The 46,800-nt window shown below is 64.9% G+C and carries 43 protein-coding genes, 1 other RNA gene and 1 pseudogene (1 of these 45 running past the window's edge); 19 read left to right on the top strand and 26 right to left on the bottom strand.

Features of this window, described 5'->3' with window-relative positions:
* From ftsL to H2040_RS02070, 7 genes are all read right to left on the bottom strand, one after another.
* Positions 1-218 (bottom strand): cell division protein FtsL (gene ftsL / locus H2040_RS02100; RefSeq protein WP_287153983.1); only part of this gene is annotated, 218 nt, incomplete at its 3' end.
* The gene (gene rsmH / locus H2040_RS02095) at positions 215-1,216 is read right to left on the bottom strand and encodes a 16S rRNA (cytosine(1402)-N(4))-methyltransferase RsmH (protein WP_287153981.1); all 1,002 of its coding nucleotides are present in this window, start codon (positions 1,214-1,216) and stop codon (positions 215-217) included. The genes rsmH and ftsL, both read right to left, overlap by 4 nt.
* Positions 1,213-1,683 (bottom strand): division/cell wall cluster transcriptional repressor MraZ, encoded by a 471-nt coding sequence (locus tag H2040_RS02090; protein WP_287153979.1) that lies wholly within the window; start codon positions 1,681-1,683, stop codon positions 1,213-1,215. The genes rsmH and H2040_RS02090 overlap by 4 nt, the downstream gene beginning before the upstream one ends.
* Positions 1,684-1,870: 187 nt before the next feature.
* An RNA gene (gene rnpB / locus H2040_RS02085) (RNase P RNA component class A) lies at positions 1,871-2,233 on the bottom strand.
* 34 nt (positions 2,234-2,267) lie between these two features.
* Positions 2,268-3,002: an N-acetylmuramoyl-L-alanine amidase gene (locus H2040_RS02080; RefSeq protein ID WP_287153977.1), complete on the bottom strand. Its 735-nt coding sequence runs from the start codon at positions 3,000-3,002 to the stop codon at positions 2,268-2,270.
* A 13-nt stretch (positions 3,003-3,015) separates the two neighbouring features.
* The gene (locus tag H2040_RS02075; protein WP_287153975.1) at positions 3,016-3,312 is read right to left on the bottom strand and encodes a hypothetical protein; all 297 of its coding nucleotides are present in this window, start codon (positions 3,310-3,312) and stop codon (positions 3,016-3,018) included.
* A 62-nt stretch (positions 3,313-3,374) separates the two neighbouring features.
* Entirely contained in the window at positions 3,375-4,070 is a 696-nt protein-coding gene (locus H2040_RS02070) for a J domain-containing protein (protein ID WP_022696460.1), read from the bottom strand.
* Positions 4,071-4,118: 48 nt separating this feature from the next.
* On the opposite strand from H2040_RS02070, the gene H2040_RS02065 reads away from it, so the two are divergent.
* Positions 4,119-7,712 carry a hydantoinase B/oxoprolinase family protein gene (locus H2040_RS02065; RefSeq protein WP_287153972.1) on the top strand — a complete coding sequence of 1,198 codons (3,594 nt, stop codon included), beginning with the start codon at positions 4,119-4,121 and terminating at the stop codon, positions 7,710-7,712.
* On the opposite strand, the gene H2040_RS02060 is transcribed toward H2040_RS02065, so the two are convergent.
* Positions 7,704-8,984: an O-antigen ligase family protein gene (locus tag H2040_RS02060; protein ID WP_287153970.1), complete on the bottom strand. Its 1,281-nt coding sequence runs from the start codon at positions 8,982-8,984 to the stop codon at positions 7,704-7,706. The genes H2040_RS02065 and H2040_RS02060 overlap by 9 nt on opposite strands.
* Before the next feature lie 78 nt (positions 8,985-9,062).
* Here H2040_RS02060 and H2040_RS02055 point away from each other — a divergent pair, with 78 nt between their 5' ends.
* Complete coding sequence (locus tag H2040_RS02055; protein WP_287153968.1) at positions 9,063-9,758, top strand: hypothetical protein; 696 nt, start codon at positions 9,063-9,065, stop codon at positions 9,756-9,758.
* Positions 9,759-9,760: 2 nt separating this feature from the next.
* Here H2040_RS02055 and H2040_RS02050 read toward each other — a convergent pair whose 3' ends face one another.
* The 7 genes and pseudogenes from H2040_RS02050 to H2040_RS02015 all read right to left on the bottom strand — a co-directional run bounded on the left by H2040_RS02050 (position 9,761) and on the right by H2040_RS02015 (position 17,468).
* Positions 9,761-10,255, bottom strand: a complete 495-nt coding sequence (locus tag H2040_RS02050) for an ATP-dependent zinc protease family protein (protein ID WP_022696456.1) — start codon at positions 10,253-10,255, stop codon at positions 9,761-9,763.
* On the bottom strand, positions 10,252-10,812 hold the full coding sequence (locus H2040_RS02045) for a DUF4166 domain-containing protein (protein WP_287153966.1): 561 nt from the start codon (positions 10,810-10,812) through the stop codon (positions 10,252-10,254). The genes H2040_RS02050 and H2040_RS02045 overlap by 4 nt, the downstream gene beginning before the upstream one ends.
* Positions 10,805-11,266, bottom strand: a complete 462-nt coding sequence (locus H2040_RS02040) for a thiol-disulfide oxidoreductase DCC family protein (protein ID WP_287153964.1) — start codon at positions 11,264-11,266, stop codon at positions 10,805-10,807. The genes H2040_RS02045 and H2040_RS02040 overlap by 8 nt, the downstream gene beginning before the upstream one ends.
* 61 nt (positions 11,267-11,327) lie before the next feature.
* Entirely contained in the window at positions 11,328-11,756 is a 429-nt protein-coding gene (locus tag H2040_RS02035; protein ID WP_287153962.1) for a YybH family protein, read from the bottom strand.
* A gap of 3 nt (positions 11,757-11,759) precedes the next feature.
* Positions 11,760-15,580: pseudogene (metH, locus tag H2040_RS02030) on the bottom strand (methionine synthase).
* Positions 15,577-16,503 (bottom strand): methylenetetrahydrofolate reductase [NAD(P)H], encoded by a 927-nt coding sequence (gene metF / locus H2040_RS02020; protein WP_287153955.1) that lies wholly within the window; start codon positions 16,501-16,503, stop codon positions 15,577-15,579. The pseudogene metH and the gene metF overlap by 4 nt, the downstream one beginning before the upstream one ends.
* Positions 16,503-17,468 carry an ArsR/SmtB family transcription factor gene (locus H2040_RS02015; protein WP_287153953.1) on the bottom strand — a complete coding sequence of 322 codons (966 nt, stop codon included), beginning with the start codon at positions 17,466-17,468 and terminating at the stop codon, positions 16,503-16,505. The genes metF and H2040_RS02015 overlap by 1 nt, the downstream gene beginning before the upstream one ends.
* Positions 17,469-17,650: 182 nt before the next feature.
* Between H2040_RS02015 and H2040_RS02010 the strand changes: the two genes are divergently transcribed.
* On the top strand, positions 17,651-18,430 hold the full coding sequence (locus H2040_RS02010) for an MlaA family lipoprotein (RefSeq protein WP_287153951.1): 780 nt from the start codon (positions 17,651-17,653) through the stop codon (positions 18,428-18,430).
* Between the two features lie 84 nt (positions 18,431-18,514).
* Positions 18,515-19,099: a YdeI/OmpD-associated family protein gene (locus H2040_RS02005; RefSeq protein WP_287153949.1), complete on the top strand. Its 585-nt coding sequence runs from the start codon at positions 18,515-18,517 to the stop codon at positions 19,097-19,099.
* A gap of 22 nt (positions 19,100-19,121) precedes the next feature.
* Here H2040_RS02005 and H2040_RS02000 read toward each other — a convergent pair whose 3' ends face one another.
* The 5 genes from H2040_RS02000 to msrC all read right to left on the bottom strand — a co-directional run bounded on the left by H2040_RS02000 (position 19,122) and on the right by msrC (position 24,661).
* Positions 19,122-19,712, bottom strand: a complete 591-nt coding sequence (locus H2040_RS02000) for a glutathione S-transferase family protein (protein ID WP_287153947.1) — start codon at positions 19,710-19,712, stop codon at positions 19,122-19,124.
* Positions 19,713-19,725: 13 nt separating this feature from the next.
* Positions 19,726-21,387, bottom strand: coding sequence for an energy-dependent translational throttle protein EttA (gene ettA, locus H2040_RS01995; protein ID WP_287153945.1), 1,662 nt, complete (start codon positions 21,385-21,387; stop codon positions 19,726-19,728).
* A 100-nt stretch (positions 21,388-21,487) separates the two neighbouring features.
* Positions 21,488-23,281 (bottom strand): ATP-binding protein, encoded by a 1,794-nt coding sequence (locus H2040_RS01990; RefSeq protein ID WP_287153943.1) that lies wholly within the window; start codon positions 23,279-23,281, stop codon positions 21,488-21,490.
* A 150-nt stretch (positions 23,282-23,431) separates the two neighbouring features.
* A complete protein-coding gene (locus H2040_RS01985) occupies positions 23,432-24,166 on the bottom strand; it encodes a M48 family metallopeptidase (RefSeq protein WP_287153941.1) in 735 nt (244 codons plus the stop codon).
* A gap of 21 nt (positions 24,167-24,187) precedes the next feature.
* Positions 24,188-24,661 (bottom strand): free L-methionine (R)-S-oxide reductase MsrC, encoded by a 474-nt coding sequence (gene msrC, locus H2040_RS01980; protein WP_353844768.1) that lies wholly within the window; start codon positions 24,659-24,661, stop codon positions 24,188-24,190.
* Between the two features lie 111 nt (positions 24,662-24,772).
* On the opposite strand from msrC, the gene H2040_RS01975 reads away from it, so the two are divergent.
* Entirely contained in the window at positions 24,773-25,015 is a 243-nt protein-coding gene (locus H2040_RS01975) for a hypothetical protein (RefSeq protein WP_022696444.1), read from the top strand.
* A gap of 92 nt (positions 25,016-25,107) precedes the next feature.
* A complete protein-coding gene (locus H2040_RS01970) occupies positions 25,108-25,275 on the top strand; it encodes a hypothetical protein (RefSeq protein WP_022696443.1) in 168 nt (55 codons plus the stop codon).
* Here the strand turns inward: H2040_RS01970 and H2040_RS01965 are convergent.
* Positions 25,272-26,498: an NAD(P)/FAD-dependent oxidoreductase gene (locus H2040_RS01965; RefSeq protein ID WP_287153935.1), complete on the bottom strand. Its 1,227-nt coding sequence runs from the start codon at positions 26,496-26,498 to the stop codon at positions 25,272-25,274. The two genes, H2040_RS01970 and H2040_RS01965, sit on opposite strands and share 4 nt — an antisense overlap.
* A gap of 200 nt (positions 26,499-26,698) precedes the next feature.
* On the opposite strand from H2040_RS01965, the gene H2040_RS01960 reads away from it, so the two are divergent.
* The 6 genes from H2040_RS01960 (at position 26,699) to H2040_RS01935 (ending at position 34,898) form a co-directional block, all read left to right on the top strand.
* On the top strand, positions 26,699-27,928 hold the full coding sequence (locus H2040_RS01960) for an efflux RND transporter periplasmic adaptor subunit (RefSeq protein ID WP_287153933.1): 1,230 nt from the start codon (positions 26,699-26,701) through the stop codon (positions 27,926-27,928).
* Positions 27,925-29,859, top strand: a complete 1,935-nt coding sequence (locus H2040_RS01955) for a MacB family efflux pump subunit (protein ID WP_287153931.1) — start codon at positions 27,925-27,927, stop codon at positions 29,857-29,859. The genes H2040_RS01960 and H2040_RS01955 overlap by 4 nt, the downstream gene beginning before the upstream one ends.
* Positions 29,860-29,864: 5 nt before the next feature.
* Positions 29,865-31,226, top strand: a complete 1,362-nt coding sequence (locus H2040_RS01950; RefSeq protein WP_287153930.1) for an efflux transporter outer membrane subunit — start codon at positions 29,865-29,867, stop codon at positions 31,224-31,226.
* A gap of 186 nt (positions 31,227-31,412) precedes the next feature.
* On the top strand, positions 31,413-32,780 hold the full coding sequence (locus H2040_RS01945; RefSeq protein WP_287153928.1) for a peptidoglycan-binding protein: 1,368 nt from the start codon (positions 31,413-31,415) through the stop codon (positions 32,778-32,780).
* Positions 32,777-34,180 (top strand): hypothetical protein, encoded by a 1,404-nt coding sequence (locus tag H2040_RS01940; RefSeq protein ID WP_287153926.1) that lies wholly within the window; start codon positions 32,777-32,779, stop codon positions 34,178-34,180. Before H2040_RS01945 ends, H2040_RS01940 begins: the two co-directional genes overlap by 4 nt.
* Before the next feature lie 88 nt (positions 34,181-34,268).
* On the top strand, positions 34,269-34,898 hold the full coding sequence (locus H2040_RS01935; protein ID WP_287153924.1) for a nitroreductase family protein: 630 nt from the start codon (positions 34,269-34,271) through the stop codon (positions 34,896-34,898).
* On the opposite strand, the gene H2040_RS01930 is transcribed toward H2040_RS01935, so the two are convergent.
* Together H2040_RS01930 and H2040_RS01925 are read right to left on the bottom strand one after the other, a co-directional pair.
* Entirely contained in the window at positions 34,895-35,455 is a 561-nt protein-coding gene (locus H2040_RS01930; RefSeq protein ID WP_287153922.1) for a sugar transferase, read from the bottom strand. The genes H2040_RS01935 and H2040_RS01930 overlap by 4 nt on opposite strands.
* 11 nt (positions 35,456-35,466) lie before the next feature.
* On the bottom strand, positions 35,467-36,435 hold the full coding sequence (locus H2040_RS01925; RefSeq protein ID WP_287153920.1) for a UDP-glucuronic acid decarboxylase family protein: 969 nt from the start codon (positions 36,433-36,435) through the stop codon (positions 35,467-35,469).
* Between the two features lie 218 nt (positions 36,436-36,653).
* Here H2040_RS01925 and H2040_RS01920 point away from each other — a divergent pair, with 218 nt between their 5' ends.
* From H2040_RS01920 to H2040_RS01910, 3 genes are all read left to right on the top strand, one after another.
* On the top strand, positions 36,654-38,552 hold the full coding sequence (locus tag H2040_RS01920) for a nucleoside-diphosphate sugar epimerase/dehydratase (protein ID WP_022696432.1): 1,899 nt from the start codon (positions 36,654-36,656) through the stop codon (positions 38,550-38,552).
* Positions 38,553-38,653: 101 nt separating this feature from the next.
* Positions 38,654-39,622 (top strand): thioredoxin-disulfide reductase, encoded by a 969-nt coding sequence (gene trxB, locus H2040_RS01915; RefSeq protein ID WP_022696431.1) that lies wholly within the window; start codon positions 38,654-38,656, stop codon positions 39,620-39,622.
* 46 nt (positions 39,623-39,668) lie between these two features.
* Entirely contained in the window at positions 39,669-40,241 is a 573-nt protein-coding gene (locus tag H2040_RS01910) for a TetR/AcrR family transcriptional regulator (RefSeq protein WP_287153916.1), read from the top strand.
* A 63-nt stretch (positions 40,242-40,304) separates the two neighbouring features.
* Here the strand turns inward: H2040_RS01910 and H2040_RS01905 are convergent, their stop codons facing one another.
* A complete protein-coding gene (locus H2040_RS01905) occupies positions 40,305-41,321 on the bottom strand; it encodes a helix-turn-helix domain-containing protein (protein WP_287153914.1) in 1,017 nt (338 codons plus the stop codon).
* 189 nt (positions 41,322-41,510) lie between these two features.
* Between H2040_RS01905 and H2040_RS01900 the strand changes: the two genes are divergently transcribed.
* The 3 genes from H2040_RS01900 to H2040_RS01890 all read left to right on the top strand — a co-directional run bounded on the left by H2040_RS01900 (position 41,511) and on the right by H2040_RS01890 (position 44,416).
* Positions 41,511-42,329: a DUF2306 domain-containing protein gene (locus tag H2040_RS01900; protein WP_287153912.1), complete on the top strand. Its 819-nt coding sequence runs from the start codon at positions 41,511-41,513 to the stop codon at positions 42,327-42,329.
* 142 nt (positions 42,330-42,471) lie between these two features.
* Complete coding sequence (locus tag H2040_RS01895) at positions 42,472-43,467, top strand: aldo/keto reductase (protein ID WP_287153910.1); 996 nt, start codon at positions 42,472-42,474, stop codon at positions 43,465-43,467.
* Between the two features lie 43 nt (positions 43,468-43,510).
* On the top strand, positions 43,511-44,416 hold the full coding sequence (locus H2040_RS01890; RefSeq protein ID WP_287153908.1) for a LysR family transcriptional regulator: 906 nt from the start codon (positions 43,511-43,513) through the stop codon (positions 44,414-44,416).
* A 280-nt stretch (positions 44,417-44,696) separates the two neighbouring features.
* On the opposite strand, the gene H2040_RS01885 is transcribed toward H2040_RS01890, so the two are convergent.
* Complete coding sequence (locus tag H2040_RS01885) at positions 44,697-45,164, bottom strand: Dps family protein (RefSeq protein WP_022696427.1); 468 nt, start codon at positions 45,162-45,164, stop codon at positions 44,697-44,699.
* Positions 45,165-45,387: 223 nt separating this feature from the next.
* Between H2040_RS01885 and H2040_RS01880 the strand changes: the two genes are divergently transcribed.
* The gene (locus H2040_RS01880; RefSeq protein WP_287153904.1) at positions 45,388-45,828 is read left to right on the top strand and encodes a DUF2147 domain-containing protein; all 441 of its coding nucleotides are present in this window, start codon (positions 45,388-45,390) and stop codon (positions 45,826-45,828) included.
* On the opposite strand, the gene H2040_RS01875 is transcribed toward H2040_RS01880, so the two are convergent.
* Positions 45,825-46,800: the 3' end of an elongation factor G gene (locus H2040_RS01875; RefSeq protein WP_287153902.1), read on the bottom strand. Its footprint extends 1,040 nt past the window's final position; only the last 976 of its 2,016 coding nucleotides appear in the window; its start codon lies beyond the right edge, outside the window; the stop codon is at positions 45,825-45,827. The two genes, H2040_RS01880 and H2040_RS01875, sit on opposite strands and share 4 nt — an antisense overlap.

Genomic DNA, 46,800 nt, shown 5'->3' with positions numbered 1-46,800 from the left:
CCCAGATATTTGCGCGCCAGCGCGCGCAGCCGCTCCGGGCGCTCCAGATAGGCAATCTCCGCGCGAAGAACGGCGGTGGCCCGCCGCTCTTCCATGATTTCGACCTGCAGCATTTCCACGCGCTCTTTCGCATCCTGGGCTTCGGTCTTGGCGCGATAGAGCGCGACGGCCAGCACGCAGGCGAAAACCAGCGCAATCGTGTTGAGCGCGCGGATCATGACGCGCCTCCCAGTTCAAACACGCGCGGGGCGCGCGGCAGGAATGCGGAATCGTCGGCCTGCCAGGCGGGGGCGTCGGTGCGGATCGCGGCGCGCAGCTTGGCGGATCGGGCGCGCGGATTTTCATCCGTCTCGCGCTCGTCGGCTTCTTCCGCGCCACGATAGAGAAGGTTGAAGGACGGCGCCGGACCGTCCGCGTCCGGCATCGGGGCATGGCGGGAAACGCGGGCGTCGCCGCCGGAGCGATTGCGCAGGAATCGCTTCACGATGCGGTCTTCCAGCGAGTGAAAGCTGACCACGGCCAGACGTCCGGCGGGGTTGAGAATGCGCTCGGCCGCCTGCAAGCCGGCCAGCAGCTCGCCCAGCTCGTCATTCACATAGATGCGCAGCGCCTGGAAAACGCGCGTGGCCGGGTCGATCTTGGATTTCGGGTTCTTGCCGACCGCATCGCGCACGATGTCGGCCAGGCGCCCGGTCGTGGTGATCGGGGCCTGGGCCTGTTCGCGCTTGATCGCCTCGGCGGCGCGTCGGGCCTTCTTCTCCTCGCCATAGGCGCGGAAGATTGCGGTCAGGGCGCGGGCGTCCAGTTCGGCCACCACGTCCGCGGCGGTCGGCCCTTCATCGCTCATGCGCATGTCCAGCGGACCGTCGAAGCGGAAGGAGAAGCCGCGCTCGGCCTGATCGATCTGCATGGATGAGACGCCCAGATCCAGCGCCACGCCGTCCACGCCCTGCGACCCGGCGCGGGTCAGCAACTCGTCCATGGCGGAGAACGGCGCGATGAAAAGCTGGAACCTGCCGGGAAAAGCCTCGGCCAGCAGGTCGCCGTGTTTTGAAACGCTCGGGTCGCGGTCGAAGGCGATTACCTTGCAGTCCGCGCGGCCCAGAATGCCGCGCGAATAGCCGCCCGCGCCGAATGTGCCGTCCACATAGACGCCGCCGTCGCGCGGCTCCAGCGCCTCCAGAACCTCGGTCAGCATGACGGGGGCGTGACTCATTCCTCGTCCTCCTCGCCGCCGAACATTGCCGCCATTTCCGGATCGTCGATCAGGGAGGCCGCGCGGTCGCGCGCCTCGCCCATACGCTTCTCGTGCGCCTCGGCGCTCCAGATCTCGAACCGCGTGCCGCAGCCGACAAACATCACGCGCTTGTCGATCCCGGCATGCTCGATGAAGTCCCTGGGCAGGGTGACGCGGCCATTGGCGTCGAAGTCCAGACGCTTTGTGGCGCCCAGCACCGCCACTTCCATCGTGCGCCGCATGGGATCGAACCGCTTCAGCCGGCGAATATCCCTGGCGTAGCGGTCAATGAAGGCCTGCCCGCCGCCTTCCAGATACGGACCGTGGAAATGCGGGAATGTGTAAATCGCGGCCTGGGGATCGGTGGAAAGCTGGGCGCGGAAATCCGCCGGGACCGAAACCCGGTTCTTGGCGTCCAGCCCTGTCTCCGCCGTTGAAAGGAACATGCCCTTGAAAATCCCCCTGACCGGGCGCAGTTCGGCACCCTTCTGTCACCTAATGGGATAACATGGGAAATTATGGGAATACAAGTTTTTAAGTATTAACAGACTGAATCTAGGCACATGTTCACAGCAACCTGTTGATAATTTGTGCACAGGTCTGCAGAACATTAGATGAACATTTGAGAGAGAAGCGGTCAGACGGCCTGTAAGCCGGGTTCTGTCGAGGACGATCATTCATCTGGGACGCGCCTCGCGGCGCGCCTCGCGCGACCTACCCGGACAGCGGCGCGGATGCTCGCCCGGCCACTCAAGGCCCGCCGTCCCTACTTGGTCTTGCTCCAGGCGTGGCTTGCCATGCCGCCCCTGTTGCCAGGGGCGCGGTGCGCTCTTACCGCACCCTTTCACCCTTGCCGCGAACGAATCCGCGGCGGTCTGCTCTCTGCGGCGCTTTCCCTGGGATTGCTCCCGCCGGGCGTTACCCGGCGCCCCGCATCCGTGGAGCCCGGACTTTCCTCCCCGCAGCAAGCTGCGGAGCGACCGTCCGGCCGTCTGACCGGGAGCCTATGTCGGCGCGAAGGGCTTCCGCGTCAAGCGGTTAGCGACAGGGTGAGGAGCGCCTTCAGCCGCGCGCGCGTTTCCGCGTCCGCCGCGCCGGTTACGGCCTCGGGATAGAAATGGCGCTGGAAGGCGCGGGTCAGGTCTGCGGTCTCGCCTTCAAACTCGCCGTGGCCGGGCGGACAATATCCGTACGTGGCCAGGTCCATCTGGTATTCGGCCACCATCTCGCCCTCGTCGCCAAGGCCCAGCAGGCCGCCGGTGACGCCTTGCTCGCCCGGCCACAGTCCGATCCCCTCCTCCGCCAGCCGCGCCCATGGGAATTTCTCCCCCGGGTCCTGCTTGCGGGCGGGGGCCAGGTCCGAATGACCGATGACGTGGCTGGCCGGAATGGGATGGCGTTTCAGGATTTCCTTGCAGAGCGCGATCACGGCGACGATCTGCGGCTCGACAAAGTCCGGCAGGCCGAAATCATGCCCGCCATTCTGGATCTCGATGCCGATGGAGCGGGCGTTCACGTCCCGCTCGCCCTTCCAGCAGCCCGCGCCCGCGTGCCAGGCGCGTTTTTCCTCGGGCACCAGCTGGGAGATTGCGCCGTCTTCATCGACGAAATAATGCGCCGCGACCTTGGCCTCCGGGTCGCGCATCCGCGTCATGGAGGCCTCGCCGGTCTCCATGCCCGTATAATGCAGGACAAGAATATCTATCGGCGCGCCGTTCCGCTCGTCGAAATTCGGCGACGGCGCGTCCGCGATGGTCAGCGGCAATGTCTTGATCCCGCTAGTGGCCGAAGCGTCCGGCGGTGTCGACGGTCCAGCCCGAGGGGCCCTTGCGGGCGTCCAGAACGCCCGGCTCGTCATCGCCGCCATCCTTGCGGCCGCGTTTCAGCCACGCGAACAGATAGATCAGCGCGCCCAGCGTCATCAGCACGGCGGCCACCGCAAACGCGGCGACGGTCAGCAGCGCCGCGGCGCCCAGCGCCACGATCATCAGGCCGCCCATGATCACGGCCGCCGCCAGACGGCGCGCGCCGGACTTCAGGACGCCTTCACGGCTTGAAGAGATGAATCTTTGCATCAGTTTCTATCCGTCTTCGAGCCCCACCACGCCCAGTAATGTCGGGTGCGAAGGGCGCGGCGTCAATCTTTTGCGCTGGAATCGCCGCGCTCGGCCCGGATCTGGTCATAGGCCTCGTTGATGGCGGCCATCTTCTCGACCGCCAGGCGCTGCAGTTCCGCCGGGGCGCCGCGCGCGATCAGCGCGTCCGGATGGTTCTGCGCCGCCGCCCGGCGATAGGCGCGAACAAGGTCGCTGTCCGAGATATCCGGATCAACGCCCAGTATCAAATAGGGGTCGCCCGCCGCCAGCGGGTCGTGCCCGGCCCGGATGCGGCGAAATTCCCGCTCCGACAGGCCGAAAATCTCCGAGACCCGCTCAAGATACTCGATCTCGTCGCCGGTGATCGCCCCGTCCGCCTTGGCGATGTGGAACAGCCCGTCCAGCACGTCCTCCAGCACCGCCGGATAGGCGCGCCAGCGGTGCGCGACGCGGCCGGCATAGGCTTCAAAGCCCAGCGTGGTGCGGCGGAACAGGTTGAACAGGCGCGCCACGCCCGGCTGCGCCCGGCGGTTGGCGTGAAAGACTTCGGAGAACGCCTCGATCTCGTCGGGAGTCACCTGCCCGTCCGCCTTCGCCATCTTGGCGCCAAGCGCGATCAGGGCGGCTGCGATGTCGCCCTCCCGGACCGTCTGTCCGGGGATGTCTTCGGGCGTTTCCGGGCCGAACATGGCGCGGATCTGCCGTATCGCATCGGAGAGCTTGCTTCGCACCGACATAGCTGCCTTGATCGCCCCGACTGGCCTGCAGATCAAGACGGAGCGCAGATGACAAACGGTCGCTGGGAAATCTGGATCGACCGCGGGGGCACGTTCACGGACTTCGTGGCCCGCGCCCCCGATGGCGAAATGAAGACGCAGAAGCTGCTGTCCCAGAGCGACCGCTATACGGACAGCGCCTCCGAAGGCGTGCGCCGTTTGCTGGGATTGCGCGACGGCGAAGCGATCCCGGCGGACCGTATCGCGGCGGTGAAGATGGGCACGACCGTCGCCACCAACGCCCTGCTGGAGCGCAAGGGGCGGCCCACCTGTTTCATCACCAATGAAGGCTTCGGCGACGCCCTGAAAATCGGCGACCAGACAAGGCCCGACATCTTCGCCCTGCGAATCGACAAGCCAGCCCCGCTGCATTCCAGCGTGGCGGAGCTGGATACGCGCCGCCTGTCCGACGGCTCCGTCCTGCGCCCGCTGGACATGGATGCTGCGAGGTCCGCGCTTCAGGAGGCGCGCGATGCGGGCGCCAGGTCCGCCGCCATCTGCCTGATGCACGCCTATGACTGGGCGGCGGAAGAGGAAGAAAAACTGGCCGCGCTGGCCAGCGAGCTGGGCTTCGAGCATGTCTCCCGCTCTTCGGACGTCGACCCGCTGGTCAAATTCGTCCCGCGCGCCTCCACCACCGTCACGGACGCCTATCTTTCGCCCGTGCTGGCCGAACGCGTGGACGCGGTCGCGCAATCGCTTCAGGGCACGCCGCTATACTTCCTCACCTCCTCCGGGGGGCTTGCCGCCGCCGAAACATTCCGGGGCCGCGACGCCCTGCTTTCCGGCCCGGCCGGGGGCGTGGTCGGCATGGCGATGACGGCCAAGCGCGCCGGTTATCCCAAGGTGATCGGCTTCGACATGGGCGGCACCTCCTCCGACGTCTCGCGCTTTGACGGCGAGACGTTCGACCGCCGCTTCCAGACCGATATCGAGGGCTATGCCATTCGCGCGCCGATGATGGCGGTGCACACCGTGGCCGCCGGCGGCGGCTCCATCCTGACCTATGACAAGGGCCGCGCGCTGGCCGGACCGGAAAGCGCCGGCGCGGACCCCGGCCCCGCCGCCTATGGCCGCGGCGGCCCGGCGACCGTCACCGACGCCAACGCGGCGCTGGGCCGGATCGAACCGCGCTTCTTCCCCAGCGTCTTCGGCCGGGACGAGGACCAGCCTTTCGACGCCGAGGCCTCCCGCAAGGCGCTGGCCGGCCTTGCCGCGAAGATGGAAGCGGACGGGCCGGAAGCGGCCGCCGAGGGTTTCCTCGCCGTCGCCGTGGAGAACATGGCGCAGGCGATCAAGCACGTCTCGCTGGCGCAGGGCGTGAAGCCTTCCGACTATGCGCTGGCCGGGTTTGGCGGCGCGGCGGGACAGGTCGTCTGCCGCGTGGCCGAGGCCTTGGCCATGGAAACCGTGCTGATCCACCCGTTCGGCAGCGTCCTCTCCGCCTATGGCATTGGTCTGGCGCAGATCGAGGCGGCGCGGGAAGCCGCGCTTGAGATTGCACTGGACGATGACGGGCTTAAGACTGCGCTCGAGCGCGCACGCGACCTCGCGCAGGCCGCCAAAACCTCCGTCATTGACCAGCGCGCCGACGCCGACAGCGTGGAAACCCGTTTCGAGCTGCGCCTGCGCATGAAGGGGTCGGACACCGCCCTGCCCGTCTCCTTCACCGAAGGCGAAGGCGTCGCGCCGATCCGCGAGCGGTTCGAGGCGGACCACCAGCGTCTGTTCGGTTTTTCCGAACATGGCCGCACGGTGGAGATCGAGTCTCTCGCCGCCTACGCCGTGGGCGATCCGCCCGGCGCGGGCGCGGCCAATCCCCCGGCCCCGCCGGAGGGAAAACCCGAACAGGCCGACACCAGCCGCGCCTGGCTGGACGGCGAATGGACCGACATCCCGGTCTACCGGCTGGAGAAATTCGGAACGGGCGGCCCGGCGGCCGGCCCCGCCCTGATCGTTTCAGACCAGACGCAAATCTTCCTGGACGCCGGCTGGCGGGCCAAACGCCTGCCCGACGGAATGCTGGCGCTGGAGCATGTCGAGGCGATGCGGGCGGGTGAGACCGACCCCACCGTCGCCAATCCGGTGGATCTGGAGCTGTTCAACCGCCGCTTCATGTCGGTGGCCGAGGAAATGGGCGTGGTGCTGGAGCGCACGGCTTCCAGCGTGAACATCAAGGAGCGGCTGGACTTCTCCTGCGCCGTGTTCGACGCGGACGGCTCTCTGGTCGCCAATGCCCCGCACATGCCGGTGCATCTGGGCTCCATGTCGGCCAGCGTGCAATCGGCGCTGGAGGCCAACCCGGATATCGGGCCGGGCGATGCGGTGGCCGTGAACGCGCCCTATCAGGGCGGCACGCATTTGCCCGACGTCACCCTCGTCTCGCCCGTTCACGACCCGGACACGGGCGAGCGCCTGTTCTTCGTGGCCAGCCGCGGCCATCACGCCGATATCGGCGGCATCACGCCGGGCTCCATGCCCGCCTTCTCCAAGACGATCGACGAGGAAGGGGTCAGCTTCGACAATGTCCTGATCCGGCGCGGCGGAGAGCTGCTGGAGGACCGGATTCGAGAAATCCTGGGCGGCGGATCGCACCCGGCCCGCAACCCTGACCGCAACATGGCCGATATCCGCGCCCAGCTGGCCGCCTGCGCCCGCGGCGAACAGGCCCTGAACCGCCTGATCGCCGACCGCGGCAAGGACGTGGTCAAAGCCTATATGCGCCACGTCCGCGATAACGCGGAGGAAGCGGTGCGCCAGACCCTGGGCGCGCTGGAAAACGGCGAATTCGAGATCAGCCTGGACGATGGCGACATGATCCGCGTCGCGATCACCGTGGACCAGGACTCCCGCTCCGCCGTCATTGATTTCACCGGAACCAGCCCGCAGCGCAGCGACAATTTCAACGCCCCGGCCTCCGTGGCGCGGGCGGCTGTCCTCTATGTCTTCCGGTGCCTGGCGGGCGGCGGCATTCCGCTGAACGAGGGCTGCCTTGTTCCGCTGGATATCCGCATTCCGGACGGGTCCATGATCAATCCCAACCCGCCCGCCGCCGTGGTGGCCGGCAATGTGGAGACCAGCCAGATGATCGTGGACGCCCTGTTCGGCGCCACGCGGGCGCTGGCGGGCAGCCAGGGCACGATGAACAACCTCACCTTCGGCGATGGCCGTATGCAGTATTACGAGACAATCTGCGGCGGCGCGGGCGCGGGGGCCGAGTTCGACGGCGCCAGCGCCGTCCACACCCACATGACCAATTCCCGCCTGACCGACCCCGAAGTGATCGAGCGCCGCTTCCCCGTCCGCCTGGTCCGCCACGCCGTGCGCGAAGGCTCCGGCGGCCAAGGGCGTCAGAGCGGCGGCGACGGATCGGTGCGGGAGATCGAATTCGGCGCGGACATGACCGTTTCCCTGATCTCCTCGCATCGCGCGGTGCCGCCGCGCGGGCTGGATGGCGGCAAGGACGCGGCGCTGGGCAAGCAGCGCGTTATCCGGGCCGGCGGCGAGACGGAGGAGCTTGAAGGACGTTTCCGGATTGAGGTCTCGAAAGGCGACCGGCTGGTCATCGAGACGCCGGGCGGCGGCGGCTACGGTTCAGCCTGATTTGCGCCAGTCGATCACGCATTTGGAGGTGATCATCACCACGAAGAACCATTCCAGCGCGCTGGGCGAGAACAGAAGCGACTCCACATTGGAGGCCAGCAGCGTGGTCAGCAGATAGGGCAGCGCCAGATAGGCGCCGTTGGACCGCATCAGGGTCAACACCGCGGCGATCAGGCCCCACAGCATATAGGCGCCCTGCAGGATCAGCCCCGGCAGGCCCAGCATCAGCCACAGCTCCAGCCATGAGCTGTGCGCGTTATTGGGCCGGAAGCCGGCTTGCTGCACCACCCAGTTATAGGGCGCGGTGGGGTTATCTCCCTCCCAGAACGCCTCGAACCCGTAGCCCAGTATCGGGCGCTCCTTGATCCGCCACCAGACCGACTCCCAGATATCAGTGCGGCCCGTCAGGGTCAGGTCGCGGCCCATCAGCTGGACCAGCTGTTCGCGGAATATGAAGGCGGCGGCCCCCGCGGCCACCGCCACGATCAGGCCGCCATAGAGCGCCACCAGCGCCAGCGCCGCCCCGCGGCGGATAATCCACACCGCGATCACCATGCCGACGCCCAGAATGGCTGTGAGAAGCGCGGTCTTGGATGTAGACAGCAGCAACACCGCCAGGAAAAGGAAGGCCAGCACGCCGCTGGAGATCCGCGTTTTCGGATCGTGCGCGAACCGCGCCATGGCGAACGTGATGGCGATGGCCATGTGCCGGCCGGTCGAGTTCTTTTCGATCCAGGGGCCGGCCCAGGCCCCGATATGGGTTTCCTGCATCACGCCAAGCGAAGGCATGCCCAGCGCCAGCAACACGGTGAACACCGCCAGCCCGGCATACATCCAGAGGGCAATTTCAATCATGCGCCGCCAGGAATAGATGCCCGCGGCGGCAAACGCGCCCACCGCCCCGGCGGTGACCGTGACGCTCTGGATCAGGGAATCCTGCGCCGAAACGGACCAGCTGATGCTGGCATAGGCCCACAACAGCAACAGAAGCAGCGGCCAGGAGGCCAGCGCGCCGTTCAGCGTGGATTGCGGCCGCAGCAGCACCAGCGCCAGCGCCGCCCCCCAGATTGCCGCCCAGCTGAGCGGCAGCAGCGGCGAGGCGCCGCCCTGCAGCTTGATAATCATGCCCATCGGCGCCGAGGACAGGATCAGCATGATCGTCAGCAACGCCGCCATTTCCAGCGTGCGCAGCATGGCGCTGAACGCGGCGTCGCGTGGATCTCCGAACAGCGGAGATGGCGCGGGGCGCGATGGATGAACGGCGTCGGTCATGACCCGTCCTTATCGCGGAAGGCCCGCTAACCCTTCGTAAATCACGTTTGGCACGCCGCGTGCTTTCATAAATCCGTTATGAAAACGACACTCGGCATGACGCCCCTTGGCAGCGCGGGTTTGATGGCTTCGATCGGCGCTGTTCTGCTTTCCGCCGCGGCGGTCCGCATTGGCGGACTGGACGCCGTTCACGGCATGAATTTCAGCGAAAACTGGTTCGAGCATATTCAGCACGCCACACTTCTGGTCTGCGCGATCCTGTGCCTGGTCACGGCGTTCCGTAAAAAGCACTGGCTGTGGCTGCCCGGCGCAGCGTTTTTCCTTTTGCTGCTGGGCGAAGAACTGAACTGGGGACAGGAACTGTTGCTGTTCGAGACCCCGGAATCCATTGCCGCGGTCAACGCGCATGACGAGTTGAGCATCCACAATCTGGATATCCTGATCAGCTATTCGAAGCTGATCGGAATGGCGGTTTTCGGGACGTTTTTCATGGCCGCCAATGCGCTGATCGCCTTCGCGCGCCCCCGCGCCCTGCCCGCGCTGATGGCCTTTAACGGCCTGTTCGCGGCGTCCGTTATGACGCAATTCGCCGCCCGCGTGTTCGGATACGACTATCTGGCCTTGTTCGTGGTCGACGAAATGGCGGAATCGATGGTCTATCTGGGCGTTCTGGGCGGGCTGTTCCTGCTGCCGCGGGACCTCTGGGGCAGCGCGTGGGGACTGATTTCGGCGCTGAAGGCGCGGTTATTCGCCGTCCCGGCGGCCCCGGCCTGACCCTATCCTTCGAACGTGGCCGGGTGGGCCGGGTCTTCCAGCAGCTCCTTATAGACCGAATAGCTGAGCCGTTTCTGGACGAAACTCTCACCCGGATCGACCAGGGCGTGCCCCGCCATGGCCCGGCGCCCCAGCAACATGCGGTAGCGCATGGTGTCGCGATTGGTCAGGGTCACGTCCGCCAGCCAGCTATGCTTGCCGATATTGACCCGTGTGCGGATCACCACACGCTCTTCGGCGACGCCGTTTGAGCTGATGACGACCCGTTTATCGAACACAGGCGCTTCGCACTGGATGAAAATCTTGGGCCGCCGGGTGACCGGACGGGTCACGAAACGCACCCAGTCCTTGCCGTCCTTTTTGAATTCCTCGACCTCGTCGGCGTGCAGGGCGCTGGTTTTCGCGCCCGTGTCCACCTTGGCGCGGATCGCCGGGATGTGGAGATCGGGCAGCGCGCCCCATTCCAGCCAGCCAAAAACAAAATTCGTCGCGCTCATTTGCCGCCTTCCGAGACCTGGCTCAGCCAGCCTTGATAGTGAACCAGCCGCCCGATCCCGGGCAGGCCGATATCCACATCGAAGCAGAATCGCCCTTTTTCATCCTGATATTCGCGGGCGCGGCTGACAGGGGTCAACCAGACAGGCAGGGGAAGCCCCGCCATCCGCGCGCTTTCCAGCGCCAGTTCAACGCCGTTGCCCTCCTGCATCAGACGCATTTGCGCTTCGATCGCGCCCATTTTCTCCGCGACACGGCCCTCTCCCGGCGCGCCCTGCAAGCGGATCCGGGAGCGGTAAGACCGGCTTCCAAAGGTGCGGACCCAGTATTCACACGGCCCGGAGCGGTCGATTTCCAGCCGTACCGCGACCGATTCCGACGACAAAGGAAAGCCGAAAAGGTCCGAAACCGGTCCCGAAAGCGGGTGTTTTCCGCGCGTTACGGCTGCGTTTCCGGAAAAAACCGGCCGCCCCGGCGCGCTGTGCAGCGCCCGCCAGCCTGCCGGAAGCGCATCGAAACGCGGCCCCAAAGCGCGCGCATAGGCGCCCGGTTCAGACATAAAACCGGTCTTTCTGGTCCGCCGGCGGGACCATGCAGGTCTCCCGCTTGCCGAAAAGCCGGTAGCGATTGCTGGCGATCAGGTCGTAAAGCCATCCTGAAAGCGGCTCCGGAACCCAATCGGCGAGCGCAGCAGCGCGCCAGACGCCGCCCAGACGCCGCCCGACCACCGAAACCGTGCCTAGTTTCGCGTTCGCGACGCCCTGATCGATCACCAGATTGGTCTCAAAATCATCCGGGTCGAGCCCGTAATGGCGGTAAAGCGCCTGCCCCAGCGGCGACTGGGCGCTGGCGAACAGGAACGCTTCGTTTCGGTCATGGCGCAGAACGAAGCCGGCAAAGCCGCTGCACAGGACGCAAACGCCGTCAAAAACGATCAGCGGCCGGTCATCGGGAAAGTCCGGCACGGCCGGATCGTCCCGGAAGCTGTACGCAGGCCGGTCGAGTCGGGTCATGTCGGGAGCCGGTATGGCGCGTTTTGCGGCCCAAGACCCCGCCGCAAAACGCCGCACCGCCTCAATCGGCGGCGCTGGTATGGTCGTGGACGATCACCCAGTCGCCGTCGATGCGGCGGAAAATCAGGGTGAAAAGGCCGGTCGGATCATCGCCCTCCCGCACCACGGTCCAACGGCCAAAGGCCGTGGCCGCGTCTTCGCCCAGCACGTCGATGTCCAGATCGGTGAATTCCAGCCGGCCCATCTTCTCCGGCGTGTCATAGCGGGCGTGGTAGCGGGCCAGCGTTTCCGCCCAGCCCGTCGTCACGTCGCCGCCGCTGGCGAAGCGCAACTCCTCGCTGTTCCAGTAGCCGGTCATGAAGGCGTCGATATCGCCCTCATTCCAGGCCGCCTGCTGCCCGGTAATGACCGCTTCGATATCTTCAGCCGGCCCGGCCAGCGCCGCGGAGGGCGCAGCCAGAAGCGTTATGGCGAGAAGGAATGAGCGCATAATCTACTCCGCCGCTTGCGCCGCCGGTTGTTCGTCGGCGTGGGGATCATAGTCTAGATTGGAGCCGAGCCAACGCTCGGCCGTTTTCAGTTCCCAGCCCTTGCGCCTGGCGTAATCCTCCACCTGGTCGCGGCTGAGCTTGCCGACGGAGAAATAGCGCGCGTCCGGGTGCGAGAAATACATGCCCGAGACGCTGGCAGGCGGGTTCATGGCGTAGCTCTCGGTCAGCTCCACGCCCACATTTTCCGTGGCGTTCAGCAGGTCGAACAGCGTGCCCTTCTCCGTATGCTCCGGCTGGGCGGGATAGCCCGGCGCGGGGCGGATGCCCTGATAGGCTTCCTTGATCAGCTCGTTCGTCTCGAAATCCTCGTCCTCGGCATAGCCCCAGAACTCCTTGCGCACGCGCATATGCATGTATTCCGCAAAGGCTTCGGCCAGACGATCGGCCAGCGACTTCACCAGCAGTGAATTATAGTCGTCATTGGCGTCTTCGTATTTCTTCGCCGACTCCAGTTCGCCATGGCCGGCGGTGACGCAGAAGCCGCCAATCCAGTCCGTCTTGCCGCTGGATTTGGGCGCGACATAGTCCGACAGACAGCGGGAGGCCTTGCCCTCGCCCTTGTCGGCCTGCTGGCGCAGGCCGTGGAACGTGGCGATGGCCTCGTCCCGTTCGTCATCGCTTGCGTAGATCTGGATGTCGTCATTCTCGTCCGCATTGGCGGGCCAGATGGCGGCGACGCCTTTCAGCTTCAGCCACTCCTCTTCCTCCATGCGGTCGAGCATTTCCTCCGCGTCCTTCATCAGGTTGCGCGCGGCTTCGCCCTTGTTTTCGTCCTTCAGGATGTCGGGATAGCGGCCCTTGATGTCCCAGGCGGCAAAGAAGGGCGTCCAGTCGATGATCGGGCGCAGATCGCCGATCTTCAGGTCGTCGATCACGTGCACGCCCGGCTTTTTCGGCGCGGGCGGGTCATAGTGATCCCACTGAATATCGAATTTGCGCTTGCGCGCTTCCTCAAGACTGAGGCGCTTGCGCTTGCCTTTGGAGCGGGCGTGAACCTCGCGCGTCTTGTCGTAATCGGCGGCGATGTCATCGATATATTTCTGGCGGTCGTCTTGCGACAGCAGCGTGGACACCACGCCCACGGCGCGGCTGGCGTCAATCACGTGAATGGTCGGGCCCGCCTTGTAGGCCGGCTCGATCTTCACCGCCGTATGGGTGCGGGAGGTCGTGGCCCCGCCGATCAGCAGCGGCAGGTCATAGCCTTCCCGCTCCATGTCCGCGGCAACATTCACCATTTCGTCCAGGCTCGGCGTGATCAGGCCGGACAGGCCGATAATATCGGCGCCGATTTCCTTGGCCTTTTTGAGGATTTTCTCGGACGGCACCATGACGCCCATATCGGTGATCTCGTAGCCGTTACATTGCAGCACGACGCCGACGATATTCTTGCCGATATCGTGCACGTCGCCTTTGACCGTAGCCAGCACGACGCGGCCCTTCGGCTCCTCGGCCAGGCCCAGCTCCTCGCGCTCCTTCTCCATGAAGGGCGTCAGATGGGCGACGGCCTGTTTCATCACGCGGGCCGATTTCACGACCTGCGGCAGGAACATCTTGCCCGCGCCGAACAGGTCGCCGACGACGTTCATGCCGTCCATCAGCGGACCTTCGATGACGTGCAGCGGGCGCTCTGCGTTCTGGCGCGCTTCCTCTGTGTCCTCGACGACATATTCATTGATGCCGCGGACCAGCGCGTGCTCCAGCCGCTTTTCGACCGGCCATTCGCGCCATTCCAGATTCTTCTTGTCGTCCTTCTTGCCGCCGCCGGAGTCGCGGTATTCCTCCGCCGTTTCCAGCAGGTTTTCGGTTGCCTCCTCGCTGCGGTTGAGGATCACGTCCTCGCACAGTTCGCGCAGCTTGGGGTCGATATCGTCATAGATATCCAGCTGGCCGGCATTGACGATGCCCATGTCCATGCCCGCCTCGATGGCGTGCTTGAGGAAGACCGAGTGCATGGCCCGGCGCACGGGTTCATTGCCGCGGAAGGAGAAGGAGATATTGGAAACACCGCCTGAAATATGGGCGTGCGGACAGGCTTCCTTGATCTCCCGAGTCGCCTCGATGAAGGCGTTGGCGTAGTCGTTATGCTCCTCGATCCCCGTCGCGATGGCGAAGATGTTGGGGTCGAAAATGATGTCTTCCGGCGGGAAGCCGACCTGCTCGGTCAGAATCTTGTAGGCGCGCTTGCAGATCTCGACCTTGCGCTCTTTCGTGTCCGCCTGGCCTTCCTCGTCAAAGGCCATGACCACGACCGCCGCGCCGTAACGCAGGCATTTCTTGGCTTCCTCGATGAAGCCTTCCTCGCCCTCCTTCATGGAGATGGAGTTCACGATGGCCTTGCCCTGAACGCATTTCAGGCCGGCCTCGATCACTGTCCATTTCGACGAGTCGATCATGATCGGAACGCGGGCAATGTCCGGTTCGGAGGCGATCAGCTTGAGGAAATGCGCCATGGCGGCCTCTGAATCCAGAAGGCCGGCGTCCATGTTCACGTCGATGATCTGGGCGCCGTTCTCCACCTGCTGGCGGGCGACTTCCAGCGCCGTGTCGTAATCCTCGTTCTCGATAAGCTTGCGGAAGCGCGCGGAGCCGGTGACGTTGGTCCGCTCGCCGATATTGATGAAACTCGAAGCCGATTGGCTCATGGTCGAAGCCCTCCTTGAGGGTCTCGTGTGAAAATCCTTGGCGTTCCGCGCGACGATCAGGCCGCGGCGGTGAACGGCTCCAGCCCGGACAGGCGCATCGCGACCTCTTTTTCCGGAATGCTGCGCGGCGAGTGACCTTTGACCGCCTCCGCGATGGCGCGGATATGGTCCGGCGTTGTGCCGCAGCACCCGCCCACGGCGTTGATCAGGCCGCGCTTGGCCCAGCGGCCCAGCTGTTCGGACATCGCCTCGGGCGACTCGTCATATTCGCCCATCTCGTTGGGCAGGCCAGCATTGGGATAGGCGTGGACCAGACAGTCCGCGGCGCGCGACAGGTCGGCCAGGAACGGCTCCATGTCGTCGGCGCCCAGCGCGCAGTTCAGGCCGACCATCAGCGGTTTGACGTGACGGATGGAATGCCAGAACGCCTCCACCGTCTGGCCGGACAGCGTGCGGCCGGACTTGTCGGTGATGGTGCCGGAGAGAACCGTCGGAATATGCTCTCCGATCTCCTCTTCCAGCTCCATGATCGCGGCGATGGCGGCCTTGGCGTTCAGCGTGTCGAAGATCGTCTCCACGACGAAGAAATCGACATCGCCCTCGGCCAGCGCGCGGGCCTGCGCCTTGTAGACGTCTTTCAGATAGTCGAACGAGATTTCGCGATATTCCGGCTTGTTCACGTCCGGCGACAGGGACAGCGTCTTGTTGGTCGGCCCGATGGAGCCGGCGACGAAACGCGGCTTGTCCGGGGTTTCCTCGGTCATCTTGTCGGCCGCTTCGCGATTGATTTTCGCGGCGTTCAGATTGATCTCGTGGACGTGCGGTTCGCACTCATAATCGGCCTGGCTGATCTCGGTCGCGCTGAACGTGTTGGTCAGGATGATATCGGCGCCGGCCTCCATATAGGCGCGCGCGATTTCCTTCAGCGCCTCGGGACGGGAAATCGACAGGATGTCGTTATTGCCCTTCAGGTCGCAGGGGTGATCGGTGAACTTGTCGTTGCGGAAATCGTCTTCGGTGAAGCCGTAATCCTGGATCATGGTGCCCCAGGCGCCATCGAAGATCAGGATGCGCTCTTTCGCGATTTCGCGGAATTTTTCGATGCGTTCCTTGCGGTTCATTCTGCGGCCTCCTTCATGGGTCGCCGCTGGACCTGCTGCTTCATCCCCAGCACGCGGCAGGTCGCGTAGGCCAGGTCAGCGCGGTTCAGCGTGTAGAAGTGAAATTCGTTGAAGCCCTCGGCCTGCAGGGTGGCGCAGAACTCCGCCGCGATGGAGGCGGCCAGGAGCTGGCGCGTGTCCTTGTCCTCGTCGAGGCCCTCATAAAGCGTGTCGTACCATTCCGGGATCTTCGCCCCGCACATGCCGGCCATCTTCTTCAGGCCGTTGAAATTGGGCTGCAGCATCACGCCCGGCACGATGGGAATCTCGATACCGGCCTTGCGGCAGCGGTCATGGAACTGGATGAAGCATTCGGCGTCGAAGAAGAATTGCGTGATCGCGCGGTCGGCCCCGGCGTCGATCTTCTGCTTCAGGACGTCGATCTCGTGATCCATGTGCGGCGATTCGGGATGCACTTCCGGATAGGCCGCGACGCTGACCTCGAAATCGCCAATCGCCTTGATGCCCTTCACCAGCTCCGTGGCGTTCTTGTAGCCTTCCGGATGGGCGACGAACTTGTCGTCGATGCCGCCCGCCGGGTCGCCGCGCAGGGCGACGATGTGGCGGATTCCGGCCTCCCAGTAATCCTTCACCACCGCGTCCACCTCGGCTTTCGAGGCGTCGACGCAGGTCAGATGGGCGGCGGGCGTCAGCGTGGTCTCGTCCTTGATCCGCTTCACCGTGCGGTGCGTGCGGTCGCGGGTGGAGCCGCCGGCGCCATAGGTCACCGACACGAAACGCGGATTCAGCGTTTCCAGCTTGCGGATCGCGTCCCACAGACGCTCCTCCGCCTTGTCGGTCTTGGGCGGAAAGAACTCGAAGGATACGTCGGGCCGTCCGCGATCCTCGACGGCGGCGAGGGCGACAGGTCCAAGGTCAGTCATTAAGCAGTCTCCATCTCGGCGTCGGCCGAGGCTTTGAATGTCCAGAGTTTGACGGTCAGGCGTTCGCCCGAGCCCGTCGGCCGCAGGGACTTTTTCTTCATCGGAATAAGGCCCGCGGCCTTGCTCCATTCGCTGATTTCCTGATCGGAAAAGCCGAGGCGCCGGTGCTGGTGCTCGGTGCGCAGGAATTCCAGCTGATGCGGCGCGAAATCGACGATCAGCAAGATGCCGCCCGGCGTCATGACGCGGGCCGCTTCAGTCAGGGCGTGACCGGGGTCGTAGAGATAGTGAAGCACCTGGTGAATGGTCACCAGATCGGCCGAATTGTCCTCGAACGGCAGGGCGTAAAGATCGGCCTGCTGGATCGAGACATGGCCCGCCTCGGCGCGGCTCAGGTTCGCGCGCGCGACGCTGAGCATGTCGCGATTGATATCGACGCCGACGCCGCGCTTGATCTGGCTGGCGAACAGCTCCAGCACGCGGCCGGTGCCGGTGCCGATATCCACCATGTAATTGAAGTTCCGGTTGCCGGTCAGGGCGCGCATGGCGTCTTCCACGGCGTCTTCGGAAAGATGCAGGGCGCGAATGCGGTCCCAGTCGTCGGCGACCTGCTCGAAATAGCGGTCGGCGTTTTCGGCGCGATGCGCCTTGACCATCTCCAGCCGCTCCAGATCCCGCCGCAGGACGGCGTCATCTTCCGGCAGGTTCGCGGTAACCGCATCCACCAGGCGGCGCGAGGGGCTGTCCGCGTCGGACAGGCGATAGAATACCCAGGCGCCTTCCGGGATGCGGTGAACCAGACCTGCTTCCGACAGCAGCTTGATATGGCGGCTGACGCGCGGCTGGCTCTGGCCCAGAATCTGGACGATTTCGCTCACCGTCAGCTCTCCCCGGCCCAGGAGGGCGAGGATGCGCAGGCGCGTTGGCTCTCCGGCGGCGCGCAATGTGGCAATCAAACGGTCCATTCCGGTCCTTGTTGCGTCTAGGGATATAAAGATATCTTTATATGATTATCGCGCAAGCCCGGATCGTGGGATAAAACACCTGTTCAATGGTCATTTTTCGGCCCCGATCTGCATGTGATAATCTGCAATATCAGTCGTCTCCGGCGCCTTTCCCGCCGTTGGCGCGTTTGAAGTATGGAGCCATGAGACAGTCCCGTTCGATATCGCTATTATGCTGCGCCGCCGCCATGTGCGGAGCGACGGCTTGCGCCTCGTCCACACAGCATGACGTCGCCTATGGCGACCCGCTGGAGCGGGTAAACCGGCCGATTCACGGTCTTAACGAGACCGTTTCGGAGCGCGTGGTCGCGCCCGTGGCCAATCGAGTGGACGGCACAATGTCCGATGACGCGGAGTCGGGCACGAACAACACCGTGCACCACATCAAGAACGTGTTTTCCAATCTGGGCGAACCGACCAACGCCTTGAACGGCGCGCTGCAGGCCGAACCGGCGACGGTCGGGGTGGCGGCCTCGCGCTTTGCAATCAATTCCACGGTGGGCGTGCTGGGCATTTTCGATGTCGCCGACGCCATCCACCTGCACGAGCGGCGCGAGGATTTCGGCCAGACCATGGGCAAATGGGGCACAGCCCCCGGCCCCTACATGGTTGCGCCGCTGGGCGGCTCCACCAATGTCCGCGACTTTTCAGGCGGCGTGGTGGACGGGCTGATGAACCCGGTTCGCCTGCCCGGGGCGCTGTCGGCCGCCAAGATGGGGGTCAACGCCGTCGACACGATGGACGAAGCCCAGACTGTCGCCGCCCGGCCCGATGATGAAGACGGTTACATGAAGGACCGGCGGGCCTATGAGCAGGCGCGGTCCGACGAGATCATGAATATCGACCACATCGCGCATGAGCGCCGCGAAGTGGAGATCGAGCACCGCTACGGCGCGCGCCCGGAAACGCCGGAGCGGCCCTGAATCTTTCGGCGGCTGTCGGGTCTTGCCCGCCGCCTTTTCCCTGTGCTGCGACGCCTTGAACACCATTTGCCAGGGACTTGAAAGATGGCCGCCACGAACCCCCAGCTCGACAAATCCTTCCAACAGGCAGAGCGATGGAAGGGCGAGGCTGACACGCTGCGCCAGATCCTCCTCGATTGCGGGCTGACCGAAGAGCTGAAATGGGGAAAGCCCTGCTACAGTTTCGAGGGCGGCAACATCGCCATTATCCAGCGCATGAAAGACCATCTGGCGCTGATGTTCTTCAAGGGCGCGCTTCTGGACGATCCCGGCGGCCTGCTGCACGCGCCCGGCCCCAATTCCCGCCACGGGCGGCGCCTGCACTTTACCAGCGCCGAGGACGTCTCCGGACGCAAAGGCGCAATCCAGGGCTTCGTGACAGCGGCGATCGCGGCCGAGAAAGCAGGCCTTGAGCTGGACGCCGCGCCGGAGCCTGAACTGCCTGACGAGCTTGTCGATTGCTTCGATGAGGATCCCGATTTCAGGGCCGCGTTCGAGGCGCTGACGCCCGGCCGCCAACGCGGCTATATCCTGCACTTCTCTGGCGCCAGGAAATCCGAAACGCGGACGGCGCGGATCGAGAAACACCGGCAACGCATCTTCGATGGCAAGGGCATGCACGACCGCTGAGCGGCCACCGGCGGCGGGAAGGCTAGGCCGGGTCCAGGCCGAGCTTGCGTTCCACGCGGGTCAGCCAGTCGCGGATTTTCGGATAGGGTTGAAGATCAAACCCGCCCTCCGGCGCGACCCGCGTATAGGCGGCCAGCGCGATGTCGGCGAGGCTGAGCGAGGCCGGCGCGAAATAATCGTGTTTGCCCAGCTGGCCTTCCATCAGGCTCAGCGCGGCCTCGCCCCTTTTCATCAGAGCGGGGTCGATCTCGCTATCGGGCTTGCCGAGATATTTTTTCTGGAAGCGCCGCACCGCAATGGCCGGTTCGTGGCTGTACTGTTCCCAGAACAGCCATTCGAACATCTTGGCGCGGGCGAACGCATCGCCCGGGATCAGGTCAGAGCCTTCCGCCAGGAACAGCATGATGGCGTTGGATTGCGCCAGATGCCCGCCGCCGTCCGTGAAGACCAGGCAGGGAACCTGCCCGGCCGGATTGATCGCCAGAAACTCCGCGCTTTTCGTGTAGCCCGACGTGACGTCGACCTCGCGCCATTCGTAATCGCGGCCGAGATAATCGGCGACCCATCTGGGCTTGAGGCAATTGCCGCTGCCAGAGTCGCCGTAGAGGATCATCGCGCCCGCCGCCTTACCGGCTGAATTTCTGGAATTTCAGGCGCTTGGGGATTTCCGCCGCGGGACCCAGGCGCCGCTTCTTGTCTTCCTCATAGTCCTGGAAATTGCCCTCGAACCACTCGACATGGCTGTCGCCCTCAAAGGCCAGGATATGGGTGGCGATGCGGTCCAGGAAAAAGCGGTCATGGCTGATGATAACAGCGCAGCCGGCATAGTCTTCCAGCGCGGTTTCCAGGGCGCTCAGCGTTTCCACGTCCAGATCATTGGTCGGTTCGTCAAGCAGCAGCAGGTTGGCGCCGGACTTCAGCGTCTTGGCCAGATGCACGCGGTTGCGCTCCCCGCCGGACAGCTTGCCGACCGGCTTCTGCTGGTCGCCGCCCTTGAAGTTGAACCAGGAGACATAGCCGCGCGACTGCACTTCACGGCCCGCCAGATCGATGATGTCATTGCCGCCGGAAATCTCTTCCCAGACCGTCTTGGCCGGATCCAGCGCGTCGCGCGACTGGTCCACATAGCCCAGCTTCACGGTTTCGCCGACGCGAAGCGATCCCTCGTCCGGCTCATCCTGCCCGGTCATCATGCGGAACAGCGTCGTCTTGCCCGCCCCGTTCGGCCCGATCACGCCGACAATGCCGCCCGGCGGCAGTTTGAAATCCAGATTGTCGATCAGCAGCCGGTCGCCAAAGCCTTTTTTAAGGTTCTCGGCCTCGACCACCAGATCGCCAAGGCGCGGCCCGGACGGAATCTGGATTTGCGCGGTTGTGACCGCTTCCTTGTCCGCCTTGTTGCGCAATTCCTCATAGGCGCTGATCCGCGCCTTGGACTTGGTCTGGCGGGCCTTGGGCGAAGACCGGATCCAGTCCAGTTCGCGCTCCAGCTGCTTGGTGCGGGCTTCCTTCTCGCGCCCTTCCTGCACCATGCGTTTCTGCTTCTGCTCCAGCCAGGCGGAGTAATTGCCCTCGTAAGGCACGCCGTGGCCGCGATCCAGCTCCAGCGTCCAGCCCGTGATATTGTCCAGGAAATAGCGGTCATGGGTCACCAGAATGACCGAGCCCGGATAATCGACCAGGAAATGCTCAAGCCACGCCACTGATTCAGCGTCCAGATGGTTAGTCGGTTCGTCCAGCAGGATCAGGTCCGGCTTGGCCAGCAGCAGCCGGCACAGCGCCACGCGGCGGCGCTCCCCGCCCGACAGACGCGTCACATCGGCGTCAGGGTCGGGGCAGCGCAGGGCCTCCATCGCCATCTCGATCTTGGAATCGATGTCCCAGGCGTCCTTGGCGTCGATGTCCTCCTGCAACGCCGTCATCTTCTCCATCAGCTCGTCGGTGTAATCCTCGGCGAGCTGCATGGAGATGGCGTTGTATTCGTCGAATAGCTGCTTGTCGGCCGATCCCTCTATGACGTTCTCCCAGACCGTCTTGGAGGGGTCGAGCTCGGGCTCCTGAGGCAGATAGCCGGCGGTCGCGCCGTCCGCGATGCGCGCCTCGCCGTTAAACTCGGTGTCCACGCCCGCCATGATGCGCAGCAGGGTGGATTTACCCGAACCGTTGGTGCCGACAACGCCGATCTTGGCGTCGGGGAAGAAGCTGAGCGAGATGCCGTCCAGAACCTTCTTGGACCCGTAGGTCTTGGACATCTGGTGCATCTGGAAAATGTACTGGTAGGAGGCCATGAATCGTCCCGATCACGTGAAAAGGCGCGGAAAGAGCGCCTTCTAACGAGCCGGACGATGTGAAGCAATCAGGGTTAGCGGCGGCGCGGCCCGCCGGTGTCTATCCCGCCTTGGCCAGCGGCGACGCCCCGTTCGTGACCTTGCCGAGCGTGGCGAACAGTTTCTCCGGCTCGATCGGCTTGGTCAGATAGGCGTTGGCGCCCGCCTCCATGCCCGCGCGCTGTTCCTCGGGCATGGCGGAGGCGGACAGCATGACAATCGGCGTGGCGGCGTTGCTGCCGCCGCCATTGCGGATTTCACGCGCCGCCTGCAGGCCGTCCATTACCGGCATGTGCACATCCATCAGGATCACGTCGAAGCGTTCGACGGAGGCCGCCTCCACCGCCTTTTCGCCGTTCTGGGCGATGGACAGCGTATGATTGGCGCCTTTGAGGAAAGCCTCGATCACTTGCTGGTTCACCGGGTTGTCCTCGGCCACCAGTACGGAGAGGGAAGCGTCTGAATCCGTCACCGCCGTCGCGCAGGCGCCCGCGGCCCGGGTTTCGCCATTCCATTCCACGACCGCGGAAACGATGCTGAGGGTAAAGGTCGCGCCCTCGCCCGGCGTCGATTCCACGTCGATCTCGCCATTCATCAGGCGCGCCAGACGGCGGCAAATGGTCAGGCCCAGCCCCGTGCCGCCAAAGCGGCGGGTGATGGAGTCATCCGCCTGGGTGAAGGGCTGGAACAGGCGCTGCTGCACGTCGGTGGTAATGCCCGGCCCGCTATCGGATATGGCCAGGCTGACTTTGGCCTTGCCGCCGTCCAGCGCCTCCGCGCCGGCCCGGATAACCACGCCGCCGCTTTCGGTAAACTTGATGGCGTTGGACAGCAGATTATTGAGAACCTGATTGATGCGCGTCGGATCGCCGACAATGCGGGTTGGCAGCTCTCCCGCCTCGAGGGTCAGGGTCAGCGCCTTCTCTTCGGCCATCGGCCGCCACATCTCGCACGCGCCGGCCAGAAGCTCCGGCAGGTCGATCTCGATCGATTCCAGCGTCATGCCTTCCGCTTCGATCTTCGACAGGTCCAGCACATCGTTCAGGATGCCCAGAAGCGAAGACCCGGAGGATTTCAGCATTTTCACAAGCTTGTGCTGGGAGTCGTCCAGTTCGCTGGCTTCCAGCAATTGCGCGCCGCCCAGAACGCCGTTCAGCGGGGTGCGGATTTCATGGCTGACCATGGCCAGGAAGGACGACTTCGCGCGGTTCGCCGACTCCGCGGCGTCGCGCGCCTTGCGCAACTCGCCGATCAGCCGGTCCTGTTCAAGCTGCGACTCGATGATCCGGCGATGCGAGAGATGCAGGTGGAAGATTGTATGACCGATGGTCAGCGCCAGCGCCGCCAGCGCGGCGAAATACAACACCATCTCCATGCCGCGGAACGTCAGAAGCCCCAGGACCACGGCTGTCAAAGCGTAAGGGCTGGATACCCAGATGGCGCGTTTTGGCGATCCGCGAAACTGCGTGATGACCAGGAAGAAACCGGCGGCGACCAGAGCCAGGGCTGCGGGCTTTCCCGCGGGATGGCCCGACAACCAGACCATGATGGGCGATATCGCCCAGACCGCGCTCGTCGCGGCGGCGATGGCGGTGTACCATTCGCCGAATACGCCCTGCGTGTTTCGCCCGTCCTTTCGCCGGCCTATGCCTTTTTCGACATGGCCGCGAAACAGGCCGAACAGGATGGTGAAAACAAACCAGACCAGCGCAGGGAGCCAGCCGGCGGCCGCCGCAACGGGCAAGGCCCATGCGGTGATATAGACATATCGGAGATGCTGGCTTTGCAGAGTCGTCGAAATCGACCACTGCTTCGCCGCCCGATCTGCCTCGACCAGAGTCCGTTTAAGCACCATTTTCCTCTCCCAAACCGCGCGGGAGAATGACGGGCGCGCGTAAACATATGCTTGATGACCGGCCTGAATTCCGGGGTTTTTCTAAAATTTGACAAAAAAATTACAATCCCGAGGTGACACAGACGTATTCTTGCGCCACTCAAAAGGCTTTCAGAACGGCACGATGAGAAATTGCTGTTCCCGCAACTGCTTTTCCCGGTCGCGGTAATCGGGGGTCAGCCCCGCCACCACGCTCCAGAACGCCGCAGAGTGATTGGGCTCGACCAGATGCGCCGCCTCATGCGCGCAGACATAGTCTATCAGGCGTTCCTCCGCCCCGATCAGCCGCCAGTTCATGCGGATCACGCCGCTGGAATCGCAACTGCCCCAACGGCGCTCCTGCTGCCGGACGATGAGCTTGGGCGCGGGCTTTCCAAGAGCGCGGGCGTGCCCGGCCAGAAGCGGCGCATAGACCTGTTCGGCCTGCCGCTTGTACCAGCGCGTCAGGGCGCGTTTGACCGTCGCGGCGCGCAATTCGCCGGCCAGGTCCGGATCGACGCGGACGGTCAGCACATCGCCGTCGCGCTCCACCTGCGTGCGCACGCCCTTGTCCAGATCAATCACGCGCAGGCCCAGCTCCCGCCCCAGAAAGGGCAGGGCGTCGCCAGTCGCATAGGCGGGTGCGGGGCGCTGCGGACGCGCCCGCCAGGCGGTCAGCTTTTCTGTGATCCAGCTTTCCCGCTGGCGCAGGGCGCGTTCGATCCGTCCGACCCTGACATGGTCCGGCGCGCGGACGGACAGGCCATGCTGGTCAATCTGAAACCCTATGGTCCGCCGGCGCGCGCTGCGCTTCAGCGTATAGGGCAACTCCTGCCCGTTCAGGACTATGGTTCGCGACTCGCTCACGCGGAAAGCCTAGCCTGAAAGTCAGGCGTTCAGCAGGCCTGCGCAGATCGCCTCCAGTCCGGCGCGGTCTTCCGCGTCAAAGGCGTCAGGGTCCGTGGAATCGACATCCAGCACCGCGGCCACGCGCCCTCCGGCGTCCATGACGGGGGTGACGATCTCCGACCGCGTGCGGGAGTCGCAGGCGATATGGCCCGGAAAGGCCTCGACATCGGCGACAATCACCGTCTCGCGCCGCTCCGCCGCCGTTCCGCACACGCCTTTGCCGACCGGAATGCGCAGGCAGCCCAACGTGCCCTGATAGGGACCGACCACCAGCTGCGCAGGATCCTCCGGATCGACGACGTAAAACCCGGTCCAGTAATAGTGATCGAACGCCTCGCTCAGCAGGCAGGCGGCGGTCGCGTAGCGCGCCGTCTGGTTGCGCTCGCCCTCCAGAACCGCATCGATTTCGCGTTTCAGACGGGCATAGGTTTCGGTTTTCGTCTCGGCGGGCATCAGCGACCTCTTCTTGAATTCCAGAGGCATATAGGCGCCGATCGCCGGGATAAAAACGGCACGCCGCACGTTAGGGCTTCCTGGCAAGCGCCCAATCAAGGAGACTATCCATTGGAGCTGGTTGAAATTGCACGCTGGCTGGCGACCGGCACGGGGATTTGCGCGGCCATCGCCGTGGCCATGAAGCTGGGTCCGAAGATAACCGGAATCGGCTTTCTGGTTTTCCTGGTATCTTCGGTAAGCTGGATGGTGGCGGGTTATCTGGACGACATGCCGCCGCTGATCCTGCAGAACGCCGTGCTGACGGTTATCAATATCATTGGCGTTTACCGCTGGCTGATCGTGAAGTCCTGAACACAAAAACGTCATTCGCGGCGCGGTTAATTCCGCTTGCCGCAATCCACCCCTCGCTTATAACCGGAGCGGAGGGTAAGGAGCCTCGCGACATGTCCCCCATCACCATGCCCTGTCCGCAATGCAATGGCGCCGGCGCAAGCGCGGATCTTGATTGCAAGGATTGCGACGGCGTTGGCTTCCTGAACATCAAGCCCGAAGCGGTTCGCATGGTCACGCAGGGCCGCACGCCCTCCGCGGCCAAACCGGCCAAAATCTAGCCCGCTTCCTTCAGCCAGCCGCGCAGATCGGATTTTTCATCTCCCGCCAGCGCCGGCGGCGGCGTCAGGCCTTTGGTCAGCATCATGCGCGCGGCCATGTGATCGGCCGGCTGGTTCACCGAATCCACGGCGATCAGCGCGTCATCCCGGTAATAGAAAATGGAAAATGCGTCGGCTTCCGGGTCGCCGCGTTCGACAGCGCGGTCGAAGCCGGCCGGTATTCCAGCCGTCTGTAGCCGCACGTCGAACTGGATGGTCCAGAACCACGGAATATCGGCATAGGGCGCGCCCTTGCCGCAGATCGTCCGGGCCACGGCGCGGCCCTGATCGGCGGCGTTCTGCACGGATTCCAGCCGCGCATCGCACCCGGCCGCGCGGCAGGGGAATTTTGCGCAATCGCCAATGGCGAAGATCGCCCGGTCTCCGGTCTGCAGCATGGCGTCCACCACGATGCCGTCATCGACCGCCAGACCCGCCTCCTCCGCTAGGTCCGTGTTCGGCGTCACCCCAATGCCGATGATGATGAGGTCCGCCTCGCGCGTGCGGCCATCCGCCAGTTCCATTCCGCGGGCCTTGCCGCCCTCGCCCGTGATCCGCGTGACCGTGGTTCCCAGATTCATCACCACGCCGCGATTCATGTGCAGGCGTTCAAAATAGTTTGAGATTTCGGGCGGGGCGACGCGGGACAGGACCCGGTCCTCCGCCTCGATCACCGTCACGGGCAGCCCGGCCTTGCAGGCCGCCGCCGCGACCTCAAGCCCGATATAGCCGCCGCCAATCACCGCGCAGGAGGAGGCGCGCTCGAACCGGGCCTTCAGGTCCCGGGCGTCGTCCAGTCCGCGCAGGCTGACCACCCCGTCCAGATCCGCGCCCTCCACCGGCAGGGTGCGGACGCGCGCGCCGGTCGCCAGGACCAGGTGGTCATAGGCCAATGTCCGCCCGTCGCTGAGCGCGACGGTCTTTTCCGCGCGGACAATCCGCTGCGCCCGGACGCCGGTGATGATGTCTATGTTCTGCTGCTCAAAGAAGGCGGCGGGGCGGAACCACAGGCTGTCGTCATCCTTGGCGCCGGAGAGATATTCCTTGGAAAGCGGCGGCCGCTGATAGGGCAGATACGGCTCGTCCCCCACCAGCGTGACGGCGCCCTCATAACCGTCCGCGCGCAGGCTGGCCGCGCATTGATAGCCGCCCTGCCCGCCGCCAATAATCACCACGCCGCCCATGCGATATTCCCGTCCGCGTTGCCGATCCGAATGCCATGGTCCTAGATCAGCGCGCGAACGGCGCCAAGCGCGCGGGACCGGAGCGGCAATTCGCTCAGTTCCCGTTCATTTCCCGCCTGTTCTACTGTTATTACGGCGACGGAATGGTCCGCCATGCCCGTTAGACGCATTCGAAACACTTTGGGAAACGGTTACGCTTGATGTCGAACACGAACTCCAGACGGCGCGCGCGCCGCATTCGCCGCTGGGCCCTGATTTCCGGCGCCGTTGTTATCGCGGCCGCCGCGGTATGGTGGTTCTGGCTGCGCGGGGGCGAGGAAGCGCCGGAGTACCGCACCGCGGACGTCACGCGCGGCGACATGGAATCGTCGATCTCCGCGCTCGGCTCCATTCAGCCGAAATTCTATGTCGATGTCGGCGCGCAGGTGTCCGGCCAGCTGGAAAACCTGGCCGTCGAGGCCGGGGACGCGGTGACGAAGGGCGATCTGCTGGCCGAGATCGACCCGACCGTTCTGGAGTCCCGCGTCGACGCCAGCGAGGCGCAGCTGAGGCAGCTCCGCGCCTCCTACGAGGAACAACAGGCCCAGCTCCAGCTGGCGCGGTCCGAGGAAGCGCGCGCGCAATCGCTGTTCGAGGCGAACGCCATCAGCGGGCAGGAGCTGGATTCAAGCGCCGCCGCGCTGAAAGTCGCGCAGGCCAAGCTGGTCCAGCTGGCCGCCCAGATCGACGGCGTGGAATCCACCCTGCAGGGTGATCGCGCCAACCTGGACTACACGCGCATCTACGCCCCGATGGACGGCACGGTGGTGTCCCTGACCGCGCTGGAAGGCCAGACGCTGAACGCCAACCAGACCACGCCGACCATCCTGCGCATTGCGGACCTGTCCGTGATGACGGTCGAGGCGGATGTGTCAGAGGCCGATGTCAGCCGCGTGCGCGCCGGCATGCCCGCCTATTTCAACACGCTGGGCGAGCCGGACCGGCGGTGGGAGGCGACGGTGCGTCAGGTCCTGCCGCAGCCGGAAATCGTCAATGACGTGGTGCTCTACAAGGCGCTGATGGATGTCGCCAATGAAGGCCAGGCCCTGCTGCCGGACATGAGCGCGCAGGTCTTCTTCCTGCTGGGCGAGGCCAGCGACGTGTTGAAAGTCCCCGCCATGGCGGTGCGTGATGCGCCCGCCCGCGGCGAAGGCCCGGCGGCGGCGCGCGGCGGCGATGATCAGGGAAGCGGCGGCGCGGCGCGCAAGATGGTCATGGTGATGACCGATGACGGCCCCCGGCCCCGCCCGGTGCAGGTGGGCCTGAGCACCCGCACGGAGACGGAAATCGTATCCGGCCTGACAGAGGGCGAGCAGGTGGTCATCGGCGGCGCCATGCCGGCGCGGCCCGAGGGAGGGCCGCCGGGCGGCGGGCGGCGGTTCGGCCGGTGAGCGCGCCCCTCATCGAAATTACGGATGTCTCCCGCGTCTATAATGCGGGAGAGAACGAGGTCCGCGCGCTGGACGGCGTCTCCCTGACCATACGGGAGGGCGAGTTCGTCGCCATCATGGGCCAGTCCGGCTCTGGCAAGTCGACCCTGATGAATCTTCTGGGCTGTCTGGACCGGCCAACCGCCGGCCAGTACCGGGTGCGCGGCCTGGACGTATCGGACATGGACGCGGACGAACTGGCCGCGCTGCGCCGCGACACGTTCGGCTTTGTCTTCCAGCGCTACAATCTTCTGACCACCGTCAGCGCGCTGGAGAACGTGGAAATTCCCGCCGTCTATGCGGGCCGCAAATATGAGGAGCGCGAGGAGCGCGCGCTGGACCTGCTCTCGGACCTCGGCCTCGAAGACCGGGTGCATCACCGCCCGTCCGAGCTATCGGGCGGCCAGCAGCAGCGGGTTTCGGTCGCCCGCGCCCTGATGAACGACCCGGAAGTCATTCTTGCCGACGAGCCGACCGGCGCGCTGGACAGCCGCTCCAGCGGCGATCTTCTGAGCCTGCTGGAAGATCTGCACGGCCAGGGCCGCACCGTCATCCTGATCACCCACGACCCGGAAGTCGCCGCCCGCGCCCACCGCCAGATCGAAATCCATGACGGCCATATCGTTTCCGACGCCGGGGCGGCGGACGCGCCCTCCGCCCCGGTCGGGGGCGATGTCGCGCTCAGCCGCGGCTCGACGCCCCTGGCCCAGGTTGGCGAAGCCGTGAAGATGGCGTTCCGTTCGCTGCGCGTGAACCTGTTCCGCACGGCCCTGACCCTGCTGGGAGTGGTGATCGGCGTGGCGGCGGTTGTCGCGATGCTGGCGATTGGCGAGGGCAGCCGTCAGGACGTGCTGGCGCGGTTCGAGACCCTTGGCCCTGACCTTCTCTTCGTCCGCCCCGGCGCGCCCAATACGCGCGGACGCGGCAGCGATATCGCCACCCTGACGATTGACGACGCCGGGGCGCTGACCGAAATCGGCAACATTGCCTACGCGGTGCCGGAGCGGAACAGCCGCGCCACGCTGCGCGCCGGCGCCACCGACTACCAGACCAGCATTCTGGGGACGAGCGCCGACTATGACGAGGCGCGCAACTGGCCGGTGGCGAACGGCGCCTTCTTCACCGACGACGATGTCAGCCGTTACGCCTCGGTTGCGGTGGTCGGCTCCACGGTGGCCGAAACGCTCTATCCCGACGAAAACCCGATCGGAAAATTCGTGCTGGTCGGCGGCGCGCCGTTCGAGATTACAGGCGTTCTGGAAGCCCGCGGCGCCAGCAGCTTCGGCTCCGACCAGGACGACATCGCGATTATTCCCATAACCACGGGCTTCATGCGCCTGTTCGGTCAGCAATTCCTGAACGGGATCACGCTGCAGGTCGCCGACACCTCCGCCATCAGCGAAACGGAGGAAGCGGCCCGGCAAATGCTGATCCAGCGCCACGGGCAGGAAGATTTCCGCTTCTTCAACGCCGGCGCGCTGATCACCTCGATCGAGGATTCGCAAGCCAGCTTCACCATGCTTCTGGGCTCGGTCGCCGCCATTTCGCTGCTGGTCGGGGGCATTGGCGTGATGAATATCATGCTGGTCAGCGTGTCCGAGCGAACGCGCGAAATCGGCATCCGCATGGCGACCGGCGCGCGCATGTCCGACATTATGATCCAGTTCAACACCGAGGCCCTTGTCGTGGGCGCTCTGGGGGGCGTAATCGGGGTCGGAATCGGAATTTGTGTCGCAATTGCGTTAAACGGGGCTGGCATTACGACGGTTCTGACCCTACCTCCCGCCCTGTTGGCGTTTTCCAGCGCGCTGATTACTGGTCTGATTTTCGGTTATCTGCCGGCTCGCAAGGCGGCCCGCCTCGATCCGGTCATAGCTCTCGCCTCGGAGTAGCATTCATGTTTTCCAAAGCCGTCCCTCTGGTTCTTGCCGCCGCGTTCAGCGTGTCGGCCTGCACGACTTTCCAGCCCGTCGACACCGACGAGGTCAATATTCCCGCCGATTACAAATACGCGGCGGACGTCGAGGCGGCCAAGCCCGACCCGGCCTGGTGGACCGGCTTTGGCGAGCCCTCCCTGAATGGTCTTGTCAGCGAGGCGATGGACTCCAACGAGTCGATCGAGGCCAGCCTGCAACGGGTGGAACAGGCGCGCGGCGCGCTGCAAATCGCGCGGGCGCCGCTGCTGCCCTCGATCAACGGGTCCGTGAACGCCAGCCTGCGTGACGGCTCGGGCTCCGGCGTCTCCAGCTTCCAGCCCAGCGAAAGCGTCTCCGCCGGCGTCTCGGCCTCCTATGAGCTGGATCTGTTCGGCCGCAACCGCGCCCAGGCGCGCTCCGCAGAGTCGCAGCTGGCCGCCACCATCTTCAACCAGCAGGCGCTGGCCCTGACGGTGCAGTCCGATGTCGCCGCGTCCTATTTCACCCTGCTGGCGCTGCGCGACCGGATCGAGGTGGCGCAGGCCAATATCGACGCGACCGAGCGGATACTGGAGCTGGTCGAGACGCAATATGACGCCGGCGCGGTGTCCGGTTTCGACCTGGCGCGTCAGCGCAGCGCCGTGGCTTCCGCCCGCGCCCGTCTGCGCCCGCTGGTCCAGTCCGCCCGCCAGACCGAGCACGCGCTCGCCGTGCTGCTGGGCGAAACGCCGGAAGCGTTTGCCGCGCCGCAGGGCGATCTGACCGCCATCACCACCCCGGCCATCGAAACGGGCCTGCCGTCCGATCTGCTGCTGCGCCGGCCGGACCTTCTGGCGGCCGAAGCACAGCTGGCCGCCGCGGAAGCCAATATCGACGCGGCCCGCGCCGCGTTCTTCCCGACCATTGATCTGGGCGCCAGCCTGACCGCCCAGGACCTGACCAATTCCTCCGACCTGGTCAGCCAGCTGACGGCGGGCCTCCTGCAGCCGATCTTTGCCGCCGGCCGCCTCGAAGGCGGTCTGCAACAGGTTCGCGCGCAATATCTGGAACTGGCGGCGAATTATCGCCAGACCATCCTGAACTCCCTGCGCGACGTGGAAGATTCCCTCGTCTCGCTGGAAGCGGCGGAACGGCAGGAAGAGGATCTGCGCCAGGCGGCCGAGGAAGCCGGACGCGCGTTCGAAATCGCCGAGGTTCGCTATCAGGCGGGCGCAGACGATCTGATCTCCGTCCTCGACGCGCAGCAGAACCTGCTGACGGCTCAGGACAGTCTCGTCCAGGCGCGCCAGCAACGCCTGACAGCGTCCGTCAGTCTTTACCGGGCGCTGGGCGGCGGATGGTAGTCTGAGGCCAGAATAACGTGGATAACCTCTAAATTGTCGCGAAACCGCGATTGATTTTCCCCTGAAAGTTGATCTTAACTGATCGTTAACTCTAGCAGACCGTGAAGAATTCACGTCCCGCTCAGAGTTGATCCCGCCTTGCCCGCCCTGAAAGCCGGCGATGCGCGGGGGCCGCCAGGGGGAAGTGTGACTGACAGCGATTATCCCGACACGGATCCGGCGTGGCGCAACGCCGCCGCGATCTTTGCCGTACTTCTCATCGTGATCCTGCTGGCCGCGGCGGCTTACTGGATGATGCACGGACGCGACCGGCTCTGGCCGCGGCCGTCCGATCCGCCGCTGGACGCGGCGCTGGGCTGTTCCCTGTCACAGGCCGAGTGCCGCCTGCAAACCGCCCGCAACGCCATGGGCGGCGACCTGACGGCGACGCTGCGGCTGGTCGATTACTATACGGGCAACGCCCCCGGCGGCGCCGATACGCGCGACCTGACCGAGGCTTATGTCTGGGCCGGCATCGGCAAATGCTCCGTGACCGTCGGGGAGCTGGATTTCGAGCACCGCTTCCAGCGCGACCGCGCCGCCACCTATCTGGACGCCATCACGCCGCAGCTTTCCTCCAGCCAGCTGGACGCCGCGCGCCACAGGCTGACCGATCAGCTCAAAGGGCTGGGGGTTTCCGGCTATATCATCGTCGGCGACATGCACATGGCCGGCTGCGCGCTGGAGCGCGACCTTGTCCGCGCGGGCGCCTATTTCATCGCGGCCGCCGAATTTGACGGGTTCGGGTCCGACATCGCGGAGGCCCGGTGGCAGGAACTCTATCCCCGCCTCTCCTCCCGCGAGGCGGCGCTGGCGCGGCAATACGCCCAGCAGCTGTCGATTTCCCGGCGCGGCGGCTCCCTGCCCATTCTGGAGGCGGCGCTGCGCGCCGACGAAATTGACGTCGATGACCTGCAGATCGCCCTGATCGATCTGGGCCATCTGCGCGGGACCGTGGACGGGAAAATCGGGCCGCAGACCCGCGCCGCCGTGCGCAGCTTCCAGGAATGCGAAGGTCTGGCCGGCAATGGCGAGCTGTCGCCCGACCTGCGGGTGCGCATCATCCAGACCGCCGCCCATGGCAGCCTGGCCGATGACGATTTCCTGCCGCGCGGGGCCGCCAGCTGCCATCTCAGCCGCGGCAGTCCGCATTCCTCCCTGGTGCTGGGCATGATGTACATGTCGGGCGTGGGCGTTGCGCCGGACCTGAACCGGGCGGAGAACTATCTGCGCGCCGCCGCGCGGCAGGCCGGGCCGGAAGTGGACCGCCGTTTCAAGGTTTCCGGGCGCGCCAATCTGGGCCTCGCCCTGCTCACCTACAAATACAAGCTGCCGGAGGCGGCGACCGAGCCACAGCAACAGGCCCTGCTGGCCGAGACCTGCGAATATTTCAAGCGCGCCGATTCCTATCCGGGCGAACCGCTCGCCCATCTGCGGGAGGATATCGCCCGGCTCCGGACCGCGCTCGACCCCTATATGAGTTCTGGTGACTGCAGAGGTCCGATCCGCCGATGACCCGCCCTATCTTCGCCCTCGCCGCGCCGCTGGCCGCTCTGGCCGCGCTCGCCGCCGCGCCCGCTCCCGCCGCCGCGCAGGACCGGCCGGACTATTACGCCGTGCCGGACGCCAAGTGCACGGGCGAGCATCGCTACGGCAAATATTACGAGCATTGCGCCTATGACGCGGCGCTGGACCGCGACCGCTACGGCTATGGCGAACCGCGCCGGAAAAAGCCGCATGGCCATGGTCACCGGCCGCCGCCCGCCCCGGTCGTGATCTCCGATCCCAACCATGTTCTGGTCGAACCCGGCGGAACCCAGAGCATCGGCGCGTTCGGCGATCTTCAGGCCGCCATCGCCTACGCCATTGATGGCGGGCGCATCGTGGTCAAGCCGGGCACATATTATCTCGACCAACCTCTGGATATCGACAAATCACTGACCATTGAGGGTCTGGGCCCCTACGGCTCCATCATCATCCAGCCGCGCGGCGCGGCGTGTCTGGCCTTCAATCCGCCGACCCGCACCAACGCCCCGGCGCTGTTCATCTCCAATGTCCGTTTTGCCCCGCGCGGCGGCGCCGAGAGGCCCCGGGTGCAGCCTGTGCAACCGGTTCTGGCCGGCGGCCCGTCGGGTTTTGTTTCCGGCGGATTGATTACGCCCTCCTCCGAGAGCGCGCCCGGAACCTCGACCAGCCCGTGCATCGAAATCCGTCAGGGCTTCGTGCGGCTGGAAAATGTGGAGATGGATCTGCGCACCTCTCATGGCGGCGGCGTGCGCCTGATCGAAGGCGACCTGGAAGTTTCCGGCGCCGTACTGGTCGGCCCGGCGGAGACGGGCTACGCCTATCCGGAGACCCTGCCCGTCCGCCCGTCAGAAATTATCGAACGCTCGCCCTGCGACTGGGGCGGATATGGCGTCTGCGTCGCGGGCGGCGACGCCAGCGTGAAGGAAAGCGAGATCGCCGGCTTCCCGGTCGGCCTGCGCGCCAAGTCCAATACGGTGGTCGAGGAAACGCTGTTCCAGCGCAACGGCGTCGGCCTGGACATCGCCCAGACCGGCGACCGCTTCGCCGCCTCCCCCGGCGTGGTGTTGCTGGACAGCACGCTGCAGCTCAATGATGTCGGCCTGCTGCTGCGCTCCAGCTATCCCGGCGACATCCGCGCCTCCAGCTATGTGATCACCAATAACCGGGTCGCGGGCCTTTATGTCGGCGCGCCGCCGTCCGGCCGGTGCGAATTCTCATCCAGCGCCCGCATCACCTATAATGGCCGCCGTCCGGCCCTGTTATGGAGCGAGGGAGAACTGGCCGGCTGGGCGCGCAATCAGGACCGCTCCTACGCCGCGCCCTACGGCTCCGACAATATCTGGACGACCCGCGGCGCGGCCTATGATTGCCGCATCCCGGTGTACTAGACGCAGACAAACCGCCCGCCGCCCCTTTATTTTCTCCTTGTTGCGAGCCATTTGCATCACGCAACGCAATTCGAGGAGACAAGAGGGCATGCCGAACACCGCCGTAGCGACGCCTGAACAGGGCCAGGAACTGGCCCCCTGCCGCGCTTCCGACGAGACGCTGGAGCTGTTGCTGACCCGCCGCTCGACCGTCGCCGGGTCAATGAGCGAGCCGGGACCGGACGCCGGCCAGCTGCGCACGATCCTCACCGCCGCCGCCCGCGTGCCCGACCACCGCAAACTGGCGCCGTTCCGCTTCATCGTCCTGCAGGGCGAGGCCCGCACGAAAGCCGGCGAGGCGCTGGCCGGGGCCAGCCGCGCCGATCATCCCGATTTCCCGCAGGAACGTATCGATTTCGAAGGCGCGCGCTTCACCCGCGCCCCGGTCGTGGTCGCGGTCGTTTCCTCCGTAAAGGATGACGGAAAGACCCCGGAATGGGAGCAGGTGCTGTGTTCCGGCGCGGTCTGCCAGAACATGATCATCGCGGCGTCGGCCAGCGGTTTCGCCGCGCAATGGCTGACCGAATGGTACGCCTTCGACCGCCGCGTTCTGGACGCGCTGGGCCTGACGCAGGACGAACGCATCGCCGGTTTCGTCTATATGGGCACGGCCACCGAAACGCCGCTTGAGCGTCCCCGCCCGGACCTCGACGCCCTGATCACCGAATTTCGAGCCTAGTGCGCGACGCCGTCGGACCGGAAAACGGCGGCGGCGGTCATCAGCAATATTTTCATATCGAAGACAAAGCTGCGCCGGGCCAGATAATCCCGGTCCAGCGCCACTTTTTCTTCAATCGATAACCCGTCGCGTCCCTTTACCTGCGCCCAGCCGGTCAGGCCGGGGCGCAGCCGGTCCACGCCCGCCTCAGCGCGCAAGGCGATCAGGTCCTGCTGGTTATGAAGGGCCGGGCGCGGCCCCACGAAGCTCATCGCGCCGGTCAGGATCGGCCATAGCTGGGGCAGTTCATCCAGGCTGGTCTTGCGCAGCACCCGCCCCGCCGGCGTCACCCATTGCGCCGGGTTCTCCAGCAAATGCGTGGCGACGTCCGGCGTGTCGATCCGCATGGTGCGGAATTTCGGCATGGCGAACAGCGCGCCGTTCCGTCCCGCCCGGCGCGACCAGTGAATGGCCGGCCCCGGCGTTTCCAGCCGCACGATCACGGCGATCACCGCCAGAACCGGCGCCAGCACGATCAGGGCGCAGGCCGCCGCGGCGATATCGAAAGCGCGTTTCATTGGCCGCGCCGCTAGCGCGCCTGACCGCTCAGCAGCGCGTCGAAATAGGCGATGGTCTGGACCAGCCCTTCGCGCAGCTCCACCGAGGGCCGCCAGCCCAGAACGCTTTCGGCCTGTGAAATATCGGGGCGACGCTGGCGCGGATCGTCCTCCGGCATCGGCCGGTGCTCCAGCTGCGACTTCGATCCGGTCATCTCGATAATCTGCTCGGCCAGCGTTCGCACGGACACTTCATGCGGATTGCCCAGATTGAACGGGCCGGTCACGGCTTCGTCCGTGTCCATCAGGCCCGTCAGGCCCGCGATCAGGTCGTCGACATAGCAGAAGGAGCGCGTCTGCTCCCCGTCGCCAAACAAGGTGATCGGCGCGTCGTTCAGCGCCTGCACGATGAAATTGGAGACCACCCGTCCGTCATTGGGGTGCATGCGCGGCCCGTAAGTATTGAATATCCGCGCCACCTTGATCGGCAGGCCGTGCTGGCGCCGGTAATCGAAGAACAGCGTCTCCGCGCAGCGCTTGCCCTCGTCATAGCAGGACCGGATCCCGATCGGGTTCACATGGCCCCAATAATCCTCGGTCTGCGGATGCACTTCCGGATCGCCATAGACCTCGCTGGTCGAGGCCTGGAGGATTTTCGCGTTGGTCCGCTTGGCCAGCCCCAGCATGTTGATGGCGCCGTGCACGCTGGTCTTCGTCGTCTGGACAGGGTCGTGCTGGTAGTGAACGGGCGAGGCCGGGCAGGCCAGATTGAAAATCTCGTCCACTTCCACATAGAGCGGAAACGTCACGTCGTGACGCATCAGCTCGAAGCGCGGATTGTCCAGAAGGTGCTCGATATTGGCGCGCGCGCCGGTGAAGAAATTATCGGCGCAGATCACCTCCGCCCCGGCCTCCAGCAGCCGCTCGCACAGATGCGATCCCAGAAAGCCCGCTCCGCCTGTAACCAGAACGCGCCGCCGCGTGTGAAATGACCGATCCATGGTGCGTGGCTACGCCTCTATGTTGTTGAATCTTCTTATTTGCGGGTATAGGCCAGTCGCCGCGAACGCCGAATCCAGCTCAAAACCCTCAACCGGGGTGTTAAAGCAGAGCGAGCACGCCTCTGAAAGCGCTTGATGTTTTTAGTGATTTGGTTTGAACCCTGGCCCCGCTTGCGCTTTTATAAGCGCGGGGCATCTGTCGTGGGGGCGATCGGAGCATGATAGACAAATTGATCGGCGCACGCCGCCATTTGAAGATTGGCTTCGAATCTCTGGCGGCCTTTGGCGCCTTGTTTGTCGCTCACGCCCTTATCCAGCCTGATCTTGTTCTGGGCCTCGGCGCGACCGTCGAGAATATCTATCCTTTCGACCTGATCTTCTTCGCCGCCGTCTCCGCTGTCTTTGCGCTGCTGCTTCAGACGCACCGCATCGTCTGGCGGTTTATTTCCATCGTCGATTTCGGACAGGTGTTCCTGTCGGTGATCCTCAGCTGCCTGGCGCTGGTCGCCTTTTTCGCGGCGGCGCTTTCGGATTTCCCCTACCGCATGACGCTGCTGGCCTGCGCGCTCTACATGATCGTGTCGATCGGCGCGCGGCTGGTCTCCCGGCTGATGCGGCAGGACAGCTTCTCCTTCTCCCATCTGCGGCGCGACGAGGACGATCCCCGCGACCGGATGCTGATCATGGCCAGCGTGGCCGAGGCCGAGCCCTTCCTGCGCCAGATGCGCTATGGCCCGCGCGGCAATCGCCGCGTCGTCGGTCTGGCAACGCACGATTACCGCCATCTGGGCCAGCGCATTCACGGGATCGAGGTTGTCGGCTCCTCCGATGATCTGGAATCCGCCATCAAATCGCTGGACCGCCGGGGCGAGCGCCCCAGCATGCTGGTCATTTCCAGCATGGTTCGCGACACCGACGAGGTCCGCGGCCTTCTGAAGACCGCCAGCCAGTTGAAACTCACCCTCGCCCGCCTGCCGGAGATCGAGTCGATCAACGAGACCCAGCGCGTGCGGGTCAAGGAAGTCGCCCTGGAAGACCTGCTGGTGCGCCAGCCCGTGTCCATCGATTTCGACTCCGTGCGCGATCTGGTGAAGGGCAAGCGCGTGCTGGTCACCGGCGCCGGCGGCTCCATAGGGGCGGAAATCTGCCGCCAGGTCGCCGCGCTCGGCTGCGGCCAGCTGGTGCTGCTGGATCATTCCGAATACGCGCTGCACAACATCCTGCAGTCGATCCGCGAGGATTATCCCGGCATCGACAGTCTGGACGTGCTCTGCGACATCCGCGATCTCGGTTATCTGCACGACCAGTTCGCGGCCATCCAGCCCGACATCGTGTTCCACGCCGCCGCCCTGAAACACGTCCCCATCGTGGAGCGCCACCCGCTGGAGGGCGTGCGCACCAATCTGTTCGGCACCCGCAACGTGGCGCAGGCCTCCATATCGGTGGGCGCCGAACACATGGTGCTGATCTCCACCGACAAGGCGGTTCAGCCCGAAAGCGTGCTGGGCTCCACCAAGCGTCTGGCCGAGCTGTATGTGAAGCACCTGGCCGGCTCCTCGATGGCCCGCAAGACCTGTTTCACCACGGTGCGCTTTGGCAATGTGCTGGGCTCCACCGGCTCGGTCGTGCCGCATTTCAACCGCCAGATAGAGATGGGCGGGCCGGTCACCGTCACCCACCCGGAGATGGAACGCTATTTCATGACCATTCATGAGGCGGTCCAGCTGGTCCTGCAATCGGCGACGCTCAACGCGGCGCGCGAGGCGGCGGACGGCATCTTCGTGCTGGAAATGGGCAAGCCGATCCGCATCATCGACCTCGCCAATCAGCTGATCCGCCTGCACGGCATGGAGCCGGGGCGCGATATCGAACTGAAAATCTCCGGCCTGCGCGAAGGCGAACGCCTGCGCGAGGCGCTCTACGCCCCCAGCGAAATGGTCGAGCCGTCCGGCGTCGAAGGCATTATCTGCGTGTCCGAAAACGGCTCCGCCCCGCGCGTGGACGACGCCGTGATCGACCGCCTGGAAGGCCTGATGGAGGGCGGCCCGGACACCACGCGGCTGTCCAGCCTTCTCAAGGACCTCATCATCACCCCGTCCGGCGGCAGCTATCACTAAGCTTCACGGCTGAGTGACCCCGCCGCCGCGAAGGCTTGAACCGCGGGCAACAGTCTTTAAGTCAGGACGAACGGTTTTCTGACAACGGATTCGCTATAACCATGTCCGACGCACGACACGCGAAAGTTCTCATCATCGGCTCCGGCGCCGCCGGCTACACCGCCGCCATCTATGCGGCGCGCGCCATGCTGGACCCGGTCATCATCACCGGCCTGCAGCCCGGCGGACAGCTGACCATTACCACGGACGTGGAGAACTATCCCGGCTTCGCCGACGTCATCCAGGGCCCCTGGCTGATGGAGCAGATGCGCGAACAGGCCGAACATGTCGGCACCGAAATGGTCAATGACACCGTGACCGAGGTGGACCTTCACAGCCATCCGTTCCGCGCAAAGACTGATAGCGGACAGGAATGGACGGCCGACTCCGTCATCATCGCCACCGGCGCCCAGGCGAAATGGCTGGGCCTGCCGTCGGAGGAACACTTCCAGGGCTTTGGCGTCTCCGCCTGCGCGACCTGCGACGGGTTTTTCTATCGCGGCAAGGAAGTCTTCGTGGTCGGCGGCGGCAACACCGCCGTCGAGGAAGCGCTGTTCCTGACCAATTTTGCCTCCAAGGTGACGCTGGTTCATCGCCGCGACTCCCTGCGCGCCGAGAAGATCCTGCAGGATCGCCTGTTCGACCACGAGAAGGTCGAGGTGATGTGGGACAGCGCGCTGGAGGAAGTCACCGGCGACGAGGACCCGCGCGGCGTCACCGGCGTGCGCATCAAGAACGTGAAGACCGGCGACATCACCGATCACGCGGCGGACGGCGTCTTCATCGCCATCGGCCACGCCCCGGCGACGGAGCTGTTCACCGGCAAGGTCGCGATGAAGGATAACGGCTACATCATCACCGCGCCGGACTCGACGGCCACCGATATCGCCGGCGTTTTCGCGGCGGGCGACGTGACGGATGAGACCTATCGCCAGGCCGTGACGGCCGCCGGCATGGGCTGCATGGCGGCGCTGGAAGCGGAAAAATTCATCCACACGCTGCGCGTCACCACCGCCGAAGCGGCGGAGTAAGCCGCCCCCACTGGACGGCGCGGCGCGCGCCCGGCATTGTGAGCGTATGCTCACGCGCCTTCATACGACCCGTGAAAAACTGATGCGCGCCGCGCTGGAAATCGTGGCGGAGGACGGTTTTTCCGCCACCACCACCGCGGCCATCGCCACGCGGGCCGGGTTTGCCGAAGGCACGCTCTACCGGCATTTCAAAGGCAAGGATGACCTGCTGATCGAGGCATACCGCCAGTACAAGCGGGAGGTCTTTGAGAGCGCCCTTGCCGCCTATGACACGTCCGACAGCCCGGAAGCCCGCTTCAAGTCCCTGTGGCTGGCCGTTTATTGCGCTCTCAGCGCCGATCCCGAAGCCTGCGTTTTCGGCGCCCGTTTCGCCGAATCCTCCCTCTCTCTGAAAGAGGGCGGCGCGGCGCATGAGCAGATGAACGCCACGCTCACCGAATTCCTCTCAGACCCGGCCGCCGCGCCGCAGGTCAAGCCCATGCGCCCGGAACTGCTGGCCGCCCTCTTCTACGCCCCCATCACCGGCCTCCTGAAAGCGGAGCGGCAAGGCGTGAAATGGACGGAAGAGGACGTGAACGCCGCCGCCCAGGCCGCCTGGGACAGCTGGCGCAAACATTAAAGCGGAGCGACCGCCGTGGCGTAATCCATGGCGGTCCTTGAACCGTTGCCGCCGGGACTGGCCTCACCGGCGTTGCAGGCTAGCCCTGAACTGACCGGGCGTCATGCCCGCCATGTCCTTGAAGGCGCGGTTGAAGGGGCCGATCGAGCCAAACCCGCACTCCATCGCGATGGCGAGGATCGAGCAGCCGGCCATGTCCTCTCGGGCCAGCAGCGCCCTCGCCTCCTCTATCCGGTAATGGTTCACCATCCGGTTGAAGTTGGAAAAGCCGAGCGGGCCGGTAATGCATTGGCTGATCTTGTATTCAGGGTGACCCAGCCTGCGCGAGAGATCCGCCACCTTCAGCTCGGGGTCGCGGTAGATATGCTCGCTCTCCAGAAGCTCGGCGACCCTGCCGGCGAGCTGCCGGTCGCCGGTCAGACGGGTCTTCGGCCTGCGGCGTTCATCGCCCGCAAGAGGGTGATACATGCGATACCAGACGGCTGCAGTGCCGCCGATGAGCGCCACACAGGCGCAGATCGCCTGTGCCGTCTCTTCCCACGGACCCGCTTGCGGCACGCTCCGGAACCATATCACTGAAACCGCCAGAAGGACGCCGTAGCCTCCAAGGAAGGCGAACCGGAATCTCCGTTCGGCCGGCGCGCTGCCGCGCCCGGCTCCGTCCGCCGCCTCGACAAAGGTCATCAGCAGCACCGTCGAAGCGATAAGAGAGTGCACATTATCGAATGCGCGCAGCATTGATCCCTGCCCGGCAGCCCCGCTGCCGGCCGCGTAAAGCAGAACACCGGTCAAGAACAGGATAGCGACCATAATTTCCGGCCAGTTCCGCCGGGCGCCGGGCGGGCGGAAAAGGCTACGGGCGAGGAGCCAGCTCAGACCACACGTTACGCTGCTGGCGACGTGCAGAACGACATCAAGCGCCGGCGCCGCCTCGCCAATGACGTAGCTAAGCACGAAGGCCGCGACAGATCCTGTAAAGAGCGCCCAGTAGATGAAAAGCGGGGGAAGTGGACCGGCGGGCAGAATTCGCCCGCTGGCAGGCCCTTCAGTCCCCGCCGTGAAGAGGCGTGTGGCGATCACGGCGGCTCCCTCCTGAAATCTCGCGCTGACCGGCACACTAGGCGTGGCCGGCATATCGGACAAGACAGGCGGATTTTCTTTGGCCGATTTCCAAATCGGCAAGACGGCGCGGTTCCCAGCGGTTGAAGACAAGCCGTGGAGCGATGGTTCGCATCGCTTCGGAGACAAGAAAAGGGAATGTCACCACCCATGCCGAATGCAGAAATGAGCTATGCCGCCAAAACCGGCCCCGGCCGCCTCCTCAGCCTGACCGGCAAGATATGGTTCGCGGCCGCGCTGGCCGGTCAGGCTGTCTTCATCGCCTTCATCATAACCTATTATGGCCGCCGAACCGCCACCGGGGACTTCGCGGCCTGGAACGACAGGGGTCTGATCACCGGCCATGTGAGCGGCGATACAGTCGGCAATACGGTGTTCGCGATTCATGTCCTGCTGGCCGCCTACATAACTTTTGGCGGCCTCTGCCAGCTGATTCCGGCCCTGCGCCGGCGTTTTCCCGCCGCGCATCGCTGGAATGGCCGCGCCTTCATCGTCACAGCCGCGATCATGGCTGTGAGCGGGCTCTGGATGACATGGGGGCGCGGCTCCTACCTGTCGGTGATTTCAGGCGTCAGCGTCTCCCTCAATGGCGTTCTCATTCTTGTTTTCGCTGGCCTTGCCCTGAGCTTCGCGATGCAGCGGCGAATTGACATCCACAGGCGCTGGGCCATGCGCACTTTCATGGTGGTCAGCGGGGTCTGGTTCTTCCGGGTGGGTCTGATGGCCTGGATCGTCCTGAACCAGGGCCCCGTCGGGATGAACAATACGCTGTCAGGCCCCGCCGACATCGCCCTGTCCTTCGGCAGTTACCTCATCCCGCTGACAGGACTGGAGATTTATCTGGCAGCCCAGAATTCGAGCTCGGGCGGCGTCAAGCTTGCGGTGAGCGGCCTCGTCCTGTGCCTGACCGCTGTCATGGCCGTAGGCATCTTCGGCGCGGCCGTCTTCATGTGGTTTCCGCAAGCCTGAGTTTCGCAGGCAGCCGCATCTCACGGCCTGATGCGCGATAGCCGCGGCTTGAAGCACGCATTCTTGACGTGTGAGCGTTTGCTCATTATTGTGAGTGAATACTCACTCATAGTTTTATCCCATCGAACCTCAGGAGTCCCCCATGAGCAAACGAACCATCGGAAAATCTGATCTGAACGTCACCCCTGTGGGCCTTGGCTGCATGGGCATGTCATGGGCTTACGGTCCGGGCATGGATCACGCGGACGGCGCGAAGCTGATCCGTGAGGCCATCGAGGCCGGCGTCGATCATCTCGATACCGCCGAAATGTATGGAAGCGGCGATAATGAAGAACTGGTCGGCAAGGCGTTGAAGGACAATTGGCGGGACAAGGTGACGCTCGCCACCAAGTTCGGGCCGCTCATGGACCCCGAAACAGGCTTCCCCAAAGGCGTTGACGGCTCGCCGGAAAATGTCCGCCGCGCCAGCGAGGGCAGCCTGAAGCGGCTCGGCGTCGACACGATCGACCTCTACTATCTGCACCGCATGGACCCGGACACTCCGATCGAAGACACGGTCGGCGAGATGTCGCGCCTGGTCGAAGAGGGCAAGGTGCGCTTTCTGGGCCTGTCCGAATGTTCCGCGGAGACCCTGCGCCGCGCCCATGCGGTCCACCCCATCGCGGCGGTGCAGTCCGAATATTCCATCTTCACGCGTGACCTGGAATCCGAAATTCTCCCCGCCATGCGCGATCTGGGCGTCGGGCTGGTCGCCTATTCGCCGCTGGGACGCGGCATGCTGACCGGCAAGTACGACCAGTCGGAGAAACCGAAGGGGGATGACGATTTCCGCGCCCTCGCCCAGCCCCGCTTCGAAGCCGAAAACTACGAAGCGAACCTGAAGCTGGTCGACGAGATCAAGGCGGTCGCGGACAGCCACGGCGTCCTGCCCGCGCAGGTCGCGCTGGCCTGGGTTCTTTCCCGCGGCGATGACATCGTGACCATTCCGGGCACGACGAAATTCAAACATGTCGAGACCAATCTGGCGGCGCAGAAGGTCAGCCTTTCCGATGACGAGATTACGCGCCTGGGGCAGCTGGCGGACCGCGTGAAAGGCGCCCGATACAACAGTCAGGGCATGGCTTCGGTAAATCGTTAGGTCAGGCGCTGACCTTGGCCCGCGATTCGGCTATGCCTTGGGCATGGACCATATCGACTGGGACAAGCTGAAGACGTTTCACGCCGCGGCGGAGGCCGGCAGCCTCACCGCCGCGGCGGAAGCGCTGCACGTCTCCCAATCCGCCGTCTCGCGCCAGATCGCGGCCCTTGAGGACGATCTGGGCGTTGCCCTGTTCCACCGCCACGCCCGCGGCCTGCTGATGACCGAACAGGGCGAGCGCCTGTTCGAGATCGCGCACGACATGGCGGCCTCCGCCGCGCTGGCCGAAGCCAAGGTGCGGGACGCCCGCGACCAGCCCTCCGGCGATCTGCGCGTCACCACGACCATCGGCCTTGGCGCGGTCTGGCTCAGCGAACAATTGCCGGACTTTGTCGCCTCCTACCCGGACGTGAAACTCCACCTGATCCTGGACGACCGGGAGCTGGATCTGACCCGGTTCGAAGCCGACGTCGCCCTGCGCCCGTGGGAGGCGCGGCAATCGGACCTGATCCAGCGCAAACTGTTCCAGGCCAGCCAGAGCCTCTACGCCTCGAACGACTATATCGCGCGCAACGGCCCCATCTCCTCGATCGATGCGCTGGATGACCATCCGCTGATCCTCTATGGCGCGGACGCCGTCTCCCCGATGAAGCAGGCCGACTGGGCGGCCTATGTCGGGCGGATGGAAGGCGAGAAACCGCGTCAGGCCAGCCTGACCGTCGACAATCTTCTCGGCGTGGTGAAAGCCACGGCCGCCGGCGCGGGAATCGCCGGCCTGCCGGACTATATCGCCCGCACGGATGCGCGCCTTTCCCGTGTCCTGCCGGAGGTATCCGGCCCCGGCTTCGACGTCTATTTCCTCTATCCGGAGGAGCTTAAAGGCTCGAAAAGGCTCATCGTTTTCCGCGATTTCATCCTGCGCGCCGCCCGCCGTTTCGGCCTCCGCTAAGCCATGCGTTTTCGCATGGGCAATATGCTCATGCGGCGGTGCACAAAATGAATCACGTCCTCTATATGATCCCTCGACGGCGTCACACACGCCGCCCCGTTAACGACCCCATCGTAACGGACCATGCATACCCGTCTCCTCCCCATCCCAAGGTATGCATAGAACTCCAGAGCCGGGCCTACAGGGCCCGGCTCTTTTTTTGTCCCGACGAAAATCCACGCAAAAGAAAAGGGCCGCCCCGCTGGGACGGCCCCTTATGGTTGCCCGGTGGCGCGATGCCCTATTCAGCGGTCGCGCGCAGCATCCAGGCGGTCTTCTCGTGATAGGTCACGCGCGGCGCCACCAGATCGTCGGACGCCACATCGTCCAGCTCGTCCGCCAGCGCGACCACGTCCTTCGCCGTCTTGGCGACCGTCTCATGACCCTTGGTCAGATTGACCACCATCTGGTCGGCGCTCGGCACGCCATTGTCTTCCTTCAGCGACGTGCGCTTGGCGAAATCTTCCCAGCCCATCGGCGCATTGAAGCCCAGCGCGCGGATGCGCTCGGCGATCTCGTCCGTGGCTTCCCACAGCTCCGTGTACTGCTCTTCGAACATTTCGTGCAGCGTCTTGAAGCGCGGGCCGGTCACGTTCCAGTGATAGGCGTGCGTCTTCAGGTAAAGGACATAGGTGTCGGCCAGCAGCTTGGTCAGCGCCTCGGCCATCTTCTCGCGATTGTCCTTCGAAATGCCAGTCTCAACATCCATGTTTCAAATCTCCTCGCTTGGGCGTTGTCTCGTCGCATTGAAATGGGCGTTATGCCGCCCGCTTCAAGCGCTTCAGGGACTCAAAACGCGAATGCCGCTCATAAGTTCAATTTATGATGCAGGCCATTCTCAGTTAGCTAAGCTTTTGGCTGCGGCGTCCGGTTTTCTGTCCAGCTTCCACAATACTAGACTTGGCCCGCTTCGGTTCCAGAAAGAGAACACCATGATGAAAACCCTGCTCGCCAGCCTTCTCGCCGCCGCCAGCGCCGCCTCCGCCGCTCAAGCCCGGGACAGCCTGCCCGGCTCCACCTGGCTGACTGAAAACGGCGAAGCGAAAGTCACCTTCTTCCAGTGCGGCGACAACAACGCCCAGCTCTGCGGCGAGCTGTCCTGGCTGCAGCGGCAGGCGGAGTCGGACACCCCTGTCCTGGATGCCGAAAACCCGGACCCCGATCTGCGCAGCCGCGAACTGGAGGGCATCACCATGCTTTGGGGGTTCGAGCAGGATGACGACGGCGACTGGCGCGATGGCAAGCTCTACAAGGCCGACGAGGGCAAGACCTATCGCGGCAATATCCTGCCGCAGGACGACGGGACGCTGAAGCTGGAAGGCTGCGTCTTCGTCATCTGCAAAAGCCAGACCTGGACTCGCGTGGAGTCCTAAGCGGCCCGCTGCTGGTGCGAGACCTGATCGGCCAGCTTGCCGGTCAGTTCCGCCATATGCGCGAATTCCGCCCCGAACGCGCCGACGCCCTGCGTCGCCGAGCGCAGCTCGATGATCAGGTCGGCCATTTCCGATTGCGGCAGATAGGCCTGCACCTCGTCCCAGCCAGGCCAGCCCTCGCGCGCGTCAAACCCCATGATCTGCCCGCGCCGCGTCGACAGGATGGAGGTCAGGCGCGAAGTCGAGGCTGATGGCGCCGACAGCGTCACCTTGTAGACCGGCTCCAGCAGCACAGGCCCCGCCTCCTCGAACGCCGCCTGCGCCGCCTGTCGGGCCGCCAGCCGGAAGGCGAGATCGGACGAATCCACGCTGTGATGCGACCCGTCTGTCAGCGTCGCCGCCATATCGACCACCGGAAAGCCCAGCGGCCCGCGCTCCATCGCGTCCCGCACTCCCGCCTCCACGGCGGAGAAATAGCCCTTCGGCACCACGCCGCCGGAAATCTTCTCGTCGAACCGGAAGCCCTCGCCCCGGCCCAACGGGCGGAAGGCGATTTCCACGTCGCCATACTGGCCGTGGCCGCCCGATTGCTTCTTGTGCTTGCCGCGGATTGTCGCGGACCGGCGGATAGACTCCTTGTAGGGCGTCGACGGCGGACGGGTGACCGCCTCCAGACCGAATTTCCGCTTCAGCCGCGACCCCGCCACGGCCAGATGCACTTCGCCCTGCCCGCGCAGCAGGAATTCGCCCGTATCCGGCTCCGGCGCAAAGGACAGGGACGGATCTTCCTCGGCCAGCTTGTTCAGGGCTGTGCCCAGCTTCACCTCGTCGTCCCGGCTGCCCGCCTCGATGGCGCGGGCAAAGACCGGCTGCGGCAATTCGCTGGCCGGCGCGTACAGGGACCGCCCCTCGCCCGCCAGATCGCCGGTTTTCAGATTTTCCAGCCGCCCCAGCGCGACCAGCTCGCCCTGA

Source organism: Euryhalocaulis sp. (assembly GCF_013911995.1).
GTDB classification, from domain to species: Bacteria; Pseudomonadota; Alphaproteobacteria; order Caulobacterales; family Maricaulaceae; genus Euryhalocaulis; species Euryhalocaulis caribicus.
The sequence above is the reverse complement of the archived record's forward strand: the minus strand, read 5'-3'. Positions and strand labels throughout refer to the sequence as shown.

Bases quoted from the DNA above. Each gene is read 5' to 3' on its own strand.
- rsmH (WP_287153981.1), bottom strand. From the start codon at position 1,216: ATGAGTCACGCCCCCGTCATGCTGACCGAGGTTCTGGAGGCGCTGGAG.
- H2040_RS02090 (WP_287153979.1), bottom strand. From the start codon at position 1,683: ATGTTCCTTTCAACGGCGGAGACAGGGCTGGACGCCAAGAACCGGGTT.
- H2040_RS02075 (WP_287153975.1), bottom strand. From the start codon at position 3,312: ATGCAAAGATTCATCTCTTCAAGCCGTGAAGGCGTCCTGAAGTCCGGC.
- H2040_RS02070 (WP_022696460.1), bottom strand. From the start codon at position 4,070: ATGTCGGTGCGAAGCAAGCTCTCCGATGCGATACGGCAGATCCGCGCC.
- H2040_RS02065 (WP_287153972.1), top strand. From the start codon at position 4,119: ATGACAAACGGTCGCTGGGAAATCTGGATCGACCGCGGGGGCACGTTC.
- H2040_RS02060 (WP_287153970.1), bottom strand. From the start codon at position 8,984: ATGACCGACGCCGTTCATCCATCGCGCCCCGCGCCATCTCCGCTGTTC.
- H2040_RS02055 (WP_287153968.1), top strand. From the start codon at position 9,063: ATGAAAACGACACTCGGCATGACGCCCCTTGGCAGCGCGGGTTTGATG.
- H2040_RS02050 (WP_022696456.1), bottom strand. From the start codon at position 10,255: ATGAGCGCGACGAATTTTGTTTTTGGCTGGCTGGAATGGGGCGCGCTG.
- H2040_RS02045 (WP_287153966.1), bottom strand. From the start codon at position 10,812: ATGTCTGAACCGGGCGCCTATGCGCGCGCTTTGGGGCCGCGTTTCGAT.
- H2040_RS02040 (WP_287153964.1), bottom strand. From the start codon at position 11,266: ATGACCCGACTCGACCGGCCTGCGTACAGCTTCCGGGACGATCCGGCC.
- H2040_RS02035 (WP_287153962.1), bottom strand. From the start codon at position 11,756: ATGCGCTCATTCCTTCTCGCCATAACGCTTCTGGCTGCGCCCTCCGCG.
- metF (WP_287153955.1), bottom strand. From the start codon at position 16,503: ATGACTGACCTTGGACCTGTCGCCCTCGCCGCCGTCGAGGATCGCGGA.
- H2040_RS02015 (WP_287153953.1), bottom strand. From the start codon at position 17,468: ATGGACCGTTTGATTGCCACATTGCGCGCCGCCGGAGAGCCAACGCGC.
- H2040_RS02010 (WP_287153951.1), top strand. From the start codon at position 17,651: ATGAGACAGTCCCGTTCGATATCGCTATTATGCTGCGCCGCCGCCATG.
- H2040_RS02005 (WP_287153949.1), top strand. From the start codon at position 18,515: ATGGCCGCCACGAACCCCCAGCTCGACAAATCCTTCCAACAGGCAGAG.
- H2040_RS02000 (WP_287153947.1), bottom strand. From the start codon at position 19,712: ATGATCCTCTACGGCGACTCTGGCAGCGGCAATTGCCTCAAGCCCAGA.
- ettA (WP_287153945.1), bottom strand. From the start codon at position 21,387: ATGGCCTCCTACCAGTACATTTTCCAGATGCACCAGATGTCCAAGACC.
- H2040_RS01990 (WP_287153943.1), bottom strand. From the start codon at position 23,281: ATGGTGCTTAAACGGACTCTGGTCGAGGCAGATCGGGCGGCGAAGCAG.
- msrC (WP_353844768.1), bottom strand. From the start codon at position 24,661: ATGCCCGCCGAGACGAAAACCGAAACCTATGCCCGTCTGAAACGCGAA.
- H2040_RS01970 (WP_022696443.1), top strand. From the start codon at position 25,108: ATGTCCCCCATCACCATGCCCTGTCCGCAATGCAATGGCGCCGGCGCA.
- H2040_RS01965 (WP_287153935.1), bottom strand. From the start codon at position 26,498: ATGGGCGGCGTGGTGATTATTGGCGGCGGGCAGGGCGGCTATCAATGC.
- H2040_RS01960 (WP_287153933.1), top strand. From the start codon at position 26,699: ATGTCGAACACGAACTCCAGACGGCGCGCGCGCCGCATTCGCCGCTGG.
- H2040_RS01950 (WP_287153930.1), top strand. From the start codon at position 29,865: ATGTTTTCCAAAGCCGTCCCTCTGGTTCTTGCCGCCGCGTTCAGCGTG.
- H2040_RS01940 (WP_287153926.1), top strand. From the start codon at position 32,777: ATGACCCGCCCTATCTTCGCCCTCGCCGCGCCGCTGGCCGCTCTGGCC.
- H2040_RS01935 (WP_287153924.1), top strand. From the start codon at position 34,269: ATGCCGAACACCGCCGTAGCGACGCCTGAACAGGGCCAGGAACTGGCC.
- H2040_RS01930 (WP_287153922.1), bottom strand. From the start codon at position 35,455: ATGAAACGCGCTTTCGATATCGCCGCGGCGGCCTGCGCCCTGATCGTG.
- H2040_RS01925 (WP_287153920.1), bottom strand. From the start codon at position 36,435: ATGGATCGGTCATTTCACACGCGGCGGCGCGTTCTGGTTACAGGCGGA.
- H2040_RS01920 (WP_022696432.1), top strand. From the start codon at position 36,654: ATGATAGACAAATTGATCGGCGCACGCCGCCATTTGAAGATTGGCTTC.
- trxB (WP_022696431.1), top strand. From the start codon at position 38,654: ATGTCCGACGCACGACACGCGAAAGTTCTCATCATCGGCTCCGGCGCC.
- H2040_RS01910 (WP_287153916.1), top strand. From the start codon at position 39,669: ATGCTCACGCGCCTTCATACGACCCGTGAAAAACTGATGCGCGCCGCG.
- H2040_RS01900 (WP_287153912.1), top strand. From the start codon at position 41,511: ATGCCGAATGCAGAAATGAGCTATGCCGCCAAAACCGGCCCCGGCCGC.
- H2040_RS01895 (WP_287153910.1), top strand. From the start codon at position 42,472: ATGAGCAAACGAACCATCGGAAAATCTGATCTGAACGTCACCCCTGTG.
- H2040_RS01890 (WP_287153908.1), top strand. From the start codon at position 43,511: ATGGACCATATCGACTGGGACAAGCTGAAGACGTTTCACGCCGCGGCG.
- H2040_RS01885 (WP_022696427.1), bottom strand. From the start codon at position 45,164: ATGGATGTTGAGACTGGCATTTCGAAGGACAATCGCGAGAAGATGGCC.
- H2040_RS01880 (WP_287153904.1), top strand. From the start codon at position 45,388: ATGATGAAAACCCTGCTCGCCAGCCTTCTCGCCGCCGCCAGCGCCGCC.